A 57,671-nucleotide genomic window follows, 5' to 3' on the forward strand; every position below is an offset into this window, starting at 1 on the left:
GTGCTATTGTAAATATTCCACAGTTACAAAATGCTGCAACGGGCACCGGCTTTATTAATGCACATATTGACGAAGATGGCTTTATACGTAAAGCAGCTCTTATAAATCGAGTTGGCGATAAGCTTTATCCTTCTTTAGCACTTGAAGTTGCTCGACTTTATACCCTTGCTGAAAACATAGAAACCCGTTCCAATAGGTTAGATGGTATAACCTTATTCGAAGGTATAAAGTTTCAAGATAAGTGGATTCAAACTGATGAGTATGGGCAAATATTAATTCCTTACAAAGGGCGTGCGCATAGCTTCCCCTATTATTCGGCTACCGATATTTTGACCAAAAAAATTGGTTTAGATGAATTAGAAGGCACAGTAGCCTTTATTGGTACTTCCGCCGTAGGGCTTGCTGATTTAAGATCAACACCTGTTGGTTTGCAATACCCGGGTGTGGAGGTTCATGCCAATATATTTGAAGGGTTAATGCACCCAGAGCTACTGCCATCTAAACCTAATTGGTCACAGGGAGCAAGCTTACTCATCATTGCATTGACGGGTTGCGTACTGTCGTTTTTTAGCCACGCTAAGAGCGCACGTTTTATTATTGTTTTGTCTCTTACAGTCACAAGTGTCGTTATATTTTTAAACGTTTATTTATGGTCAGTACAAAAAATTAGTTTACCTTTATTAATGCCTCTTTTACTTATCATTATATTAGCCGGTTATTACATCATTGTAGGCTCTATCGCTGAAATGAAACACAGCCGAAAAATAAAATCTATGTTTGACCAATATGTTCCTCCTGAGCGAATAAACCAAATGATACTTCAAGGTAAAAGTTTATCTCAAAAAAGTGAGCGAAAAAATATGACGGTGTTGTTTGCCGACATTCGTAGTTTCACTTCACTATCAGAAAGTATGTCGCCTCATCAGTTAAGTGAATATTTAAACGAATATCTTACAGCTATTACCAAAATCATATTTGATCATCACGGAACTATTGATAAGTACGTAGGCGATATGGTGATGGCATTTTGGAATGCCCCACTGAAAGATGAAAACCACGCTCGCCATGGTGTTGAAGCCGCAATGTCTATGATCAACGGGTTAACGAAAATAAATCAGTTATTTGCAGAAAACAACCAGCCTGCAATAAAAATAGGTATCGGTTTAAGTACTGGCGACATGAATGTAGGTGATATGGGTTCGGTTTATCGTAAAGCCTATACAGTTCTTGGTGATACTGTTAATTTAGGTGCTAGAGTAGAAAGCTTGACCAAATTTTATGGCGTAGCTATTCTTGTTACAGAAGAGACGATGAAAAAATGCCCTCATATTTCATTTCGTTTAATAGATAAAGTGCAAGTTGTTGGTAAAACAGCCGCTGTACAGTTGTTTGAACCTATAAACTTTACAGATAAGCTCGATGAAGAGCAGTTAAATGAAGTTAAAAAGTCGCAGCAGGCCATGACGCTTTTTTATAATAAAAACTGGCCACAAGCACTTAGCTTATTTAAAGAACTACGCAGTACAACCGTATTTAGCCCCAACATTTATGCCATTTTTATTGAACGTATTAAGGGCACTGATTTGCAAACACTAGCTAAGGATTGGAATGGTGCCTTCAAACATACTCAAAAGTAGTAAACATATGCGACAGCACATTAAAGACAAAACAAATCTTCAACACTTTATCGATATTAGCATTAGACTAACAACCGAAAAAAACTCGTCTAAGTTACTTGATGAAATACTGCAAGTTGTAATGTCGATAGCACATTCTGATGCTGGCAGCATTTACTCTATTACCTCAAACAAACAACTAAAGTTTGAAACAGTAATAAACAAGTCATTAAATCTTTATTTAGGCGGCACATTAGGTGGTCCTGTTGATTTTCCTAATATAGATCTTTTTATTGATGGCAAACCAAATGACACCGCTATTGTTGCGCATTCTGTTAATACAGGGGAAGTAATAAATATTCCTGACGTGTATGATGCCTTGCCTTTTGATATGAGCGCTGCACGCAAAATGGATGCTCGCACGGGTTATCGTTCTGAGTCCATGCTAACAATTCCTTTAAAAGATCATGAAGATGACATTATTGGTGTAATCCAGCTTATAAATGTAAAAGATGCGCAAAATAAAAACATTCCTTTTAGTGAAGAGCTCGTCACTCTGATTCGATCTTTTGCCTCTTTAGGCGCTATTTCACTAACTAACTCTACTTTAGTTAAAGATATGGAAGTGCTTTTTTCAACGTTTGCCGAAGCTATCGCAATGGCAATAGATGAAAAGTCTCCTCACACGGGCGGCCACTGTAAGCGGGTACCAGCACTGACGTTAATGCTTGCTGATGCAGTGCATAAAATAGATAAAGGTCCACTAGCAGATTTTATAATGAGCCCAGAGGATCGCCATGAACTAAGTGTTGCGGGATGGCTACATGACTGTGGGAAAATTGCTACTCCTGATCATATTATGGAAAAGTCGACCAAGTTAGAGACTATTTTCGATCGCATAGAGTTTATTGATGCTAAGTTTGAAATAATTAGTCGAGATTTAGAACTCTCTTATCAGCAGCAAATTATTTCAGCAATAAAACAGAACAAGTCGGTTGAGGTTTTACAATTTGAACGATTGCTTGAAACTGAGCTTAAACAACTAGCCCTCGACCGTGCATTATTACAGCGGGTGAATATTGGCGGTGAGTTTTTGGGCGAAGAAGAACAAGCCCATATACTGAGAATATCAAAACAGTATTCGCTTAAAATAAACGGCGAAGAAACACCTCTACTGACTGATGATGAAGTAGAAAACCTCATGATACGACGCGGCACACTTACCCAAGGTGAGCGCGAAATCATGAAACGCCATATGGATATAACTAAAAATATATTAGATATTTTGCCGTTCCCTAAACATCTTAGTAATGTAGCTGAATATGCTTTAGGTCATCATGAAAAACTTGACGGTACTGGTTACCCAAGAGGTTTAACCAAAGAACAAATGTCGGTGCCTGCAAGGTTAATGGCTATTACGGATATTTTTGAAGCACTCTCTGCCGTAGACAGGCCCTATAAAAAAGCAAAACCGGTAAGTGAATGTTTGAATATTCTAGGGAACATGGTTAGTAATAATCACCTTGATCCTGATATTTTTGCTATTTTTATTGAGTCAGAAGTCTATAAAAATTATATCAACGAATATGCTAACCCAGAGCAGCTAGATGAGGTAGATTTTGATAACTTACCTGGTTATACACCTATAAGTTAGCACTTATAAAGTAATATCTTTATTCAAAATGTGCTTATTACAGTCTATGACTATTCAAACAAAAAAATGCCACCTGACGGTGGCATTTACACACGGGGTTATTTCTACTTATAGAAATCCTTTTACTTTTTATTTGTTTTTTTATGTTGTTTTATTAACAAAAAATATGGCTCCAAAGGTAGCATTTAGTGCTCTGTGTAGCAACAGTAAAAGATAAAGTTCATATATCTGCCATATTAACGTCATAAAAAAGCGCGAAGTAAATTCGCGCTCATAAACTTAACGGGCGTTATATTTTAATACACACGTACTTTTCTTCTAAGTACTCATCAAGCCCTTGATGACCGCCTTCTCGGCCTAAACCAGATTGCTTAACACCACCAAATGGCGCTACTGGGTTTGATATAACACCTTCATTAACGCCGACCATACCAAATTCAAGCCCTTCACTAACTCGGTAAATTTGCTTAATATTTTGGCTGTAAAAATAGGCTGCTAGACCAAATGGTACATCGTTAGCAAGTGCAAGCACTTCACTTTCTTCATCAAAAGGAATAACCGTTAATACCGGACCAAATACCTCTTCGTGATAAATATCCATTTCTGTGGTGACATTGTTTACTATTAATGGATTTTGAAAGCTGCCACCTAAGTCACTATTATCGCCAATCAGCGTCGCGCCTTTATCGAGTGCGTCTTGTACTAACTGCTGTACTTTCTCTTTGGCTTTAGGGTAAATAAGCGGACCAATATCAACCCCGTCTTCAAAACCATTTGCCACTTTTAACGCTGCAACCTTAGGCGTGATTTTTGACAGTACTTTGTCGAGAATATTACGTTGTATAAAAATACGGTTTGCAGCAACACATGCCTGCCCACTATTTCTAAATTTAGCCGCCATTAGCCCTTCAATAGCTTCATCTAAGTCGGCATTATCAAAAATAATAAAAGGCGCATTACCGCCAAGCTCCATCGAGGTGCGTTTAATTGTGTCTGCACATTGCGATAGCAACTGCTTACCAACACCGGTAGAACCGGTAAATGTAAACTTACGCACGACTTCTGAGTCAGTCAGCATTTTACCTACTGTTTTGGCATCTCGAGAAACCAGTACATTAAATGCACCTTTAACAAAACCAGCTTGATCGGCTAGATGAGCAAGCGCAATAGCACAAAGTGGCGTGTGTTCAGAAGGTTTAAGTATAAAGCTACAGCCCGCAGCGTAAGCTGGCGCTACTTTACGAGTAACCATAGCAATAGGAAAGTTCCACGGCGTTATACCAGCTACAACACCGACAGGCTGCTTAAAGCTAGTTAAACGATGCGAGTCATCTGTTGGCGGAATTACATCTCCGTAACTACGTTTGGCTTCTTCTGCAAACCATTTGATAAAACCTGCACCGTAATCAATCTCACCAAGAGATTCTTTGAGTGGCTTGCCTTGCTCTTTGGTCATTAGCTCTGCAAGTGTTTGCTTGTGTTTTATTACTAGCTCATACCAGCGCATCAAGGTTTCGCTTCGCTCAGTGGCATTTGTCGTTTTTAACTTAACAAAAGCCCCTTGAGCTGCGTTTATTGCGCTATTTACACCCTGCTCATCAATATCACTTACTTCAACAATACTTTTTTCGGTAGCGGGATCGTTAACGCTAAAGCGCGTATCAGTTTTATAAAATTCGCCGTTAATAAATGAGTCTGAGAAAATAAGATTACTCAAAATAAACCTCCAAAATTACGTTTTAAGGTGTTAGCTTTTAATGCGTGACATAGAGCCAAGGCTAACATTTTAGGATCTTTGCTCACGTGAGAAGCGCAGCTTCTATATTTATAACCTAGAGTTAAAACACATAACGCCAGCAAGCTTTGCTTGCCTGCAAAATAACATACGAGCTTTGCTTGTCACGCCTACAATTCACAAACAAAAAAGCCGCTGTATCAAACAGCGGCTTTTAATATATACATCGTTAAAAACTAGTGCTCTTCATTAACGATATTGAGATTGTACTTAGGTATTTCAACCACTAGGTCTTCATCTCTTATAATTGCTTGGCAACCAAGGCGTGACTCAGGCTCTAAGCCCCATGCTTTATCTAGCATGTCGTCTTCTAGCTCATCACTTTCTTCAAGTGAGTCAAATCCTTCACGAATCACTAAGTGACACGTAGTACATGCACAAGACTTTTCACAAGCATGCGCAATGCTAATACCATTTTTAAGCGCAGCGTCGAGTACCGTTTGACCTGTAGGAGCTTCAATTGCAGCGCCGTCAGGACATAATTCAGGATGTGGAAGAAAAACAATTTGTGGCATTCTAATCTCTCTTAAATGTTGTCTACTGACTGCCCTGTAAGGGCCTTTTTAATTGATGCATCCATTCTACGCGATGCAAAGTCGCTACTCGCATTATCGACTTTTTCGATAGCTGCTTTAATTTCGCCAGGCTCTTGTGCATTTTCGCGCACTTTTACCAGTTCTGCAATTTCAGCGCGTAAGTTAGCTAGTTGCATATCGTCAAGTAATGCACCATCGGCTTCAAGTGATGCGTTAAGCGCTTCTATTACGCGCAACGCTTCTACTTGCTGCTCTTTAAGCATACGCGCTTGCATGTCGCCTTTAGCGTTGCTCATTGATTCTTTTAGCATGTTAGCTACTTGGTCATCAGATAAACCAAACGAAGGCTTAACTTGAATCTCAGCTTGTACACCTGTTGATTTTTCCATAGCTGAAACACTTAATAGGCCATCAGCATCAACTTTAAAGGTTACACGAATATGCGCAGCGCCTGCCGCCATTGGTGGAATACCTTTTAAGCTAAACTTAGCAAGCGATCGACAATCATCAACAAGCTCACGCTCACCTTGCAGCACATGTAATGACATGGCTGTTTGACCGTCTTTAAACGTTGTAAATTCTTGTGCGCGTGCTACCGGAATCGTTGTATTACGCGGAATGATTTTTTCAACCAAACCACCCATCGTTTCAAGGCCTAGCGATAACGGTAATACATCAAGCAATAACATGTCAGAATCGGGCTTATTGCCAATTAACACGTCGGCTTGAAGCGCGGCACCTAAGGCTACAACACGATCAGGATCGATTGAAGTTAGCGGCTCTTTATCAAAAAAGCTTTGTACTTGGCTACGTACCAATGGCATACGGGTTGAACCGCCTACCATAATAACTTGCAGCACTTCTTCATTTTCAATGCCAGCATCTTTTACAGCACGACGACACGAGCGCAGCGTTTTTTTGATTAGTGGCATAGCCATTTCATCAAACGTTTCGCGCGTTACTTCAACGGTGTATTTTTGATCGTCAAACTCAAGGCCCACGTTTACTTTAGCGTATTGGCTTAATGCTTCTTTACACGCTTTTGCTTTATTGATAAATAAACGTAAAACTGAAGGTGATAATGCTGACACACCTGTTTGCTGCTTAAAGTAATCAACAAGGAGCGAATCAAAGTCATCGCCGCCGAGGCTAGAGTCGCCACCGGTTGCCATTACTTCAAACACACCTTGGTGTAATCTAAGTACTGATATATCAAACGTACCACCACCTAAATCGTAAACAGCAATAATACCTTCTTGACCTGAATCTAAACCATAAGCAACCGCTGCTGCTGTTGGCTCATTTAATAAACGTAGTACGTTAATACCAGCAAGCTCTGCGGCATCTTTAGTACTTTGGCGCTGCGCGTCATCAAAGTACGCTGGTACTGTAATTACAGCCCCTAAAATTTCTTGGTTGCCAAAACTTTGCTCAGCTCGTGCTTTTAATGCGGCTAAAATATGGCTTGATGCCTTAATTGGACTAATTTTACCTGCCGCAGTTTCTATTGCTAGCGCACCATTGTGCTCACAAAATTCATACGGTAGTTGGCCATAACTTTGCTCTATTTCAGCCTGAGTTTTACCTAAAAAACGCTTAACCGAAATAAGTGTGTTAGCAGGGTCTTGCGTTGCTGCTTGTGCAGCTTCTGCGCCAACAGTAATATCGCCTGCTTGATAACGAACAACCGACGGTAACATAGCCGCGCCAAGATCATCAGTTAACGTGCGGGCTTCGCCACTTTGCACTGTTGCAACTAAAGAATTAGTTGTACCAAGGTCAATACCAATTGCTAGTTTATGTTCGTGTGGTGCCGCGCTTTGCCCCGGCTCAGCAATTTGCAATAATGCCATAATGCTCTTTAAACTCGTGTTGCTCGCTTTGCAGCAAGTAATTAATCGTCAAATAAACTGTCTTCGATACGCTCTAGTTCTTCACGTAACTTATAAACAAACTTCAGTTTACGAATATTATCTGCGGCAAGTTGATATTGCTGCTCATCGTTACTTGCTAATTGCTCAGCAAGTTGTGCACTGTATTGCGCGTTTAATTGCTTAATTTGTTTTTCAAAATTTACAATGGCGGTATCAGGATCGCTAGCTGATGTTAGCTCTTCAAGTTCTTCGCGAAGTTCCATTTGCTGCATTAAAAACATTGGATCTTGCAAGGTTTGCTGCTCTGCACGAATATCAACGCCTAGCTCGCTCAACATATATTCAGCACGTTTTACTGGGTGCTTTAATGTTTGTAGCGCATCGTTAATTTCGGCGGTACTTTGCACAGCCATTAACTTATCGCGGCTGCTCGCATTCGCGTGGCGATCGGGATGTACAGTACGCTGTAATTCCAAGTAGTGCTTGTTAACCGTTGCTAAATCAATATTGTAATCAACGGGGACTGCAAATAATTCAAAGTAACGCATAACTTCAACCAATAATATTCAGAAATAACAAAGCCCTACATTAACTGGCAGGGCTTATTTATACTACAAAGATATTTAAAGCTTAAACGGTAAAGCTTTCGCCACAACCACACTCATCTGCTTGATTCGGGTTATTAAATTTAAACCCTTCATTTAAGCCTTCTTTAGTGTAGTCGAGCTCTGTGCCATCGATGTAAACTAAGCTTTTAGCGTCAACAATTAATGTGACACCTTTAGCCGCAAAAGTTTCATCGTCTTCGTTTAAATCGTCAACAAACTCAAGTACATAAGCAAGACCTGAACAGCCCGTCGTTTTAATGCCAACGCGCAGGCCTAAACCTTTACCGCGGTTTGCTAAAAATGATTGTACGCGGTTTGCTGCCGCATCTGTCAATGTCACTGCCATGAGTTTCTCTTCTTACTTCGCTTGTTTGCTTTTGTAGTCTGCAATTGCTGCTTGAATTGCGTCTTCGGCTAAAATTGAACAGTGAATTTTCACTGGTGGCAACTCAAGCTCTGCACTGATATCAGTGTTTTTAATTGTCGCTGCTTCGCCTAGCGTTTTGCCTTTAACCCACTCTGTTACAAGTGAAGAAGAAGCAATTGCGCTACCACAACCGTAGGTTTTGAATTTTGCATCTTCAATAACGCCAGTGGCAGATACTTTAATTTGCAGTTTCATTACGTCACCACATGCTGGTGCGCCTACCATACCCGTTGCCACTGACGGATCGTTCTTATCTAGAGTACCTACGTTACGTGGGTTTTCTACGTGGTCGATTACTTTATCACTATAAGCCATTATTCTATCCTCATTACCTGCTAGGGTATGTGCTCACACTATTAGTGGTGAGCCCATTCAACTGAATCTAAATCAATACCTTCTTGATGCATCTCCCAAAGTGGAGACATCTCACGTAGGCGACCGATAGAGTTTTTCATTAATTCGACGGTGTAATCAATCTCTTCTTCGGTAGTAAAGCGACCAATACTAAAACGAATTGAGCTATGTGCTAATTCGTCGTTACGGCCAAGTGCACGTAATACATAAGAAGGCTCTAAGCTTGCAGATGTACAGGCTGAACCTGACGATACTGCAATGTCTTTTACTGCCATAAGTAACGACTCACCTTCAACAAAGTTAAAGCTGATGTTTACAATACCCGGTACTGATTGGTCTTGTGTGCCGTTAAAGTATACTTCGTCCATATCAGCCATAATGCCGTCGATTAAACGATTACGTAAGGCGCTGATGTGTGCGTGATCTTTTTCGAAATCTTGCTTAGCAATTTTAAACGCAGTACCCATACCCACTAATTGGTGAGTTGCTAGTGTACCAGAGCGCATACCGCGTTCATGTCCGCCACCGTGCATTTGCGCTTCAAGGCGAGCACGTGGTTTACGACGAACGTAAAGTGCACCAACACCTTTAGGGCCATACACTTTATGTGCAGAGAACGACATAAAATCAACTTTAAGCTGTTGCACGTCGATTAATACTTTGCCCGCGCTTTGCGCTGCATCTACGTGGAACATAATTTTACGTTCGCGACACATTTCGCCAATAGTCGCGATATCTTGAATCACACCTAGCTCGTTATTAACGTGCATGATGCTTACAAGTACTGTGTCGTCACGCATTGTGTCGGCAAGTTTTTGTAAATCAAGTAGGCCGTTTTCTTCAACGTCCATGTAAGTTACTTCAAAACCTTGGCGCTCAAGCTCACGACATGTGTCGATTACAGCTTTATGCTCAGTTTTAGCGGTAATAACGTGCTTACCTTTTTTCTTGTAAAACTGTGCTGCACCTTTAATAGCAAGGTTATTTGATTCTGTTGCACCCGATGTGAAAACAATTTCACGTGGGTCTGCATTAATTAAATCAGCAATATCTGTACGCGCTTGGTCAACAGCTTCTTCTGCTTGCCAACCAAAACGGTGTGAGCGTGACGCAGGATTACCAAACTTACCGTCCATTGTCAGGCACTGCATCATTTCTTTAGCAACACGTTCATCAACAGGCGTGGTCGCTGCGTAATCTAAATAAATCGGTAACTTCATTTCTCTCTCCGCTGCAGGTCAACCTTAAAGTTGACAGCTTACTTGAATGTTTTCCAACTGCTTAATTGCATTATTGATACTGTTATCTTGGCGCGATGCTATTTCTTTCACATCTGATTTTTCCACCAATTCAGCAAGGGTAATATTATTCAAAAATTCTTCTATGCGTGCGCTTAAGTCTGACCACAAATTATGTGTTAAACAACGCATACCACTCTGACAGCCGGTATCGGCACCTTGGCAACGTGTTGCATCGACCGATTCGTCTACGGCGCTAATAATATCGCCAACAGAGATAACGCCCGCTTCACGCCCTAGTAAATAACCACCACCAGGTCCACGAACAGAACTTACTAGGCCATTTTTACGTAAACGAGCAAATAATTGTTCAAGGTAAGACAAAGAAATTTCTTGTCTTTGTGAAATATCAGCAAGGGCTACAGGACCTACACCTGTGTGTAGTGCAACATCCAGCATAGCTGTAACGGCATATCTGCCTTTTGATGTTAACTTCATAACGCCCCCTGCACAAAAGAGTGCAAATTTTAATTACCAGAGTAAATTAGTCAAGTATTATCACTTGATAAAAATTTGATTTATAAACTCTTACTTTTTAAATTGTAGAGTTAACAAACTTTCAATACTTGACCTCTTTGGTCAAGTATTACAGCCATTGTAATTACCTGAGTATTTTAGTCAAGTATTAGCTAGTTATTTACCCATTGGTTTTTATAACTAATAGCTATACCTAAGTTACTTAGGGATAGACTTATTAATTGAAGTGAGAATACCGCGTAAAATATTCATTTCGGCATCTTCAGGGTGAGCTCGGTTAAATAAACGACGTAATTTAGTCATAACTAACCCAGGGTGCTGTTTGATAATAAAACCGGTTTTGAAAAGCGTCTCTTCAAGGTGCTCATAAAACAGTTCTGTTTGTTTTGAGCTTGGGTAAACTGCATCGTCTTCTTCAACCTTTTTAGGTTGTTGATTTAAAAACGCCATACGTGTTTCGTAACTAAGTGTTTGTACGGCCATAGCTAAATTAAGCGAGCTGTACTCTGGATTAGCAGGAATACATACGTGGTAATTACAAAGCTGTAATTCTTCATTAGTTAAGCCGCTGTTTTCACGACCAAATACTAGCGCTACAGGACCATTTACAGCTTCAGCAACGAGTTTTTCACCACATTCACGTGGTTCAACCATTGGCCACGAAAGCGTACGAGAACGCGCACTTGTGCCAATTGTTAATGTACAGTCAGCGATAGCTTCTTCAACAGTACCTACAATAACTGCATTGCCTAAAACATCAGTTGCGCCTGCAGCTAAAGCACTTGCTTGGCTGTCTATTTCACAAGCAGGATCAACTAAATAAAGCTTTGATAAACCCATGGTTTTCATGGCGCGAGCCGCCGAACCAATATTGCCCGAATGTGACGTGTTAACTAAAACAATGCGAATATCATCTAAGATCATTACTGTGCTACTTTACTATGCCAAAAAATTGCGCAAATTCTAACATGAAAATGTAATAAGATCCTAGATTCAAAAGGCTAGATCCTAAGATCCAAGCCAATATAACGATTCTTACATGGGTAAATTCTAGGGATATACCACCAATTTGTTTTGATGTTTAAACCATTGCCGCCTTTACATAAACATCAAAACGGTTCTTTTTGGTTTTGATCTGCATACTTGGGGTTTTTTCGTTTAAGAATGGCGCGTAATCGGGGCGTTTTACAACGACACGCTTACTGGCGAGTGGATAGGCAAAATCAAGTAGGTCGTCAGCGTCGTTGTCTGCACCAACTAGCTCTTGAAATACGCGCATTTCTTTTTTAACTAATGCTGATTTTTCGCGATGCGGAAACATGGGATCTAAATAAACAACATCGGGCATGCTTTCGCACTGAGAGAGCAAAGTATGGCTTGAGCCAAATATTAGGCTCATGTTTTCTTTCATCCACACACCAATTTCAATATCGCTATAAGCTCGCTTTAACCCATCGTATAAAAGGGCTGCAACAACCGGATGACGTTCATGTAATATAACTTTGCACCCTAGCGAGGCAAGAACAAAGCCGTCTCGCCCAAGGCCAGCGGTAGCATCAAGTACAACAGGCGTTGCACCTTTATTTAAGCCAACTGCTTTGGCAATTGCTTGCCCTTTACCACCGCCAAACTTACGCCTATGGGCAGCAGCACCGGTTACAAAATCAACATTAATTGCACCTAGTTTAGGCTCATCGGTTTTAAATAGGCTTAACCCTTTATCGTCGTAATGTAAGCTAAAGCCACTGCAATTTTGCGCCCATTGGGCTAAACCAAAGCGTGTTTCTAATTCATTTAAATAAGGACGTAACTCTTTAAAAGCACACTGAATAACCACAATAAACTCCGACGATAAAATACGCCTGTAGTATATCAACCGCTTTACTTTAAAGCACTAAAATAGCTCTATATCACTGTGATGATTAGTATTGACCTTTGCGGCTTCCGCTTTAGTGCGTAAATTAGATATAAGCTCATTGCGGCTTTCGGCAACTTGTTTAAGCTGATATTTGATAAAGGCTAAATCACTATTAGCCGATACAAATAACTGCATCGTTTGATCCAGTTGGGATATATATAAAGTGAGATCCGCGGGATTTGCTTGTGTTTGTTGTAGCTTAATGGCGCAGTCAAGTTCATGTAGCTGTTCTATAAATATTTTAGTACTTTTGTTTTGCTCTATATTTTGTGTAGTTAACTGCTTAACAATATCTTGAAGGGCTGTACTTATTTGAGCTGCCTGCTCATAACTGCTTTCGCTTCTTTCCATGGTAATAACCTTCTCGTTGGTTACTTCTAATATATGCGGGAACAGATCTTTATAGCGCCCGTACAAAGCATCGTTATCAACTGGCATATTTTTTATTAAAAGGGATACTTTGGGGTAATTAATTATAGTACTACTACCAATATCAACAAATCGTTGAGCTTGTCTGTGTTGCTCCAGCAGCTCTTGCTCTAACGGGCAAACACCACTTTGCTGGCTGTAAAAAACACCTGTTCCTTGATACCAAAACACAACCACAACATCTAAATTTAAAGGAGCAAAAAAGGTAAAAAAGTGTTCACTCAACGATTGAAAGTTATTAGCGTGATAGCTTTGTCCAACGTAGCGCATTATACGGCCCATATCGCCCGACTCTGTCATCGCTATTTCCGCTGTTTTATTCGCTTTTGCTATATCCAATTTTAGCTTTGCACATTGCTGTCGATATTCGTAAAGCACTTTTATACGCGCTATTAACTCTTCTGCGTTAAAGGGTTTAGTAATGTAATCAGATGCGCCAACACTATAACCTTTTACCCGATCGCTTAACTCTATTTTAGATGAGAGAAACATAACGGGAATATCTTGAGTGCTTTCACTTTGCTTTATCGTTTTACATACGTCATAGCCTGACATACCTGGCATTTCAATATCGAGTAAAATAATATCAGGGTTATATTTATTGGTTAGCCTTAATCCTTCATCGCCATCTTTTGCATGAATTATTTTACAAAACCCTGCTAAAGACTCTTCAATTATATGATGAACATATTTGTCGTCATCAATTGCTAATACCAACTTTGCCATGCCTTAATCCATTTTAATAGGTGTGCTAAAAGCATAGTACGACAGGATGAAATTACTAAAAATTATTAGATAATAATTTACAAATAATAAAAAAGCGCCATTTAGGCGCTTTAATTTAGTTTGTGCTAAATATTAGTTTTTAAGCTGCAATACCGCTGTGGCGTAGTAACGCGTCAACATTAGGCTCACGACCACGGAACTTTTTAAATAATTCCATTGGCTCTTCACTGCCGCCTTTTTCTAAAATATTTTGCATGAAGGCTTGACCGGTTTGCGGGTTAAAAATACCTTCTTCTTCAAATTTAGAATAAGCATCAGCAGAGAGTACTTCAGCCCATTTATACGAGTAATAACCAGCGCTGTAACCGCCTGCAAAAATGTGGCTAAAGCCATGCTGAAAACGGTTAAACTCAGGAGGCTTAACGACCGAGGTACGGCTACGCACATCGTTTAGTACGGCTTGAATTTGACACTCTTCACCCGCTTTATAATCATTGTGGATTTTAAAGTCGAATAACGAGAACTCAATTTGACGTAGCATTTGCATGCCTGAGTTGTAGTTTTTAGCCGCTAGTAGCTTATCAAGTAGCTCTTTAGGTAACGCCTCGCCCGTTTCATAATGACCTGAAATAAAGCTCAATGCTTCTTCTTCATAACACCAGTTTTCTAAAAACTGACTAGGAAGCTCTACCGCATCCCACGCTACACCATTAATACCCGCAACAGGGGCAGCATCAACTTGTGTAAGCATGTGGTGAATACCATGACCAAACTCGTGGAATAAGGTAGTCACTTCGTCATGAGTAAACAATGCAGGTTTATCGCCAACCGCTTTATTAAAATTACACACTAAATAAGCCACTGGAGTTTGTAGTTCGCCGTTAGCACGTACTTTACGACCCATACAGTCGTCCATCCACGCACCACCGCGTTTACGGTCGCGTGCATATAAATCGAGATAAAAACGTCCACGTAAGGTATTGCTGCTATCTACAATTTCAAAAAAACGTACATCTTTGTGGTAAGTATCAAAATCAGTAACTTCTTTTACGCTAATACCAAATAAGCGGTTAACGGTTTCGAATAAGCCACTTAATACTTTATTTGCAGGGAAGTAAGGACGTAGTACTTCATCTGAAATAGCGTATTTTTCTTGCTTAAGTTTTTCGCTGTAGTAACCAAAATCCCATGCCTGTAATTCAGAAATACCATGTTTTTGATCAGCATAGGCTTTTAACTCTGCCACTTCTTGTTCTGCTTGTGGTTTTGATTTAGCAGCAAGGTCTTCTAAAAACGAGAATACTTGCGCTGGTGTTTCGGCCATTTTAGTTGCCAGTGACTTTTCAGCGTAGCTGTTAAATCCTAGTAACTGTGCAAGTTCATGGCGAAGCGCAAGCTCCTCACTCATGATCTCGGAGTTATCAAATTCACCAGCGTTAGGGCCTTGATCTGATGCGCGCGTAGAAAACGCGGTGTAAGTTTCTCTGCGAAGTTCGCGGTTATCTGCATAGGTCATAATTGGTAAATACGACGGGAAATCAAGGGTAAATACCCAACCGTCTAACTCTTTACTTTTTGCAGTATCAGCTGCAAGCGCTAAAGCAGATTCTGGCAAGCCAGCTAAGTCGCTTTCATCAGTAATATGTTTGTGCCAAGCAAGTGTGGCATCCATTACGTTGTTGCCAAATTTTGAGGCAAGTTCTGATAAACGCGCGCTAATTTCGCCGTAGCGTTTTTGCTGCTTTGGCGCTAATGCAATACCCGATAATTTAAAGTCACGAAGCGCATTAGTAATTGTTTTTTGCTGTGCTGTAGTCAGCGTTTTAAATTCGTCGCTGTTATAAAGCGTATTATACGCGTTGTATAATCCTTGATGCTGACCTACAAATGTTGAATATTCAGATATTAACGGTAAGCACTGCTCGTAAGCTTCACGTAATTCGTCGTTATTCATTACTGAATTTAAATGCGATACAGGGGAGAACATGCGCGATAATTTATCGTCCGCTTCTTCAAGGGGTAATACTAAGTCATCCCACGTGTACGAGCCTTTCGCTAGCACGTCATCAATGGCTTTACGACAAAGCTCAATACCGTCTTTTAGTGCTGGTACTACGTACTCAGGCTTTATTTTTGAAAATGGTGGTAAGCCTTCAAGGCCAATTAGTGGGTTGCTCATAAATACTCTCTTTGCGTTAATGCATTACGTTTTAAATTGGGTCTAAAAGTAAAAAAACAACTCAGCCGCTTTTAAGTTGTTTAATTTTAATAAGGTTGCTCTAAAGCAAAACACAAATAACCCATTAATGAGTCGGCCACTTTATAACGTTCTAGCACCGTATCAACTAGGTTATTACTGCATATTTGCTTTTGAGTAAGTGGGCTAATGGCTATAAAGTCTTTTCGTTTGAGCTCATCTATTAAGGGATGCTCTTTTTCAAAACCTCTTGGTGGGCGTTTTAGCGACTCTCCTGACATTTCAAAAATAGATTTAAATTGCTCATCATAAATTGCTTTTTTATAGCTATTTGGGTTTTCATCTATGCAGGTTCTAATTGCGTTAAGCGCCTTTGATTCTGGTCGCCAAATACCAGCACCTACAAAACATTCGTCATTTGCTAAGTGAAAATAAAAACCAGGGGCGTGTACGTCTTTTCCCATAAAATGGCGAAATTGAATTCCTACATTAATTTTATATGGGGTTTTATCTTTACTAAAACGCGCGTCTTTATGGATTCTCATTAAACTACCGCCGACTTTTTTATCTGATGCGACAAAATGGCTAGAAACCTCAGCGAGTGGTGCTTGCATTTGCCTAATGAAATCTAAAGCGGGCTCTCTTACGTATTCCTCATACTGTGATTTATGGTCGTTAAACCAGTCTCTATTATTGTTTTGATCAAGCTGAGCAAGAAATTCGAATGTTTTTTTACTAAACATAGGTCACCTAAACACTCTTTATTTTTAAAACTTAATGTTATGCTAATGCGCATAAAACTCAACGCCTAAGGACATAAAATGACACAACACTTTGATTATATTGCAATCGGTGGTGGCAGTGGTGGTATTGCCTCTGCAAATAGAGCGGCAATGCGTGGCGCTAAAGTAGCACTTATAGAAGCAAAACACATGGGCGGCACGTGTGTAAACGTGGGCTGTGTACCTAAAAAAGTAATGTGGCACGGTGCTCAGGTTGCTGAAGCAATTAATTTATATGCCCCAGATTACGGCTTTAATGTTGAAGTTAAAGGCTTTGATTGGAGCAAGTTAGTAGAAAGCCGTGAAGCCTACATAGGTCGAATTCATAAAGGTTATGACAGTGGCCTTGCTAGCAATGGCGTTACTGTAATTAAAGGCTTTGCTAAATTTGTAGATAATAAAACAGTTGAAGTAAACGGCGAGCACTACACAGCCGATCATATATTAATTGCAGTAGGTGGACGCCCAAGCATTCCGCATATTGAAGGTGCTGAACACGGTATCGATTCAAATGGCTTTTTTGAATTAAAAGAGCAACCTAAACGCGTTGCAGTAATAGGCGCAGGCTACATAGCCGTTGAGCTTGCTGGTGTATTACATGGTTTAGGTACTGAAACACATTTATTTGTTCGTAAGCATTCTCCACTTCGTAACTTTGACCCATACATAGTTGAAACCCTTGTTGATGTTATGGCTGCTGAAGGCCCTACTCTTCATACAGAATCTGTACCTCATAAATTAGTTAAAGAAGATGATGGCTCTGTAACGCTACATTTAGATAATGGCAAAACTCATAACGTTGACCAAGTAATTTGGGCCATTGGCCGCCAGCCAACAACAGATGCAATTAATGTTGCCGCTGCCGGCGTAGAAGTTAACAGCGATGGTTTTGTTAAAGTTGATGAGTTTCAAAATACCACAGCTAAAAATGTATACGCGGTTGGCGATATTATCGAAAACGGTATTGAACTTACGCCTGTAGCAGTGAAAGCAGGGCGTACTTTATCAGAGCGTTTATTTAATAAAGAACTACCTGATGATTTAAAAATGGATTACAGCCTAGTTCCTACTGTTGTATTTAGTCACCCACCAATTGGTACTATTGGCCTTACTGAACAAGAAGCTATTTCTCAATATGGCGAAGAAAACGTTAAGATTTACCAATCTGGTTTTACAGCTATGTACACAGCGGTAACTAAACATCGCCAGCCTTGTAAAATGAAACTTGTATGTGCCGGCCCAGACGAAAAAGTAGTTGGCCTACATGGTATTGGTTTTGCGGTTGATGAAATGATTCAAGGTTTTGCAGTTGCCATGAAAATGGGCGCTACTAAAGCTGATTTTGATGCCGTTGTTGCGATTCACCCAACAGGTTCTGAAGAGTTTGTTACTATGCGCTAGGCGCTAAACTCTAAGCGCTCAATTATAAAAAGCCCTTGTTAAGTAATTAGTAAGGGCTTTTTAATGCTTGTTATATTTTGCACAATAAACCACTTAAAACGTCACATTAAAAACATCCATTCAACATTAAAAAAACATCTAAGCCATTATTTTAACAGTAAAAATTTTAGGCCAATAAAAAGGTTAAAAGTTTAAATTTTGTTTTGGCTTTAAAGCATTTTAACGATTAGAATCCCGCGCATTTATAGTTTCTCTTGGTTATTTATGTTTTTACTGCGATCTTTTATTTATTTATTATGCCTAGCGGGTGTTGCTCATTTAATTCAACTTGAAGGGTTTGAATTAAAACAGGATGCACTTTACAGTGAAGAAACTCTTACCGAACATATGCAAGATGTTTTAACTTTTTTAAGCTGTATTTTATTTTTTTACGCTTCGCGAATTAACTTTCAACTCAAAATACCGGCTGTATTACTAGCTGCGTTATCGGCAATGATGTTTGTGAGAGAGTTTGATACCTACCTCGACCTATACTTTTTTGATGGCGCTTGGCAAAGTATCGTCTATTCAATTTTAGCTGGCGTGTTTGTTTATTTAATAACAAACAGAGGAAGTATTTTTAACGCTTTAAAAGCCTATAGCCTCACTCCTAGTTATGGAATTTGCTTATCAGGCATGGTTACTTTACTCGCATTTTCGCGAATGATGGGCAAAGGCGCATTTTGGCATTCAGTAATGGGTGATGACTATGTACGTGCGGTAAAAAACATTGTTGAAGAAGGTATAGAAACGCTTGGCTATACTTTGATTTTTATTTCAGCCATTGAGCTTGTACTCATATGCCGAAAAAGAATGGCTAAAAATCACAAGCATTGCACTGATCAAGTAACTCAATAACATAGCTACATTTTTTATTGGTTACTTTTTTTACACTAAATTTGCTAATTGGTTTAATAAATCAATATACTGAGCCTGTTTTTATCAACTCACATTTAATTGGATACCATGACTAAAGATATATTGCTGCATCCGTTTCTTCTTTCAATTGTAATGATCACAATTGCATTTGTACTAAAAGTGCTTGTTGATAAGCTTGCTAAAAGTCGCGCAGAAAAAAAAGAAAAAGACATCCGTTACATCGCACACAATATTAAGCACTTTATTAATTTTGTAATGATGATATCGCTGCTATTTGTGTGGTCTACTGAAATTCAAAACTTTGCACTTTCTATTGCTGCTTTTGCCGTGGCGATTGTACTTGCAACGCGTGAGTTTATTCAGTGTGTAATAGGCTTTTTTTACCTCGTAACAACTCGCCCGTTTAGAGTGGGTGATTGGATACAAGTTGGTGATTACTTTGGTGAAGTAGCTGAAACGGATTGGATAAAAACAACCATGCATGAAATTGATATACATACTTATCAATTTTCTAGAAAAACCATATACATACCTAATAATAAGCTGATTACCAGCTCTATTAAAAACTTAAACTTTGTAAAACGCTTTGTTACACATCATTTTATTATTGTCCGAAGAGAGAGCTTTAACCCGTACCCTATTCACGACACACTCACTGAGCAAGCTAAACTGTACTGCGAAGAGTTTCAAGAAGTAGCAAGCCGTTATAATTCGATGATTGAGCGTAAACTTGATGCAAAAATATCTGGCCCAGAGCCGGTAATTCACTTTGGTACAACCGATTTAGGTGAATTTAAAGCAAGCTTTACCTTGTTTTGCCCGACAGAAAAAGCGCTTGAGATAGAGCACAAATTAACAGAGTGCTTTTTTGCGTTATGGTACAAAGAGGCTGAAAAAAATAAAGAAGGTGAAGGCGAGGTGTAAAACCTCACCTACAATAAACATCAAGCACGTAGGTACGAATTCACTTCGCGCTTGAGTAATATTTAAGCTGTACCACCGACCGTTAACTGATCAATTTTAAGGCTTGGTTGGCCTACGCCTACCGGTACGCTTTGACCATCTTTACCACAAACACCAACACCTTTATCAAGTGCTAAGTCGTTACCAACCATAGATATTTGCTGCATTACTTCTGGTCCATTACCAATAAGCGTTGCGCCTTTAATTGGTTGGGTAATTCTACCATTTTCGATTAAATACGCTTCTGATGCGCTAAATACAAACTTACCTGAGGTTATATCAACTTGTCCGCCGCCAAAGTTAGGCGCGAATACCCCTTTCTTAACTGAGCTGATAATATCGGCTTGGCTGTGCTCACCACCTAACATGTAGGTATTAGTCATGCGAGGCATTGGTAAATGCGCATAAGACTCACGACGTGCGTTACCGGTAGGATTTACACCCATTAAACGCGCGTTTAGCTTATCTTGCATATAGCCTTTTAAAATACCGTTTTCGATAAGTACGTTGTAAGCGGCTGGTGTGCCTTCATCATCCACATTAAGTGACCCACGGCGATCAGCCATGGTGCCATCATCAACAACAGTACACAGCTCAGATGCTACTTTTTGGCCCACTTTACCACTAAACGCAGACGCGCCTTTGCGGTTAAAGTCGCCTTCAAGCCCATGCCCTACTGCTTCGTGTAAAAGCACGCCAGGCCAACCATTACCAAGTACAACTTCCATCGTGCCTGCAGGTGCATCAATAGCTTCAAGGTTTACTTTAGCTTGGCGTACAGCTTCTTCTGCAAATTCCATCCAACGTGGTTTACCATCAACAAGCTCTTTAAAGTAACCATAATCTAAACGTGCACCACCACCTGCGCCACCGCGTTCACGGCGGCCATTTTTTTCAAGCAGCACTGAGCAGTTTAAACGAATAAGCGGGCGAATATCGGTGGCAAACGTACCGTCACTTGCTGCGATTAATACTTCTTCGTATACCGCAGACATTGAGCTAATTACTTGCTCTGCATCGGGTGCTAGTTCACGAATATAGTTTTCAAGTTCGCGTAATAAACTCACCTTGTCGGTATCGCTCATACTCGAAATTGGCTGATGCGCTGCAAACTGCTCTTTAGCTTTAACATCACTAAATACTTTAATCGCTCTATCTTCGCCAGCATCTGCGATGCTACGAGCCGCTGTAGCCGCTTTATTAAGTGCTTCAAGATTTATTGCATCAGAGTAAGAAAAACCTGTTTTTTCGCCGCTTACAGCACGTACACCAACGCCACGTTCAACGTTATAAGAGCCTTCTTTAACTAAGCCGTCTTCAAGTACCCATGATTCGTGGTGGCTTGATTGAAAATATAAATCGGCGTAATCCACTTTATGCTGATGTATGTAAGCGAGCGTTTTTTCGAGCTCTTCTCTATTTAGCTGGCTGTCTTGTAGTAAATGCTGTTCAACCGAATTCATAATAAATGCTCTCTAAATCGTTGATGAGACTGCACGGGCATATCTCGTCTAATTTTTTGTAACTGGTCTAAATCTGCGTTGCAGCTTATAAAACCGGTGCCTGTTGGCAATTCACTCAGGGTATTGCCCCAAGGCGAAATAATAATACTGTGGCCATATGTTTGTCGGCCATTTTCATGTGTACCGTACTGAGCTGCTGCAACTACATAACATTGTGTTTCTATTGCGCGAGCTGCTAATAGCGGTTGCCAATGCGCTTGCCCTGTAGGGACTGTAAATGCACTGGGTACTAAAATAATATTGGCGCCTTGGCGTACTAGTTCGTTAAATAAGCCACTAAAGCGCAGATCATAACATACTGTTAAGCCAATTTTACCAAAGGGAGAATCAACAACCACTACATCGCGACCCGCTTGGGTAAAATCTGACTCTCGATAGCTACCTGTTTTATCATCTACGGTTACATCAAATAAATGTATTTTGTTATACGTTGCAACCAGCTCGCCTTGATTATTATATAAGTGCGATGCTGCGTAATACTTATGTTCGTTAAATGGCTCAGGCATTGTGCCTGCATTTAACCAAATATTATGGTGTTGGCACAATCCACTAAGTTGTAATTTGTATTGCTCAACTTGCTTAGCAACACGTAACGTATCGTTACCAGTTTTACTAAACACTAAAAAAGCCTCAGGCAAGCAAACAAGTAATGGCCTTGTTGCTGGCAGAGTTTTAAGTGCGCGCTTTAAGCTTGTTATGTTCTCATCAGGGCTTAGCCCTGAACACATTTGTAGGGCAACTATTGTGGGTGTGCTTATGCTTGCTGTTTTGTTCATTGCGTTACTGTTACTTGTGCATCTTTAAGTTTTAAATCGACTGATGCTTGTGGCTGATTTTGCGCAGCTTGGGGTAGTGTAACTTCACGACTTTTTCTGTCGAGTTCTTGAACAATAGGATCGTTCATTTTACCCGTTACTTTAAAATTGATCTCTGAGATGACGCGCGCAGAATGAATAACTTTATCAAGTGCTAAAGCAGCAAGCCCTGTTACTGGATTAACCATCCACGCAACTATAACCGGAATGCTTGAGGTTACTTGTGGCGCTACAGCAAGGTCGTAATCTATATCTAGCGTATTTAAGTTTGCGTAGCCTTTAATAGTTAAATCGGCAGGCACACCGTCCATTTTAGTATCTTTAGTGTAAGCGATACCGTTTTCTAACTGCATAGAGCCTTGCATGCTGTTATAAAAAAAGCCCTTTGAAAAAACATCTCTAAAATCAAGTTTCAGTTTGCGTACGAGTGAATCAAGGCTCAACAGCGAAAATACGCGTGCACCACCATCACTTATTTCAGTTAAGTGACCTTCCCCTAAATCCCAAGTAACCTCACCACTTAAAGTTTTCACATCAAAATCATAAGGTGCTGCTTGCCAAGTAAGATCATAATTTAGATCAGCTTTAGAATCCTTAATTGCAGAGGTAATATCAAACTCGCCAAACAATGCGCCTATATCATCACTTTTAAGCTCACCACTTAGCGTTGTTAAACCACTTTGCCACTGCCCTTTAGTGCGCAGTACATGATCTCCTTTATCGATTACAAGTTCTGATATCGATAAGCGCTCGCCATCACCTAATAACGACGCACTCACTTTATCAAGCTGATAGCGATCAATTTTGCAGTCACTACATTCAAACTCAATGGCAGGTATTTTAGTAAGCCAGCTCAAGTCTTCCTCAGGAAGTACATCTGTTATTTCAATTAATTGCTCGCTAGGCTGTGCAAAATTAAGCCTTAAGTAATCGGCATTAATTCGTATAGGCTGGCTAGGCTGTGATGTAGGAATAAAAACCCCAGCTCTAAGTTCTTTAGCATTTAGCTTTAGGTATAAATCGTCTTTTGATGGTGCTAAACGCATTTCAAAATCATTAAAGATGATGTTACTTGCATCAAGCATACCTATATTTGCGACCACCTCATTAAGCGGTGGCATAATCCCTTTTGATTCTTTATCTGGGTTTGATTTACCTGCTTTAATTATTTGATCAATCAGATCAAACCAAGGCACTAATTCACTCTGCTCAAGATTTATATTTACGCTTAAGTCTTTTTGGTTTAATCCTAAATCTTGTTTTCCGAGCACAAAATGGGCATTACTAAACTGTGATTTTCCATTTTCTAAAATAGCATTAAAGTAAAACTGTTGATTAGCGTTTGCTGTAATGAGATTAGAAATATCATCACCTTGAACTACTGCATCAAGTGCCCACGCTTGTTCGCTATTTTTATTATAAGGTGCGGGTAAGTTACTCGTTAAGCCAAGTAGTTCTGAGTTTACCTGTGCACGATAATTAAAGCCTTGTTCGGTAAAATTAAGTACTAAACCAATATCAACATCGCTTTGCCCGCTTAAATAATTTTTTAATATACCTTGCCCACTATCAATTAGTGTATCGGCGTCAATTTTGGCGTTTATATCTATGTTTGCTTGGTAGTTTTTAGCATCACTTTTACTGCTGTAATTAATATTTAGTGGCATACCCAACCACTTCGCAGTCGCATTTTTAAGTGTAATATTGTCGTTTTTAAAATTAAGCTCGCCAGTTAAGTTTTTAAGCTCAATGCCTGGCGTTGCTATAAATACTGGTAAGTCATTTAAATTAACTTTGCCGCTAACACTGGCTCCGCCTTTAAACTTAGAGCCTACTAAAAGCTCAATACTGGCATCGGCTTCGCCTTTACCCTGTACAACTTTAAAAATTTCAGCAAGAGGTTTGGCAATAGGTGTCGCTACAAAAAAGTCATGTAACTTTTCCATCTCTGCTTTTTTATCAATTTGCACAATAAGTTCATCAGCATTCATTAAATCTGCAATGCTCACCTGTACACTATTACCAATATCTAAATTAACCAACTTGCCTTGCTGGCTATATATGTCCATCCGCTCATTAGCAAAATGTAGCTGTACATTAGCATTAGTGACCGCTGGCCAATCAGAGTCAAACTCATAGGTTGCATTGTCTATTTGTGCTAATACATCAAACTGACCACTACCATCAGTAAATGGAAAACCAGACAAAGGCCCTGCAAATAAGACCTGTGCTTTAGATACTTCTCCGCCTTTAATTGCACCATTTAAATAGCTAACAAGTTCAGGGCTCATCGCTTTTAATGGGAAGTAATGATCTGCAATATTGGCATCTGGAGCGAACGCTTCTGCGTAAAGATCTAATCGAGGATCATCTGTTAGGCTAATTTGTAATTCTGCAGCAAGAGTAACTTCATCATTATCAAACCAGATATTGTCACTACTTATATGCCAGCCATCATCTCGCTTAGCTAAATCTAGCTCTACATTTAGCTGATTATAATTTATGTCGTTACTAAAGCTTTCGCCTGTGACTAATGTGCCACTTTCGCCAAATAAATTTATTCGACCAGTACTTTGGGTAAGTAAACCATTTACTCTAAGCCCTTGCGCTGCTGGTACCGATCTTAATTCTTGCCAGCCAATATTGTTAGCCTCAAACCATAACTGCCATTGCTGTTCATTAGAAAAACTTAAATAAGCTTGATCTATTTGCCCACTAGGTTGGCGTTCTAAAAATGGTTCAAGTGCATTAAAATTACTTAGCCCGGCTAGATTACTCAGTAATTCAAAATCAACTTGATGCAGCCACACTTTATTTTGCAGCCCTAGTTGGGCTTCAAACTCTAAACTTGGCCATGCTTTATCGTTACTATTAAATGTTAAACCGGTGCTTTTTAAGTGCCAGCTATTTTGTTCTGGATATAGATGGAATCCACCTTCACTCAAACTAACTTGGTGGCTTTGCTCTTCTCGCTGCCAGCGTACAAAGCTTGGTAACCACTGCATTTTCACATCGCTTACAAAACCTTTATCTAGTTTTAGCCATGCTTGTAAATTAATATCGCTATGCAGTTGCTGCTTTTGCGTATTTATATATTGCGCTAACCAGTTAGATACATCGACCTTATTAGCCTGCACATAGATGTCGCCCGCAACCTGCTCTAGAGTATCTCCGGTAAGTGCTATGCGCGCGTCAAAGTCTCCGACCGAAATACCCGGCAGTGCTAGGCTTCCACTACCAAGGTGCTGCTCATCTTCATTTTGCCAAACAATGTTTTGAAGAAGTAATTTACGTTCTTTACCATCTTCTAAAATAAAGTTAATACTGGAATTTTCTATTGCAAAATGACCCGTTTCACCCAAAAACAGTTCTTCAATTAGCTCTTTTTGCTCAAAAGAAACTTCGTCGTTATCACCGGTTTTAAATAAGTTGGTGATATTTACACTGGTATGAAAACCATTAATAACAAAATAATTAGATCTAAGTTGCAGTGCTTTTAAGCTTTCCCATAGGTTTAGCTCTAAGCTGGTTTTAGCAATGGTGAGTGATATTGGCGCGGTTTCGTTATCTTTAAACGATAAATTTTCTAGCACTAATGCAGGACCACTGCCCTGCCAACTAGCTGATATTTCGCCAATAGATAAGCTTATTTCAAACTTTTCGTGTAAATAGCTTTCTATGTCACCTTTATATTCGTTTGCATACGGGAGGGTATATTTTAAAATTGAAACAATAACGGCCATTAATACCAAAATTATGGCGCAGGTCTGCCATAACTTTCTAAAACAAAAAAAACAGACCGCTTTTGCTTTCATTACATCATTACCACATCAAACTGTTCTTGGCTGTATAAGCTCTCGGTTTGAATATTGACTTGCTTACCAATAAATAGTTCAAGCTCAGCAAGGTTATGATACTCATCGTTTAGTAGGGCCTCACTTACAGCAGGTGCTGCGTACACCATAAACTTGTCCGCTGCGTATGCTCGGTTAACACGCACTATTTCACGTAGTATTTCATAGCAAACCGTTTCAACTGTTTTTTGTGAACCACGACCGGAGCATGCAGGGCATACATCACATAAAATATGTTCTAAGCTTTCGCGTGTACGTTTACGCGTCATTTCAACAAGGCCAAGCGCTGAAAGCCCATTAATATTCGTTTTAGTGCGATCTTTTGCAAGGGCTGATTCAAGTGAATGAAGCACCCGCCTTTTATGATCCTCACTTACCATATCGATAAAGTCGATAATGATAATACCGCCTAAGTTACGCAGCCTAAGCTGGCGAGCAATTGCAGAGGTTGCTTCTACGTTGGTATTAAAAATGGTTTCTTCTAAATTACGATGTCCTACAAATGCGCCAGTATTAACATCAACAGTCGTCATTGCTTCTGTTTGGTCAATAATTATATAACCACCCGATTTTAGCGTAACTTTACGATGTAGTGCTTTTTGAATTTCGTTTTCAACATCAAACAAATCAAATATAGGTCGCTCGCCTGGGTAGTATTCAAGCACTTGAGAAAGCTGTGGAACAAACTCTTCAGTAAATAACTTTAGTTCTTCATAGCTGAGTTTAGAGTCAACGCGAATGCGCTCCATATCTTCGCCTACATAGTCACGCAGGGTTCTAAAGGCAAGCGTTAAATCTTCGTGTAGGATACTGGCTTTACTCGTTTTTCTACGACGTGATGTTATTTTTTCCCATAATTTTCTTAAAAAGCCGGCATCGTGTCGTAATTCAGCTTCGCTAGCACCTTCAGCTGCTGTACGTACGATAAAGCTGCCATTTTCATCGCCATATTCTGCGACTATTTTTTTAAGACGTGAGCGCTCTTCTTCAGTTTCTATACGCTGACTAACCCCTACATGGGTCGCATCAGGCATAAACACTAAATAGCGAGAAGGGATAGTTATATCAGTGGTGAGTCTTGCGCCTTTAGTGCCTAGCGGATCTTTTACCACTTGCACCATAATGTATTGGCCTTGACGAACTAATTCTCTAATATCTTGTACTTTTTTTATTGGTACGTCGTCTACGCCTTCAACAATAGAGGCACTATTTACAATATCGGATGCATGCAAAAATGCAGCTTTTTCAAGTCCGATATCAACAAAAGCAGCCTGCATACCCGGAAGTACACGGCTTATTTTTCCTAAGTAAATATTGCCTACAATACCTAGATTACCGATTCGCTCTAGCTGTATTTCTTGCAGTACACCGTTTTCTATTAGGGCAACACGACTTTCGCTCGGTGTGACATTGATCAGTAATTCTGTACTCATGTTACCTTCTTAAGAATGTTTTTAGTAATTGTTCGGTTTCATATAAAGGTAAGCCTACAACAGAAAAATAGCTACCCGCAATGTGAGTTACAAAGCGACCACCTAAACCTTGGATACCGTAGCCACCGGCTTTATCTTGTGGCTCACCTGACTCCCAATAAGCATTAATTTCTTCATCTGTTAAGGTTTTAAAAGTAACATCTGTGCTTACAACACAGCTAAGCACATCATTTTGCGTCGCAAATGCAACTGCGGTAAGAACTTGATGCGTGTTACCCGATAGGCGTTTTAACGTGTGTGTAAAATCGTTTTTATCGCGAGGTTTACCCAATGACTCGTTGTCTATAACAACCACGGTATCACTACCAAGTACAGGGCGATCGGTATATCCAAGCTCTACACCGCTTTGGGCTTTCAAGCGCGCTAAACGCTCAACAAGTGCTCTAGGTTGCTCGTTTGGAAGTGGGCTTTCATCTGCATCAACACTAAATTGTGTAAATTCGACACCTAATTGGCTTAATAACTCTTTACGACGGGGAGAGGCTGATGCCAAATATACTGCGGTAGTCATTACCTGATCCTAAAATGTCTGCGATATTTACGAAGTAGTAAAAAGACCCAAAACCAGCTAACCATTCCGGTTGCTACTGGCCATAAGTACTGTGGATTAAAATAAACCCCTAACAAAAAGTGATTTAGCCAAAACTGCATTAAGTGATACAGCGTTAAAAATAAACCAATTAGTAGGCTTTGTTGCCAAAGCGAAAAGTTACGAATTTTTTGAAAGTTGCTCGCGGTTACAAAAATACATACCGAGAATGTAAGCGAGTTCACGCCCAGCGGTGAGCCAGACGCTAAATCTATTAATAAACCAACGACCCAAGCAGTACCAATATTTAAACGATGCGGTACTGCTAGCGACCAATACATAAGTACAAGTAAAACCCAGTCAGGTCTAAATGGTTCAAACGAAAATGGAAGTGGCATCAGTGCCATTATTAACGCAAAAAAGATGCTTAGCGCAATTAACAATGAATAACGGTTAATCATCGCTGATTTGCTCCTGTTGATTACGCCATAAAATAACCAGCAAGCGAATGCGATCTAGTTGCGCAATAGGTTCTGCAAAAACTTGTGCAAACGGTCGCCCTTCATCACGATTTATTTCGGTTACTACTGCCACCGGGTACCCTTCAGGAAATGTCCCCCCTAAACCCGATGTAACAAGTACATCGCCAATTCGCACATCTAAACTGTGTGGAACGTGAGAGAGCTTAACGACGTTAATTTTACCTATGCCTTCAACAACCGTTCGTACATCGTTACGAAGTATACGCACAGGTGTGGCATGTGTGGTGTCGGTCATTAGTAGCACGCGTGAAGTTGTTGAACCAACCTTTGTAAGCTGCCCTACTACACCCATTTCATCAATTACAGCTTGGCCTTCACTAAGCCCGTCAGTTGTACCACGGTTAATAACAACCTGATGACTATACGGGTTTGAATGTACAGAAAGTACTTGAGCAATTATTTTACGATTTGATTGCTTTGCAGATGAGCCTAATAAGGCACGCAGTTTTTGATTTTCTCTGGCTAGAAATTGATACTGCTGAAGTTGCTCGCTTTGTAGCATTTGCTTTTTTTTCAGCGCTTCGTTTTCTGTAAGAAGTTGATCCCGCGTATGCAGGCTTTTAGCACTTAAGCTAAATAATTCGTAGGGTAAATTAGCAACATAGATTAGTGGGCTAACTAGAGTATTAAGGCTGGTACGAACAACGGTACCACCTTGCGTATATCTGTCTCCAACTATGAGTACGATACTCAAAAGCACTGCGACAAAAAGTCGCAGTTGCAAAGAGACTGTGCGTCCAAACATTAATTTCATTAGTCGTAACTAAAAACGTCACCACCATGAACATCGATCATTTCTAATGCTTTACCACCACCACGCGCAACACACGTAAGTGGATCATCAGCTACAACAACCGGAATACCCGTTTCTTCCATTAATAAACGGTCTAAATCTTTTAACAATGCACCACCGCCAGTAAGTACCATGCCGTGGGCAGAGATATCTGATGCCAGCTCAGGTGGTGATTGCTCAAGCGCAACCATTACTGCACTCACAATACCCATTAACGGTTCTTGTAGAGCTTCTAGGATTTCGTGTGAGTTAAGCGTGAATGAACGCGGAACACCTTCGGCAAGGTTACGACCGCGCACTTCAATTTCGATTGGCTCATCAGTTTTGAACGCAGAGCCAATTTGATGCTTAATATTTTCAGCTGTCGCTTCACCAATTAAGCTACCAAAGTTACGGCGTACATAATTAATAATAGCTTCGTCAAACTTATCACCACCAATACGAACAGATGATGAGTAAACAACACCGTTAAGTGAAATAATAGCCACTTCAGTTGTACCACCACCAATATCAACAACCATAGAACCTGTTGCTTCTGATACTGGTAAACCGGCCCCAATAGCTGCTGCCATTGGTTCTTCAATTAGGTAAACTTCACGAGCACCGGCACCCATTGCAGATTCACGTATTGCACGTTTTTCTACTTGAGTCGCACCACACGGTACACAAATTAGTACACGCGGACTTGGGCGCATAAAGTTATTGTTATGCACTTGCTTAATGAAGTGTTGTAACATTTTTTCAGTTACATAAAAATCAGCAATTACACCGTCTTTCATTGGACGGATTGCTTTAATATTTCCCGGTGTACGGCCTAGCATTTGTTTTGCTTCTGTACCTACAGATGCAACACTTTTAGGTCCACCAGCGCGTTCTTGGCGAATAGCAACAACAGAAGGTTCGTTTAATACAATACCTTCTTCTTTTACATAAATTAGGGTATTGGCTGTACCCAAGTCGATCGATAGATCGTTAGAAAAAATACCACGGAGTTTTTTAAACATGAGGCTGGATGACCTTTGAAATACGTTCTTATATTAGCTGCCTCACTTTAACATGCTCAACTATATGAGCAATATAAAGCGCAGCGCCTTTGTGAATTTGTGAAAAAAGGAAGCAAAGCTTCCTTAATTGAGTTTATCGTTCGCGAACTAAGCGAAAACCAATGTAGTTAGATCTAAAATCAGGCGCTAAAATTAAACGCGTAGATGCACGAGCAAGGCTTGGTGCAAAATTCCACGCTCCGCCTCTTACTGCTACATCAGACTCACCTGATTCTTTATCGGTCCATTCCCATACATTGCCTACGGTATCGTATAATCCAAATGCATTTGGAGAAAAAGAACCTACTGGTGATGCACGTCTATTTGACCATTCACTACCACACCAACCACAGTTAGCTAGGTTTTTACCAATTTCGTTACCCCAAGGGTATTCTGTTTCGGTTCCTGCACGTGCTGCGTATTCCCACTCAACTTCGTTAGGTAAACGAAATTGCTGCCCTGTTTGACCCGATAACCACTCAGCGTAAGCTTTTGCATCGTTATAAGTTAAACATACAGCAGGAAAGTCACTGCCTTGCTCAAAACCAGGATTACGCCAATTTAAATTTGCTTCCCATACTGGTTCGCCATTTAAATAATACGCACACCCTTTATTTTTTTCCGCTTGAGTTTTATAACCTGTATTTGCTACAAATTTTTCGTAGGCACCTACGGTTACTTCTTTACTTTGCATAGCGAAAGAATTTGCTATTACTTTTTCAATTACTGGACGTTCATTAGCTAAACCATTGCCATTGATATCGCCCATTTTAAATTTGCCTGCAGGAATAACGACAACCGGCGTTTCAACGTTTGCATTTAATACATTAACGTTTTCACTAACCTGGCGTGTTGTTACTTCTGGTTGCTCTCGAGTATAGGTCGGTGCAGCAATCGACTTAGGCTTTTTTACCAAATTTGCATTAATTGTTTGTGCTTTATTTAAATCAACACGAACTTGATAAGGCTTATAGCCAAGTTTACGTATTTCAATGTTGTGAATACCCGGCGGTAAACGTGTGATCAAGCGTGTTGAGCCAAAGCTTACACCATCGATAAACACTTCATCGTCGTATACGTTTGATCGTAATGTCAGCTCTATTGATTGATCCTTCTTCTTATTAAGGATAGAAGGGTAATCTTTTTTCACCGATGCAGGTTTAACTGAATAATCACGTACTGGCTGCTTTTCTAAACGAGAAACCGACACCGTGTTGCTATTATCCGCGCTATTACTGAATGTTAACTGACTATCAGTAAATGTATTGTTATACGCGGGTTGATAAGCAGCAGTAAGTGGCGTGCCGTACTCAGAACAATAACGGTTATCAATGCTTAATAAGCTACATAAACGGCTACTGTTTACTTCGCCGCGCATGGTTACGCTTAAGTTAACGTTGTAGTTACCTTGGCCGCTAAATGCACTGTTAACTACATGGCTACTTAATATTTGTACTTGAGCGCCCGCCAAATTACGTTTTGGCTCAACAATGCGCTCTTCTGTTAAGTTTGCAAATATTTGATCTACAAAGCGTTTAGTTGCTTTTTGTAGCCCCATTTGCTGACCGCGTTGCTCACACGCTGCTAGCGTTTCTGTTCGCTTACAGTTAATCGTATGGTTAACTTCAAGCGTGCCTTCACGTGTAAACTCGTTACGTAAACGCTCTACTCTGGCTGTAGTTAACTGCTCTTTTAAACTTTCTAAAGTATTTAAAAGCGTATGCTTAGCAACACGAATTTGCTCTATATCTTTACGGTGGGATGCAATTGCCGCCAACTGCATAGAAATATCATCTTTGTTTTGCTTATGATCAATCACCGCTTTTTGATAGCGTGATTGAGCCGCACTAATATTAATAGTGGGATCGTCAATTAAACGACGGTACATTTCGTTCATCGCATCGAGCGCTTGGTTTTTTTCTTTATCTAGCTCTGTAGAACGAGAACGAAGTAGCTCTAGTTGATTTTGTAACTGACTTTCTTCTTTAAGATGTTTTTCAAGTATTCTTGTCGAGTTATCGTATTCTGTCTGTTTAACACTAATCTCTGACTCAATTCCAGTTACTGTAGCTGTGTCTTGTGCAAATGCACTACTAGCTAACAAACTAGCTGAAATTAACAGAGATAAAGGAGTAATTCGCATATATTCCAGTCCCAAAAAGCGGCAATTATTTGGTCGTTATTATTTTTTATAATTAAAGCCTTATGCTATGTACTTGCAGCACAAAACACAAGCTTTGTTCAATTATTATCTTAGTTTACAACTATTCGCGTGTTTCACGCCAGTAAATAACCCGATCATTTCCTCGAAAGCGTCCAAATTGTAAAATAGTACGAGGATCAAGCTGTGTTTCATCCCCCTGCCAATCCCACTTTAACCAATCATAAGTATTATATTCTAAGGTAAATTCACCCAAACCATTTGGCTGCGCATAAATACCATTGTTTGCCGGATACACTCCCGCCTCTAACTGGCCAGATACACCCGTTCCATATTCGTAGGCTAATTGCGGGCTGTTAGGTGATATTTGAGTGATTTGGGTATGATCAAATACACTACAGTTATCTTCTGCGTTATTTACAAATCCACTGCCGTTGTAATACTGAGCCTGCATAGGAATAAGTAAAGGGTCGAGATCGGAGCCTGCGTTATTACCAAGTACTAAACGTCCAAATCTAAACTCTATTGGTAATGTATTTAGTCGTACACTATTACAGCCACCCGAACATGCTGTTTGTGTATTAGGTTTATCATTTGCATCAATGAGCGTTGCTCCTTCTATGTCAGAAAGCGTTGCCATTAAACTGACCATAGCGAACGGTCCATCTGCTTGCCCTACACCTAATCTTTCGAGTGTCGTGTTAAGTTGGCTCATTTGCCACTGGCCGTCACTTATATCTCCCCAGTTATTATTTCCTAGGTTTACTAATCGGCTAGCAAAATTAGTTGCGGGTACATAGTTAGCTACTTCATTATTTTCGGCATTAATGGCTACACTGGACTTATCAAAGCCCTCTTTATAATTAGCCATTAGCTCACCATTTTGATTTAGTGCTTGTACTGTAAAGCCGAGTTCAAAAGGTTGATCAAGGTAAGTTAAATTACTGCCGTATTGCGTGCATTGTGCGGCAGCTTGAACCCCCACTACCTGAAACTGCGAAGGTGCAAAACGGCCAACGTTATATAATTCACCTTTTACATCTCCCGCGCCAAAGTAATCGGCATCTTGCAGACCTGCTGTTAAATCAATTATGCCAACTTGGTCGTAATTATACTGCGATATAGATTCACTCAAACTGCCTGTGTCACTAAAGGCAACAGTGCTCATCGCTTCAAGCGTACCTTGAACGCCTGGCGTAGGCGCTTTAAGTAATGCCTCTACAAGTGGTTGCTCTGTAATAAAGTGCTTGGCAATGGTGTTATTTGTAATATTGCTGTAGTTATCTGGGTAACCATCGTTGTTAGTGTCTTGCCCTGTTTGCCATTGCACCGCATTCATTTTTAAATCAAATGCTTCGCCAGTTAATCTAAATAAACTTCCATTGGCATCTGCTGCATAGCCATCACTTGCAACTTCCATCGCTAATCCAAATGGCTTTACAACATACTCATTTGAACTCCCCGTTAGATTTACTGATAAATTAGTGACTGGGTCTAAAATTAAATTGGTATTTACATTTAAACTCAACTTTCCTGCGTCGGGATAATTTATAACAATCGGGGCTTTAGACTCACTATCAAAGTTTAGCGTGAACGATTTAGCTGCTTGCTCGACCGCAAAGGTATTATTGTTGTTACTAAGTGAAACCGTATCAGAGCAACTTGCACCAGCACTGCATGTATACGATAAATCTAAGCTTACATCACCACCAGCAGGAAATGCCGCTTCGCATACGCCCGTAGTGGTATTTGTTTTTACCGCTTGAATAGATAGCGCTTTTGCATTAAATCCAGTATTTGAAGGCTTTGCTGATAACTGAGTAGGAATTGTAGTATTTCCATCTGTATCATTATTAAAAATAAATCCAGCATCAGAAAACGTAACTTTACAGCCACTCAAACCAACATTATTACCACCGATATAACAACGAAGAGGTGCAGAAGGATCAGCAGTGTTATATCCAAATGTAACACTGCCTGTGGTGCGTTTAGCAAATTCGACAACCGCTGATCCTGTAAAATTAATATTCTCCCCCGTAACCCAACTTTGCTGACCACTATTATCTGGAGAAAGGTTTAAACTAGACGGCTCAGCAAATAATAAATCGCAGGCATCATTAGCGCAGGCTGTGAGTGTCATCTCTTTAGCTTCACACGTTAGAGCATTGTTATCGCTTATTGTTAAACGATAATGATCCAGTGTTTCTGGTGTATAAATGCCACAAAAACCAGGGATACTTTCGGGTACTGGTAGAGCGTCAAACGTTGAGCTCCCTTCGGTAATAATTTGAGTAGCCGATGTAATTGACCCCTGATACGTCACATTTTGAGCGATTCTTACCTCACCAGTGGCAACAATATAGCCCGCAATATTTGCATCGGCTGCAATAGCAACCGCACCATCAACATAAATAGCTAAATACGCGCCGGTTTCGACCACTATACTTGTTTTACCTATATTCAAAAATGAAGTTGATAATAGTGAGGTTGTGTCTTTTAAAAATATACGTGTAGGCGCTGTTACTCTGTACTCTGTTTCCAGCATACTTAACTGCAACTCATCGTAATAATAGTCGCCAGCTAAAGAAGTAGGTACGGGCCCTGTTGAGCTACCATCATTTGTAACCGTTGGCACCTGCGCCGCTTGATTCGGTTCTAAAGAGTTATAACCACCAGCAACACACGCCTGACCATTACACAAAGGAGGGCTCGTCAGCGCAGTAGAAATTAAACTTGTGGTGGTGACAAACTGCGCATTGCCATCTGTTATTTCTACCCCCTGAACTAACTGCACCTCACCATTGTTATAAGTAGAAATAGCGCCAGGGAACAAGGTATCACAATCTAAAATATCACCGTTAAACACAAAGGTACTGGTCATGGCGAGTATTGATGCTTCCTCGTTTACGTGACGGCGCTCGTTATCGCCATCACGGTCTTCGTCAACAACAAGTCCTAGCCTGTCAGTTCTTAAGTTACAGCTGCGTAGCCACCCGCCATCATCTTCTTGGCGTGAGTTTTTACTTGCAACCACCAAAGGAGCCACACTAAAGTTATTAGTAAAACTAAAGTAATTACAGCCATCGCTCCAACCGTCAATTTCAAAGCCTGTGAAAAAAGTTTCCCACGATACCTCAACGCCATTATCGTCAGTAAATGTGCGGTTACTTCCTGGCTCCACTGCCATGTAAGCAACAGTTTCGTTTTTTATGAGCCCAAGTGCTGTTTCAGATGCCTCTAAAGCAATATTAACGCCGCTGGCAGATAGAGAATTACTTTCTACTGCAACTGTTAAAAACGGAATTAATGCCTCAGAAGGTGGATTGCTGTCTATGCTATTGAGTGTTTGTAACGAATGGAAAAAGTTTGGCCTTTGAGTAAACGGTTCAGCAAATGTTAAAGACTTATAGCCTTTAGGTGTCAGTGGAGCAAAGCCAGACTTAGAGCCATACTGTAATTCGAGTAATAAGTCTGTACTGCCCACTTCCATAATTGTGCCGTCTGGAAATTGATGCACACCATACTCAACAGCTAAATAGTGCGCCCCCATACTAATATGCCCACCATCTTCTCCTGAAGGTTCAAGCGGTAAGGCCTCAAAGCTAGTTGTGGTTATATTACGTATTCTTATTATTGCAGGGTTTCCACCTTGGTTTGTTGAGAGCATAAATACAGCAGGAGGCGTTATATATTGCTGTTGAAAATTTACTTTTGTCCAAACAGGCGATGTGTATGTATCTTGCAGCTCTATATAACGGCCCTCGATTTTTGGAGGCACTGCATTTGCGTGATTACAAAGTAACACGCAGCTAAAAAATATAATGACTAATGCACTTTTTATCATGGTAAAGTTTTAGCCTCCACACTGAGTGTTCTTTGTGTTTCCCAATAATCCTTTCTGCAATCATTTCCTGCAGGGCAATCAATTGCGGCGCACGTTGCACTACTTTGTAAGTAATAAATATTAACAAGCCCGTTTGTTGTGCTGCTGTCGGGTAGGTCTATATATTCATCGCAACTCACCAGCACGTTACAATTAGCTAAATATGCAGTTTGAAAGGTTAAATTAGTTGTAACTGATGCACAGCTTTGCACTGAGCTATTTATTGGAAAGAGTTGCGTTAAACCACTTTCTAATCCACTTTGTGCTGCCATAAAAGCGCGAGCCCCATAATACTCAATCGTATTTTGTTGTGATGCACCAGAAAGCACTTTAACTAATGCTAACCCTAGTGCTAATAAAGCAACAATAATTACCAAAGAAACAATTATTAAGTTCCCTTTTTGTTTACTGGGTAAGGCTTTTCCGTGATGATTTTTTTTAAGGTACATTAGGAATATGCACCTCATGGTTAAAATTCATTACTTCAGTATTGTTAAATTGCATTTGCGCATTCACATTAAGCACAGCGTTTCTTTGTAGGGAGAGCGCATCAAGAGTAAAAAATAAATCGCTCGCTAAATTATTGGCAATGTAAATACCTAATAAATCACGTTTAACACCACTGCTTATTTGTAAGCTCACGGCATCTAATTGATTAACTGTAAAACCGTAATCGGTATATCTATATAAATACTGCCCTTCAACGCAAAAACTTACAGGTTGAGAGAGTAAATAAAGGCGCTTACTTGGCGACTCTTGGGCAAACGCTTTACTAAATTGCCACTCATCAATTGCACTAGTGGTGGAGCTATTAAATGCTGATAGTTTTAAACGCTTATTATTATTCTCATCGTATATATCAGCGCTGCTTAACGGGTAAATAGTTGCCCAATCTCCAGCTTGCGGCTGCGTTAAATTATTAAGTTCAAAATCAACAGCGCTAACATTAAAAGGCGCTACGGTAGGTAGGTAATTTGTATAGTGAGTCGCTGATAAAAACGGCGTAAATTCTAAGCACTGCTGAGCACTACATGCTCCGCTAGTGCTGTTATCGCAAGAGAGCCTTAATGAGTTTGGCGTAGCATGGCGAAGCTCTTTACTAAGTCGCGTTATTAAAAAGCGGGCCTGAGCTACTGCTTCTTGGCGCTCAACCCCTTGTGAGTAAATACTGACCCCAGCACCAATAAATGAAAATGCACTTACGGCTAAAATACCAATAATAACCATGACAAGTAATAGTTCTATAAGGGTAAATGCATTTTGGTATTTAGCTCTTTGCATTAGTAATTCCCTTTATATGCACTAAATCCGTAAACTTCGCCTAAGGGTGATGTTACTTCAATAGTAATACGCTTAAAGGTTGTGCCATCGTTGGTGGTCGATTCGTTAAAGTCGCTATCGTACTCAACAGTAACAACTAAATTAAAGTCGCTGTACTCGCTTAACACCTCACCTAAGCTATTAGTAATAGGCTGGTTAGACAGTGCAATATAGTCATCTACATCGTTATAACTAGTTCTGGTTTCTGAGTTATCTACTCCGAAGTCAGCAGGTGCGGTACAAGCCTCAGCACCTATAGATATTTCGCCACACCGCCTAAAAGGTGCGCTTCTATCACTGTGCTCATCAAACGACTTACTTTGAATCTCGTTCATTAGTGATTGACCAAATTCAGAGGCTCTTAAAGCCACAATCGGCTCTGCACTTTTTTTGGCTTGTGGGGCAATTAAAGCTGTAATAATACTTAATGCAATTGCAAACATGACAATGCCAATAATAAGCTCTATTAGAGTAAAACCTTTTACTTTAAGGGCACGCATATATAAGCCCTTCACCACTTATGCATACGCCAGCTAATCCAACATCTATTCGACACTGCGTAGTACAGGTTTGATTTGATTTACCTAAAGGATCAAAACTAATTTGGGTAAATATATTCGCGTTACTATCTAAAGCGCTAAATGTTATATCACTTCTTTGCGTGTTTATTTGTACCACTAAATGATCGGTGTTATTGGTATCTGCTCCACCGGTACATGTATCGGGTGCGGAGGGAGCAATAAGTGTGGAGGTTATATAAAGGGTATGGCAACTTGTTGTTGCTGTATTTTGCATTGCACGTAGCTGCACTGTCCTAAGTGCATTTAAAGTACGGTCTCGATACGAATAGGCGTCTTCTGTTGAGCTGCCCAGAAATTTGGGAACTGCCGTTACCGACAGTATTCCCAATATCACTAGAGTAATAATTAACTCAATGAGTGTGAAGCCACGCAATCGTTGCTTACTACTGCTTATCATTTATGTAATTAACAACCCGTAGTAACAAGTGTAATCACTGGAGGAGTTACAACTACAGGGCCTGTCGTCGCAGTAGCTTGCGTGTATTCAATTCGACAATCATCAACAGTAGTTGCATCCACAGTGTAACTATTAGGAAAAATAGTTACTGTTGTATCGTTTACAAATAAATTGAAATCAGCTGAATCAATTGCATTTGGTGTTCCATCTGCAAAGTTGACATCTAAAAATGCTTCAAAGGCTTCTTCTGTTGCTGCTGGATAACCATAAACAGTAGGTACTGCTACACCAGTATCTACTGTAACTGTAGCCTCATCCTTTTTGTGATCACTAGCAATAATAGATTTGCCATTCACAATATTCATACCACTGCGAATCGACCCTTGTAAGCCTTCAAGTGTTGAAGCATTGGCATCACCTTGCAAGTTTAAAAAGCGAGGTGCTGCGGTAACAGCTAAAATGCCTAAAATAACAATTACGATGATCAATTCAACAAGTGTAAAACCTGCTTGTTTATTCATTGGTAAACTTTTTAACGATTGCGTTTTCATAAGTAAGCCTCTTTTTAATTACTTAATTTTTAAATATTTTTACTTTGCCTGTTTTAGCAAAGTATGAAAAACCTGTTAAACCTGATATTTCCCCTGTATTGGTAGGTATACTTTTAACATCAATGGTGTGAGTTAAATAATAGACGCATTGCGTATTTTCTGCATTGTACCTAACTAAAAAACTTACACTTTTTATTATCGATAATTCATTACTTAACGTACTACTGGGTGCATCTTGTAAAATTATATTCAAAACTTGGCGGCATTTATTCGCATTTATAACTTCTGCACGAGTATCTTTTTTTTCTGTTTCATCGCTTGTTGGTGTACCTAACGTCCCATCAACACCAACTATTACCCCTGCATAGTTAACAAATGTTTTGTTTGACCTGCTGTTTGGTCTACCTTCTAATTCCCATTGACCCCTAACCATGCCAACGGCCGATGAGAAACTACCTGCTATAGCGTCAACGCTTGCATTATGCGCTTGATTTTTAATACCTATATATTGAGGTATAGCAAAGCTCAAAATTACTGCCAGTAAAATAACAACAATAACTAACTCAAATAATGAGAAACCTTTTGAGTAAGCCTTTGACGCAATCACTTGGTTAATTACCTTTAATCGCTGACATCATGTTCCACATAGGCATAAAAATACCCAACGCTAAAATCAGCACCATAATGGCAACAAACACAGTTAAAATAGGTTCGATTTTTGCAGTTAAACTACGTAGATCGTAATCAACTTCACGCTCATAATAATCAGCAGCCTCTTGTAATAGCTCATCAACCCGACCAGTTTCCTCTCCCACCGCAACCATCTGTAATACAAGCTGAGAAAACAGTTCAGAGCTTTTTGACGCTCTGAGTAAACTATCGCCCTTTTCTATATCTTGGCGCATAGTAATAATCGCTTTTTCCATATAGCTGTTATCTACGGCATGCGCTGTTAGTGATAAACCAGTGGTCATGGGAACACCAGATCGCAATACCATAGCTAAACTTTGGCTGTAGCGAGCAAGCAAAGTACGTTTTAGAATATCGCCAATAAAGGGAATTTTTAATTTATATTGATCCCACTTAAAGCGTCCAGGCTCTGTATTTAAATAACGCCTCCAAGCAAAAACAGAACCAATAACCATCACCAATAATAACCACCAGTAGTTAACAAAAAAGCTGCTAGTGCCAATTAATATTTGAGTCATTAATGGCAATTCAGCATCAAATTTTTCGAACATACTGGCAAAGGTAGGAATAACAAAAATATTCAAAATAATCATAGCCGCTACTAGAGCCAAAATAACAAAAGTAGGGTAGCGCATAGCTGCTTTTATACGCTTTCGGGTTTCTTGTTCTTTCTCAAAATAAATAGCGAGTTGATAAAACGCATCTTCTAATCGTCCAGAGCCTTCACCAACCATTACCATGGATACTGTTAAACGGCTAAATACCTCGTTATGTATCGCCATTGCACTGGATAAGTCGCGGCCTTGTTCGAGCTGCTTGGTAACTTCTATTAGTACATTTTTAAATTTTTTATTTTGTGTTGTTTCTGCCAACCCAACCATTGCTCGTATAATTGGTATACCTGCTTTTAATAGCGAATACATTTGCCTAGAAAACATAATCATGTCGTCTAGCGTTATTTTTTCGACAAATAAATTATCAAAAATTTTGATGTTATTTTTTGTTTCAACTAAAGAGATTGATATTGGTATAAATTGACGCTTCATTAAACTATCAGCTACGCCAGCTTGGTTACTCGCTTCTAATTGCCCTTTAACCAACATACCTTTGCTGTCTTTCGCTTTGTAGCTATATAGTTGCATCAATATCCCCTACTATTTCTGGGATATATTCAGCCACTTTAAATACTTCATCTAAAGAGGTAATTCCTTGCTTGGCGTAGTTTAATGCCATTGTTGAGAGTGGCGAAAAGTTAGCACTATTTTTAGCTGCCTTTGCAAAACCTTGTGTGTCGTTAACCCGTAATGCATCCATCATCGCATCATCCATTTCGAGTAACTCAAAAATACCTACACGCCCTTTATAGCCACTGTGATTACATGCGGTGCAACCTTGCCCTTTAGAAAATTGAGCATCTGTAATCTCTTCGCCTAAATATTTTAACCAACTTAATTCTTGGCGATCTGGCAAGTACGGTACTCTGCAGTCATTACATACTCGTCTTACTAATCGCTGAGCAATAATCGCGCGCAGTGAACTTGCCACTAAGTAAGCCGGTGCCCCCATGTCGATTAAACGCATAGCACTGGTAATTGCATCATTGGTATGTAACGTTGATAGTACGAGGTGGCCTGTTAAAGCGGCCCTTAATCCAATATCTACGGTTTCTTGGTCACGCATTTCACCAACCATTATAATGTCAGGATCTTGCCTTAGAGCGGTCCGTAAAATACTTGCAAAGCTCAGCCCTATTTTATTATTTATTTGTACCTGGTTAATACGGCCAATACGATACTCAACGGGATCCTCTACTGTAATAATTTTACTTTCTTGTTGGTTTAACTCACTTAATGCACCGTATAGTGTGGTTGTTTTACCCGAGCCTGTTGGCCCAGTAACTAAAACCATGCCATGCGGACGTTTTATAATGCTGCGTACACGTTTTAATATGTGTACTGGCATGCCTGTCTCATCTAACGATAATAATCCGGCTGATTGATCAAGCAAACGCATTACAACTGATTCGCCATGCTGAACGGGCATAGTAGATAGGCGCACATCAATACTATGGCTGCGCACTTTTATATTAAAGCGACCATCCTGAGGGAGGCGTTTTTCAGATATATCTAATCCCGACATAAGCTTTAAACGTAGCACGAGTGCCGATGCTATTTTTACTTGGTTAAGAGTGTGCTCTTGTAATATGCCATCTACACGTTGACGAATGCGAAGCAAACCTTCATCAGGCTCAATGTGAATATCAGATGCGCGAACTTGCACAGCATCTTCAAATATTGATTGCAGTAGCTTTACAACGGTTGCATCAGATGTTTCATCACCTAAAGAGTTTAAATCAAACTCTTCTACGTCTTGATATTCTTCATGGAGTTGTGCTGCAAAGTTAGTAATTTCATCTGTACGACGATATACGTTGTCAAACGCAGCCATTATTTGACTTTCTTGTACAACAGCTAAATCTATTCGTTTAGGAGCAAGCATAGTTGCAAGTTGATCAAGCCCCCTTAGATCAGCAGGATCGCTCATCCCGACTAAAACAGAGTCACCATTGTCTTCAATTACTAATGCTCTGTAGCGACGTGCATAAACCTCAGATAAAAGCTTAGATACATCAGCTGATATTTTTCGCTGTGATATATCTAAAAAAGGTACTTGTAATTGCTGCGCTAAAAAACGTAATAGTTGTGGTTCACTAATAAACTCAAGTGTAATAAGCGTCGAACCTAATTTACGACCCGTCGCAGCTTGAACGTTTAGCGCTTCGCTTAGTTGCGCTTCGGTGATCATGTGCTCATGAACAAGTAAGTCCCCTAAGCGCATTTTTAAACTAGGTCTCATACGGCCTCCTTTAGCGCAACTAAACGCTGTAATGCATGCTGCGTCATAGCTGTATTTAATCCACCTAAATCTAGAGCCACTTTGTAAAGCTGTTTAGCATCGAGGTACTCTCCTAATGCATCTTTTGAGGTTGCAAGTGCCAGCCACCACTTAGCTTGACTAGGCTGTAGTTGTGTAAGATGTTTAAAGCTTTCAAGTGCTTTATGGTGCTTACTCGCACTTTGCGCAGCAGTACCTTGTAGCACCCAAAAATCAAGATTCGCTTGAGCCTCAAATTCATCACTTAAAAGCAGCAATACTCCTTCATACTGTTGTTGCATAATGAGTATTTTGCTTAGCATTACACGCCATTCAAGTACGTTAGGGTTTTGGCGAATACCTGCTTGCAAAACCTGTTGCGCAGAATTTATATCTTGTTGTTTAAAGTAAGTTGCAGCGAGTAAATTTCGAGCTTCAACGTGCAAAGGCAATTGCGCTAAAATAATATTTAAATCACTAATGGCTTCATTGTATAAGCCAAACTGTATTGCTTGTTTAGCTGCGGCTAATTGCTCAATCAATAAAGCCTGTGGCGACTTAGCTTCTGCCACGCTTTTAGTCATAGTATTTTGAGACTTAGTTTTAATCATTGGAGCAATTTTTGGTTTGCTGACAATAGCTTCGCTAGTTACCAGTACATTATCTTTAGCTAGTGCAGGGCCTTGTTTAACCTCGGCAATTACAACTGGCTCAGCCGTTGGTTGAGAAACCAGTAATGTTGCTTCACTCAACTTGGATTCAGCTAAATCATTCACTTCTGGTTTTATTTGCTCAACTTGCACAACCGTTTTCACAACATCTTGCTCAACTAAAGGTTCTACATTGCTTTTTTCATCTTGATAATCAGATAAATTAGAGCTTAGAACCGCGACCATTTTTTGCTGTGGTAACACAGACTCACGTTGAGTCTCTTTTTTGTCGGCGGTCGGTAAATATAGGTATGCTAAAAAAATGACACTTAGCATAATAAGTAAAATTACGGCTTTAAATGCAATATTTTTTACATCATATATCGGCTTTAAACTTATACCTTCTTGAATACTTACTTGTTTAGCTTCTCGTTGCTCAATATTTTTAAGCATATTATTTATAACGCTCATAACAACTGCCTCCATACCCATATGGCAGCAATAGCTAAAACACTAAACATTAAAGCACTGTAGCTCCAATATTGTCCGGTTCGATACTTTGCGCAGTCTTCGGTATCTTTTATGGCAAGTTGAATATGGCGATTTGTTATTATATTTAACCCTTCACCGTAAGCTTGTAATAGTGCTTTGTGGCATAAAATATTAACTAACCTAGGAATTCCACGGCTAGCTCTAGCAATTTTGAGCCCCATACTATTATTAAATAAAGGAGGCCTATTAAACCCTGCAACTTGTAAGCGGTGATTAATATAATAAACAACCTCAGCGCCAGTCATCGCCCGTAATTTATACGAAAAACTGATACGTTGGCGTAATTGCCTTACTTTGTTGTTTGCCAGCTTTTCATCAAGTTCAGGTTGCCCAAATAACACAACTTGAATTAGTTTTTCACTTTCTGTTTCTAAGTTTGTAAATAATCTCAGCGCCTCTAGAGTCTCCCAACTCAAGCATTGCGCCTCATCTATCAAGAGCACTACACGCTCATTATCTTCTTGTAAGTCGAGTAAGTGATGATTTATAAGCTGCCCTAGTGCTTGCTGATCTAATGCTTTATCTACATCCATACCCAGCTCAATGGCAATCGCCCATCTAAGCTCTTCTGGGCTTAAATAAGAGTTAGGTAAATAAGCCACAATGTAATCTGGCTCAAGTTGGTTTAATAGCTTTCTACAAAGTAGCGTTTTACCAGTCCCAACTTCACCAGTGACTTTAATAAACCCTTCACCCATTTCAATAGCTGTTGTTAACACTTGCATCGCTTCATGGTGCGGTTCAAGTGCACAAAAAAACTCTGTGTTAGGGGTTAACGTGAAAGGCATTTCACTTAAATTAAAAAAGCTTAAATACATAGTTAGTTTTCATACCATGTTTTTAAAAGCTGACGGCTTTCACCTTGTTGTTTTTTCCAAGTATCTGGCATAACAACCGTTGGTTTGATTAGAATAATCAGTTCTTTTTTCTCTTGGCGTTTACGAATACTTTTAAATAAATTGCCAAATAGTGGGATATCACCCAACACGGGGGTTTTTGATTCTTCATCCTGTGTTGATGTTTGCATCAAACCACCAATAACCACTATTTCGCCACTTTGAGCGCGAATAACAGTATCTGATTCTCGAATGTTACTTTGTGCTAGAGGCAACTCAAAACGTTGATCGTCTAATGTAATTACTTTTAGCTGCTCTTCTGTTTCAGTTACTGAAGGGTGAACATGCAAAATAACTGAGCCGTACTTGTCAATTTGCGGCGTTACATCAAGGGCAATACCAGAAAAGAACGGCGTTAAATCAATTTCAGGCGAGGTCGTTGTAGCAGTACCCGTTACCGTCGTACTTGATACGTTAGTAACAAAATATTCGTCTTGCCCTACTTTTATAACTGCTTTTTGATTGTTTGTAGCGGTAACTCGAGGGTTAGATAGCATTTGCACATCACCTTGCGTTTCAAGCAAATTAATAACCCCGTTAAAGTCTCCTTTTTGAATGGTTAGCGATGACGCTCCACCAATTGCGGCTGAAATACTATTACTAATAGTAGAACCCGCTGTTGTAGCAAACGAAATACCGCCTTCTAAACCACTCGCTATACGCTCCCAGTTAACTCCCTGTTGGTACTCATCTTTTAAAGTTACTTCTATTATTTTTGCTTCTAGAATAACTTGGCGTTGCAGGTTTTCTTGGCTTTGACGCAAAAACTCTTTTAGCTGACTAATTTCGCTTGGTAATGCATTTACGGTTACCAAACTAGCTTGTGGGCTTGCAACAACATAGCGCCCATCGCTTGCGCCAATTAAGGACTTAAGAGCAACTTCTAATTCTTGCCAAAAATCATTTTTATTAATTGTTTGGATTCGAGAACCGTTTAAATCTAAGCTTTGATTATCGCCGCCAAACTCATTATTTTGCTGGTTACTACTACCTGAACTTGAACCATTCGAACTACTGCCACTTTGTGCAAATTGACTAACCCCACCAGCAACCACACTCACTGTAGACTGACCATGGCGCTGCATCATTAAATAATTTACAGGTATTGTTTCTGTGCGCATTTTGGCTGGCAGTACTTGTACTATTCGTCCTTCATTAACAATATCTAAAGGATACATACGCTTAATAACAGCAATGACTTCATTAAAAGTAACGCTTTTAAGATTTAAACTAATTGTGCCATTTACCTCAGGATGCACAGCAACACTAAAAGGCGTATCGTCTGTTAAGCCTGCAAAAAAGGCGCCTATTTCAACGTCATTAGCGGCTACATCAAAACGCTTTATAGATAAATCATCACTTATAGTTTGCTCATTATTTATTGATGATAGTAGGCTTTGGGTAAGCTCACTCGGCATCTGTAAAGGCGCAATCGCTTTAGTATCTACAGGCTTTTCAGCCAGCTCTTGTTCTATATGAGTTTTAACCTCTTTACCTGGTTTAAAGCTATGGCACGCAGTTAAAAATGTAGGTAACAATAGAAGAACAAGCCACGGATGAGATAAATTATTTTTTAATTTCATAGTCATATAATTCTAATTTTATTTGTTTATCATCATTTGCTAACACAACCTGTTTTGAGTTAATGCTTAGCACCCGAAAATCGTCTACAGCATCACCGACTCGATAAATATGGCCTGAAATAATGGCCTTAAATGCTGTACTGTTTTTAATAATAGATTGCAATTTAAGTTCTGTGTTTTGAGTTACACTCTTGTTGTTATTTACATACATATTTGGTTGAGTAGGATCGCGTAATTGCGCTAATGCACTGGGTGCGAAAGTGAACAAAAGTAATAAAAAACATAAATTATAATGCGATAAATTTTTCATTAGCGCTCACTGTAGCAATTTGTAAAGTTAATTCAGCTTGAGGGTACTCTAGTACCTGATAACTAAACTCCTGTATTAATAACTTATCTTGATTATTTTTTAATGCGGCTAAATATTTTTGTAAGCTAAAGTAGCTACCTTCTAAAGTAACGACCATCTGATGCTCAAAAAATAATGTTTGCGTATCATGTTCACCTAGTTTTTCTACATCGATAGCCTGTGCTGGTTTGACATTAAAGCTACTCACTTTTACGTCGCTACTATCTACGAGCAAATCTTTTAAAACGGCAGGTACATTTTTAGCCGCTACAAAGCCTTGGCTAAAACTATTAAGTTGATTATTTATTTCTGCTAACTCATCTCTGGTTTGTGCAATTTGACTGCGTAAAACCTTAGTGTAGTCGTAGTTTAGTGCTTGATTTAACATGGAGAGTTGCGCATTTATCTGCTGTAACTCCTGCAATGCTGCATTTTGTTCAGAGCGAATATGAGCAACTTCATCTTGCTGTGGAAAAATAACAAACCACAGGCCGAGGTAAATCACCATGAATAAGCCTACAAATACAGTGGAATACTTCTCACGCTTTTGCAGCGATGCAAATTGAGCTCGATACTTTGCCCAAATAGGCCAACCTTTGTCTTTCTTGTTGTTCATGGTTTAGCGCCTTTATCAGCAAGGTCGGTCGCCACATTAAATTCACTCAGACCATCTTTTGTTGACAGTTCTAAAACTGAAAATTCTTTATCAATAAAAAAAGGTGACTGCTTTAAATTATTAAACCACATAGGTAAAAATTTTGACTGCGATACTTGCCCTTGAAACGTGACACTTTGCCCTACAAATTTAATATGGGTAAGCCAGATATTAGGCTCGTGATACTTGGCTAAATCTTGCATAACCTGCGCATAGTCGGTTGCGGATTGATCTGAGCTTTGCTCTAAATAACTAAATATTTGCTGCTTATGCAAAACCTCTTGCTGAAGTGTTTTTAGCTCATTAATAAAAATTGTTTTATTTTGCTTCTCTGCTAGCTGCTGTTTTACAACTTCTAACTGAGCTTTTCCTTGTTTGAGATATTTCTTTTTTTGTTCTAAATCAAGCTCACTTGAATAAGTTTTATAACTGTAAAAAGCCCACGTGATTGCAATAATTAATAGCGCACCTAACCACAGTGTAATCATTCCCGATAAAGGGACTGGGTCTCGGCGTACTCGTAAGGTTTTTTGATAAAAATTAATCCGGGTTTTCATAGCACAGACTCCGGATCTGTTAATTGATAGGCTGCTCCGAGCGCATAATAAAAGTTTGGCTCTAATTGCTGCGCTAATTCTAAGTTAGGCGCAAAATCTACAACTTTTACTTGTAAAAACTCTGCAAGACCGGCTCTAAGAGTTAATGAAGATAAATCATCGCACTGTAGCTGTATGCTGCGAATTGGCGGTTGCTTGAGCTGGCTTTCAAAAAAGTCCATCGAACGCTGAATTTCTAACCCTAACGCCTCTACTAGTTCTTGGTTTTGATCCTTGTCTGAAATACCTAAAAAACCATTTAATCGCCTAGCTAATACTAATTGTCCATCACGAATAATTAAGATTCGAGGTTCATGATTAGCATGCTGCACAATCAGCATATGCGCCTCTTTGTATGAGCCAAATAAAGTTACTAAAACCATTTCTTCAGAGGTCATTGCACGCAAAACTGGTTTAGTTTGTTCAAAACTGTCTATAAACGGAAGTAGCTGCAGCTTATTGGTAATAAATACATTCATTTTGCTGCTTTGCATTGGTAACGTTATTGGATAATCGATAAAGTCAGCTACAATGTTTTCAGAAGCTATATCAACTAAATCTTTTGTAGTCCAAGGCAGCGACTGAATGATTTCTTCATCACTAAGGTTTGGTTTATCCATTTGCACTATTTGATAAAAGTAGTGCGGTATGACTAAATTAACTGCACAAATATCAGTAGACACCTCATTTGTACAAGCAACAATTGCAGCGGTATAATCGGTTTGCTCAGACACATTTACACTGTGAGAACTGTGAACCATCCATTGGTCGCGTTGTTTTTTTAAACATACCGCGTTAACAGTATCTGCGTAAGTTGCAACACCAATAGCTGTATTTGGATCTAAACTACGATTTAACCATGAAAACAGCTTTTCTTTCATATAGCTACTATTGTTAATTGAGTATGAAATAAGTGTCGTACATTTTAACTACTTTGCCAAATTGAAAACCAATAAAATGCGTGAAAAATTCAAAATAGATGAAAATAACTATATTCAACAATTAGATAGCTCGTTTCTAAAAAAGAGAAATATTTGTTTAGGTATAAAACGTGATGATTTACTCCATCCGCTAATAAGTGGCAATAAATGGCGTAAATTAAAATACAATTTAGCGTATATGCAAAAGATAAATAAAACAGAGCTTCTGACTTTTGGTGGTGCGTTTTCAAACCATATTCACGCCTGCGCAGCTGCGGGAAAAGAATTTAATATAAAAACTCACGCGATTATCCGCGGACCAGAACTTGATAACAACAATCCGACAATTCAGTTTGCAAAACATTGTGGTATGAACCTACATGTTGTTAATCGTATAGAATATCGAAAACGTCACGCCACCGAATACCTTAATGCTCTACAAGAGCGTTTTCCAAACGCTTATATCATCCCTGAAGGTGGTACAAATGAACATGCTTTATTAGGGTGTAAAGAATTAGTACAAAGCTTACCCGAACATAGCTACTTAGTTTGTCCTACAGGTAGTGGTGGCACACTTGCTGGACTAATAGAAGGCAGTGCTTCAACAACACAAGTTATTGGTATAGCGGTATTAAAACAAGCTGATTATTTAAATGAAGAAATAAAAAAGCTGAGCGCTAAAGCTAATAATCAAACTAACTGGCAGTTACTCACAGAGTTTCATGGTGGTGGTTATGGAAAATTTTCACCTGAGTTATGGCAGTTCTGCCAAGATATAGGCCGCACACACAACCTACCGCTTGAGCCTATTTATAGCGGAAAAATGATGTATGCATTGTGGCAACTCATTGAGCAAGATTATTTCCCATCTGGGAGTAAAATTATTGCTGTTCATACTGGCGGGCTTCAAGGCTTAAATGGGCTTAAATATAGAGGGTTAATCTAGACCTTAATTAAATACCGCTTGCGTAAACTCTTGAAGTGGCTCTGAAAAGTAAAAACCTTGAGCTCCTACCACTCCCAATTTGGTAAGCGTAAGTAGCTCTTTTTGAGTCTCTACGCCCACCGCGTATACGGGTAGATTTAAAAGACTAGCGGCTTCGACTATCCTTTTTATTTTCTTTTGACTTTGAGTTTTTTCATCTAATAAATGAACCAGTTCGTAAGATAACTTAAGCCCACATACTTGGTTATAATCAACTAGCATGGCTACTTTCTCACTGCTTTTTACATTATCAATCACAATATGTGAATGCCCTTTTTTAATAACATTGAGTGCATTAGTTATCGACTCTCTATGAGTAAAAAATTCTGCCTCACTTATTTCAAATTGTAATTTAGTATTTAACTTAAGCTCTGCCATTTGATTGGCTAACCACTCCCAAAATACAGTATTAAACCAATTTTTAGGGTGTAGATTTACACTAACTGTTAAAGCCGAAGACTCACTGAGCATTAGCTTTTTGACTTGTGTTATTACAGCTTTATCTAATATTAAAGCGTCTTGATCACTATAAACCTGCTTAATAAAATAACGAGCGGCCAGTAAACCAAGTTGGCTATGCCTAACCCGAATAAGAGCTTCATGCTGCAGGATATCTCCACTAGAGAGTTCAAATACAGGCTGAAAGAATAATATAAATTTATTCTTTTTAATGTTTTCTATAACCTGTTTGCTAGAGAGGTGTTTTTCTTGGCAGTGATTTAACGTTAAACGGTGGCAATGCTGCAATAGGCTGCTTTGTGATAGCGCGAGTGCTGATTTTGCTAGCTTATAAACCGCCACTTGATCAGCGCCTAATTGATAATCACACGCACCTATTTTAATATTTTTATGAGTAATATTTTTTTGATGATTTTGACATATTAAAAACACATTTTTATGAAGCTTTTCAACGTAGCTATTCAACTCGCTAATAGAAATGTTTGGTAAGGTAACCGCTAAGTAATTAGAGTTTAGTATTTTTACCGACACACCTTTAAGTTCGGCTAATTTTTTAGTAATTAAGACTTTAAAATTGGCTTCTATATCCGTTTTTTTATCATAGCTACAATCACACTCAATAAGTAAAAATAAGTTATGTGATGCAGTATTAACTCCATACAAAGAACTTAAATCACATTTTTTTGCCTGTTCGATTAGTTGAGTATTTTTATGCCTTTGTTGAATAATTTTAGTCGGCTGTATAACTGTATTTTTAAGCATTACTTTACGGTTGACTTTTAACAGGCTCCACCAGCGATAAGACCAATTAGCAGCGCCTAATATAATCAGATTCAAAAATATAAATAAGTAGCTTTGTGTTACCCACACTGGATAGTGATAAAGGCTCAAACTTAACGTTTTAAAAGTAAAAACTTCGCGTTCTAAATTTACTAAGTTCCTAAAGTGATCAGAAGAATTTTGCAGCTCTAACTTAAAGCCTTCATTTTTAGCTAATGCGACCAACACTTCATTATTTATAGAGGGAGATAAATTTAATTCATAAACGCGTTTAACAAACTGCTGCCCAGAAACATGTGCTTTTTGATGTAATGCATCATTTAAAATGAAATTAAAACTAATAAGTATCATCAAAAACAAAACAAAAGAGATACCTTTGAAGTACTTTAAAAGCCAGAGTTTACTCTTTTGCATAGCCTGCCACTCGTTATATTGATAACTAAAGTGTTGTTCAATATCTATAGAAGCACAAGGCTGCAAACTAAGTTTAAACGTTTATTAATAGTACTAAACAAAAAACACTCAGATAAACGAGAACTTACAAAAATAAACAGCTATGCCCTTTATTCTGTAAATAGATGAAAGCCATCGACAGATCATTTTAAAAAGTATGCCAGCAGAGATTATGCTGCATACCGCCTTAATTAAACCAATGGCGGGTTTTATTTGCAAAGTATACCAAGCTTAGCATTACGGGGACTTCTACCAACACTCCCACCACAGTGGCAAGTGCAGCCCCAGAATGTAAACCAAATAATGAAATAGCAACCGCAACAGCTAGCTCAAAAAAGTTTGAAGTGGCAATCATACATGCAGGCACCGCTATGTTATGTGCAAGCCCCATTTTTTTAGCTGCAATATAAGCAATCGCAAAAATACCGTAAGTTTGAATTAAAAGCGGGATTGCAATAAGAACTATTGCCTCTGGTTTTTCTATTAATATCTGCGATTGGAAACCAAACAATAGCGCTACTGTCGCGAGTAAGCCAATAATAGAATAAGGTTTCATTACCTTTAAAAAGTTATTTAAACACGTATGGTCATCTTCTTTATCAAGCTTTTTACGGGTAACAGCACCGGCCACCAGCGGGATAAGTACATACAATACCACCGATAATAGCAGTGTATCCCAAGGTACAGTAATATCAGTCACACCAAGTAATAGCCCTGCAATAGGTGCGAAGGCAAAAATCATAATTATGTCATTTATTGATACCTGCACTAAGGTGTAATTAGCATCGCCTTTTGTCAATTGACTCCACACAAACACCATAGCGGTACAAGGCGCAACACCCAACAAAATCATACCAGCTATATATTCTGTAGCTGTTTGTGGGTCAACAAAATCGGCAAAAATACCCTTAAAAAATAACCAGCCTAGTAGCGCCATAGTAAAGGGCTTTATAAGCCAATTAATAACGATAGTGAGCACTAACCCTTTTGGTTTTTTACCTACATCTTTAATTGATGAAAAATCAATTTGCACCATCATTGGGTAAATCATCAACCAAATAAGTACTGCGATTACAATATTTACATGGGCATATTCAAAACCAGCAATTAAGCTAAATGCACTTGGCATTATAGAACCAGCTACAATACCAAAAGTAATAGCTAAGGCTACCCACACAGAAAGATAACGTTCAAATAATCCCATTGTTCTGTCCTAAATAGAGCTTTGATTAACGCGTTGGCTAAGTTCTTCTGCAGATTCCACACGTTCAGAATAACGATCTACAAAGTAATCTTTTTGATCTCGTAATAACAAAGTAAATTTTATCAACTCCTCCATAACATCAACAATCCGATTATAAAGTGGAGAGGGTTTCATGCGCCCATTTTCTTCAAATTCTAAATGAGCTTGTGGCACTGAGGACTGATTTGGTATTGTTACCATACGCATCCAACGCCCTAATACTCGTAGTTGATTCACTACATTAAATGATTGCGATCCACCACAAACTTGCAGCACTGCGAGTGTTTTACCTTGCGTTGGCCTTACACCACCTAAATTGAGTGGTATCCAATCAATTTGGTTTTTGAATATGCTCGTCATTGACCCATGACGTTCTGGAGAGCACCATACTTGCCCTTCTGAGCAAAGCATTAAATCTCGTAACTCTTGTACTTTAGGGTGTGATTCATCTTCACTATCGGTTTGAGGTAAACCTTCAGGATTAAAAATTTTAACCTCAGCACCAAAATACGTTAATAAACGTGCACTCTCCTCTATTACCAACTTACTATAAGAACGCGCTCTTAATGATCCATATAACAATAAAATTTTAGGTTTGTGCTCAGAAAAACTAACATTAAAATTTTTAGTATGTGGAACAACGCTGTGTATTTTATTTGTATTTGGTAACCCATTAACTTCTGACATTTATAACTCAACCTTTACCAAGTGAATATACGAAAAATCGAATATATGGAATTTCACATGCAAACACGCGTGAGTCAAATTCTATTTTATAAATTTTTTTAAGTTATTAAAAAATCGGCTCAAGCCAATGGAAGGGATTGCGGAAGGTATTTGATAAAAATATTAAGTTACTTATATAGCGCAACTATTTATTTAAACAGCGAATTATAGTTTCACGTAGTTTTTGTGTTTTAATGGGTTTTGCAACATGAGCATTCATGCCAATAGATAAGTATCGTGTAATATCATCTTTCATAACATTAGCTGTTAAGGCAATTATTGGAATATTTGCGATAGTTTCATCACTATCATTACGAATAATTTGAGTCGCCTCAACACCGTCCATGATAGGCATATGAATATCCATTAAAATTATATCAAACGGCTCTAATTTTACTGTTTGGATGCACTCTAATCCATTATCAACTAAGTAAACCTGAGCGCCGCTATTTTCTAGTATGTTGGTAACTATGAGTCGATTGATTGAATTATCTTCCACAACTAATACTTTAATACCCGCCAGCGACTGTTCACTCACAGTATTTACTTTAGGCACTTCATTAAAAAAACCTAACACTCTACTGCTCACCTCCTTATACAAGACACTCGAATAAACAGGTTTTTGCAAAATTGTGTTTATATTTATTTTGTTAGCCACATCATTAAGTAAAACCTCATGATCCCTTGTAAGTACAATTATATTACTGCAAAGCTGGGGATTAATATTATAAATACGCGTTAAAAATGTTTCACTACTCATCGCTGGCATTATCCAATCGACAATAATGACTTTAAATTTTTCTTTATTCTGTTCAATAATATCAATAGCTTGCTTAGCAGACGAGCACGCAGTACATGCTAAACCCATAGCTGTAAACTGATTTTCAATTACTTTAAGGTCCTCTTCATTATCATCTATAATTAATACATCAAACGGATCAGTAAAGATTAGGTTAGGCGTATCATCAATCAACGCTTGGTTGTTCAATTTAACTTCCACCGAAGCTACAAACTCACTACCCACACCTTGAGTGCTGTGTACTGTTATATCACCACCCATCAATTGGCATAAACTCTTACTAATTGTTAAACCTAACCCTGTACCACCAAACTTCCTAGTTGTAGAACTATCTGCCTGAGTAAATGATTCAAATAAATTACTAAGATTATCCTCAGCGATGCCAATACCTGAGTCTTTAACTGTAAAATATAAGCAAACACTTTGCGGATCGTCTAATAACTTTCTTGACTCAATTAAAACCGATACAGTGCCGTGAGGGGTGAATTTAATTGCGTTAGAGCATAAATTTAACAGCACCTGATTTATTCGCACTACATCGCCGATTAAGTCCAGTTTAACTGCCTCATCAATGACAATATCAAATGTGACCCCTTTACTTTGGGCCAATTCATTGAAGGTTGCTTTGATATAATCAACAATCGAATTTACAGAAAAAGGAAATTCCTCAAGGTTAATGTTTCCAGACTCAATTTTTGAAAAGTCTAAAATATCGTTAATAACCACCAGGAGTTGATCTGAGGAGTATTTAATTTTATCTAAATAATACTCATACTCACCAGGTAAACCTTTTTCGAGCAAAATATTAGTCAAACCAATAATCCCACTCATAGGGGTTCTAATTTCATGACTCATATTTGCTAAAAACTCAGACTTAGCGGATGTCAGATGCTCTGCTTCTTCCTTGGCGTGCAAAAGCTCTTCAGTGCGCTCTTCAACGCGCGACTCTAATCTTTGCTTTTCTTCATCAAGCTCTTTTAAAAGTTGAATGCGGCGTTGGTTTAAAAACAAAACAAAAACTAAAAAACTGCTAAGAATAAAAATAATTACAGTAGCGCTGTAAATTAATATTTTATTTTTCTCAAAGTAAGTTGGCTCGTAATAAGAGATAATTGACTCTTCTGGCAAGCTCTGCGGAGCAATATTAAACTTACTTAATTGTCGCCAATCATATGAGTATGTACTAAGCCCTTCACCACTAATTTCATTTAACGCTTTATTTTCATTATAAAAAACTATTGAATCGGCAATACGTTTACCTATTTTTTCACCCGACAATACATACCCACCAACAACACCTGAGCCTAATAGTACTTCCCAATAGCTAAACACTGGCGCCGGACTTTCTTCAATTAATCGCTCTACTAGCTGATAAGGGCTAAGTGATTTATTATCGTAACGCCTAAAAATGGGGGTAAATAAAATAATTGAATCTGCTGGGGCATTTCTTACTTTGGTGAGTAATTCTGGTAATGGAAGATCAAACCACTTTTCTACACTTAAATACGAAAAATCACGGTTAATAACCGAAAATAGTCCTCGATGAAAGCTCATACCAATATCGTTTTTTGTATCTAAAATCACGATCAATTTTTTAGGCTTCATTAAATTAACAGCATTTGCTGTTGCTTACGCATAATCTAATTTAGCTTGGATCACAGCTCCGCTGGTCTTTTTTGGTAGATTAAACTGGGCGCCTGGCTCTAAGTATATTCGTGGAACATTTATAAAAAAATCATCTAATTGGGATAGTAACGTCGCTGCAGAAGGCGACTGAGTAACGATGATATCGATGTGCTTATTTTTATATTTTTGTTTGAGGTAGTCTTTCATTAACTGTTTTTGATTAACTTCATCAAAGCGATTTACATCCATATTTTCGACAAATAGTTCATAACTAAAAGAACGTTTTTTAAGCTCTGTACGCAGTCCAAGCTCAACACTTTTATACCAAGGCATATCTTGATTTGTTGAATTTATAAATAAAATATGAGTAACATTTGAAGGAGTTTGAGCGTGTGAACTAGGGCTCAAGAATTGAAAAACAAGAAATAAAAATAAGATATTAGTTTTCATGTTTCTCATTGTGTAATCAGGGGAAAGTAGTTTAATGGTAAGTGTTAACGATATATATATCAATTAAATACAAGATAAAATTTACTGTAATTTAACATTGCCAACAATACTATTTCACTTTACAGCCTAATAAGGTCTTATATTGATAGTTTTTTGATTATCATCACAGCGCAATACGCATAAAAAACCCAGTACGAATACTGGGTTTAGAGTAAAAAGTGTCAAGAATCTATTTATTCTTACACTCTTAGTTTAACTGTGTGCTAAAAAGGTAGTTAACATAAACAAAATTAACACATTGATATTTATGTATTTATTTATAATCTAAGTAATTTATGTAAAGTTAAATAGAATTATTACACATTTAATATGTTAATTTTCAGCCCTTTCTTTACAAAAGTAAACTGTCTAGTGAAAACTGGGAAGTCCATATGCACCAATAACCGATGATATGATGTTAAAAGCAGGAGTAAATACTCGTGAAGGTTATATTAAACATATAAATCAAATGGTTGATGATTATGAGAACAATGACCCTAAAATAGATGAAAATTGGATGAATGAACAGGCTAAACTATTTAATTTGTAGCCTTAGTATATTTAATTTTGAAGTCTTTATTTCGAATTCTAACTTACACTATCACTTTATAAAATTTGATCAAATTTAGCTGTCGTCAAGCCACCATTCAAAAATATACTACCAATTATAAATTTGACGAAAATGATAAAGGGAAATGCTCGATATCAGGGTAATTAAGTTTTGTTAAATACCAAGATAAGAACGGTTTTGAACGCCATGACTTCAATTCATCTAATTGATTATTATATATATTTATTTTATTTATTAATTCTTGCCTTATTTCACTTTTTTTAACTAGAAGCTCTTGCAAGTAGTCTTTTGAATTTGTTTCTATAACATTTGGGGTT

The 57,671-nt window shown here is 38.9% G+C and carries 50 protein-coding genes (2 of these 50 cut by a window edge); 6 read left to right on the forward strand and 44 right to left on the reverse strand.

The window, feature by feature from the left end:
* Together H5116_RS13915 and H5116_RS13920 are read left to right on the forward strand one after the other, a co-directional pair.
* A protein-coding gene (locus H5116_RS13915; RefSeq protein WP_182716447.1) for a CHASE2 domain-containing protein crosses the window boundary here: on the forward strand, positions 1 to 1,637 show its 3' portion. The gene continues 589 nt to the left of window position 1, outside the view; only the last 1,637 of its 2,226 coding nucleotides appear in the window; the start codon falls outside the window, past its left edge; the stop codon is at positions 1,635 to 1,637.
* Positions 1,609 to 3,270 carry an HD-GYP domain-containing protein gene (locus H5116_RS13920; RefSeq protein WP_182716448.1) on the forward strand — a complete coding sequence of 554 codons (1,662 nt, stop codon included), beginning with the start codon at positions 1,609 to 1,611 and terminating at the stop codon, positions 3,268 to 3,270. Before H5116_RS13915 ends, H5116_RS13920 begins: the two co-directional genes overlap by 29 nt.
* Before the next feature lie 289 nt (positions 3,271 to 3,559).
* Here H5116_RS13920 and H5116_RS13925 read toward each other — a convergent pair whose 3' ends face one another.
* The 13 genes from H5116_RS13925 to H5116_RS13985 all read right to left on the reverse strand — a co-directional run bounded on the left by H5116_RS13925 (position 3,560) and on the right by H5116_RS13985 (position 16,652).
* Complete coding sequence (locus H5116_RS13925; RefSeq protein ID WP_182716449.1) at positions 3,560 to 4,987, reverse strand: NAD-dependent succinate-semialdehyde dehydrogenase; 1,428 nt, start codon at positions 4,985 to 4,987, stop codon at positions 3,560 to 3,562.
* Between the two features lie 254 nt (positions 4,988 to 5,241).
* Positions 5,242 to 5,580: an ISC system 2Fe-2S type ferredoxin gene (gene fdx / locus H5116_RS13930; protein ID WP_002958430.1), complete on the reverse strand. Its 339-nt coding sequence runs from the start codon at positions 5,578 to 5,580 to the stop codon at positions 5,242 to 5,244.
* An 11-nt stretch (positions 5,581 to 5,591) separates the two neighbouring features.
* A complete protein-coding gene (gene hscA / locus H5116_RS13935) occupies positions 5,592 to 7,454 on the reverse strand; it encodes a Fe-S protein assembly chaperone HscA (protein ID WP_182716450.1) in 1,863 nt (620 codons plus the stop codon).
* 41 nt (positions 7,455 to 7,495) lie between these two features.
* On the reverse strand, positions 7,496 to 8,023 hold the full coding sequence (gene hscB / locus H5116_RS13940; RefSeq protein ID WP_024597117.1) for a co-chaperone HscB: 528 nt from the start codon (positions 8,021 to 8,023) through the stop codon (positions 7,496 to 7,498).
* Between the two features lie 82 nt (positions 8,024 to 8,105).
* A complete protein-coding gene (iscA, locus tag H5116_RS13945; RefSeq protein WP_002958427.1) occupies positions 8,106 to 8,429 on the reverse strand; it encodes an iron-sulfur cluster assembly protein IscA in 324 nt (107 codons plus the stop codon).
* 12 nt (positions 8,430 to 8,441) lie between these two features.
* Entirely contained in the window at positions 8,442 to 8,825 is a 384-nt protein-coding gene (gene iscU, locus H5116_RS13950) for a Fe-S cluster assembly scaffold IscU (protein ID WP_182716451.1), read from the reverse strand.
* 41 nt (positions 8,826 to 8,866) lie between these two features.
* Complete coding sequence (locus H5116_RS13955; protein ID WP_002958425.1) at positions 8,867 to 10,084, reverse strand: IscS subfamily cysteine desulfurase; 1,218 nt, start codon at positions 10,082 to 10,084, stop codon at positions 8,867 to 8,869.
* A 24-nt stretch (positions 10,085 to 10,108) separates the two neighbouring features.
* Positions 10,109 to 10,600 (reverse strand): Fe-S cluster assembly transcriptional regulator IscR, encoded by a 492-nt coding sequence (gene iscR, locus H5116_RS13960; protein WP_002958424.1) that lies wholly within the window; start codon positions 10,598 to 10,600, stop codon positions 10,109 to 10,111.
* 237 nt (positions 10,601 to 10,837) lie between these two features.
* Positions 10,838 to 11,563, reverse strand: a complete 726-nt coding sequence (trmJ, locus tag H5116_RS13965) for a tRNA (cytosine(32)/uridine(32)-2'-O)-methyltransferase TrmJ (protein ID WP_002958423.1) — start codon at positions 11,561 to 11,563, stop codon at positions 10,838 to 10,840.
* A 157-nt stretch (positions 11,564 to 11,720) separates the two neighbouring features.
* Complete coding sequence (locus H5116_RS13970) at positions 11,721 to 12,476, reverse strand: class I SAM-dependent methyltransferase (RefSeq protein ID WP_182671023.1); 756 nt, start codon at positions 12,474 to 12,476, stop codon at positions 11,721 to 11,723.
* Between the two features lie 57 nt (positions 12,477 to 12,533).
* Entirely contained in the window at positions 12,534 to 13,712 is a 1,179-nt protein-coding gene (locus H5116_RS13975) for a response regulator transcription factor (RefSeq protein ID WP_182716452.1), read from the reverse strand.
* Between the two features lie 139 nt (positions 13,713 to 13,851).
* Positions 13,852 to 15,891, reverse strand: coding sequence for an oligopeptidase A (gene prlC, locus H5116_RS13980; protein ID WP_182716453.1), 2,040 nt, complete (start codon positions 15,889 to 15,891; stop codon positions 13,852 to 13,854).
* An 86-nt stretch (positions 15,892 to 15,977) separates the two neighbouring features.
* Positions 15,978 to 16,652, reverse strand: a complete 675-nt coding sequence (locus H5116_RS13985) for a DUF2461 domain-containing protein (RefSeq protein ID WP_002958413.1) — start codon at positions 16,650 to 16,652, stop codon at positions 15,978 to 15,980.
* Positions 16,653 to 16,730: 78 nt separating this feature from the next.
* On the opposite strand from H5116_RS13985, the gene gorA reads away from it, so the two are divergent.
* The 3 genes from gorA to H5116_RS14000 all read left to right on the forward strand — a co-directional run bounded on the left by gorA (position 16,731) and on the right by H5116_RS14000 (position 19,934).
* Entirely contained in the window at positions 16,731 to 18,092 is a 1,362-nt protein-coding gene (gene gorA / locus H5116_RS13990) for a glutathione-disulfide reductase (protein ID WP_039485720.1), read from the forward strand.
* Between the two features lie 264 nt (positions 18,093 to 18,356).
* Positions 18,357 to 18,989 (forward strand): hypothetical protein, encoded by a 633-nt coding sequence (locus H5116_RS13995; protein WP_165742883.1) that lies wholly within the window; start codon positions 18,357 to 18,359, stop codon positions 18,987 to 18,989.
* Between the two features lie 108 nt (positions 18,990 to 19,097).
* On the forward strand, positions 19,098 to 19,934 hold the full coding sequence (locus H5116_RS14000) for a mechanosensitive ion channel family protein (protein WP_002958409.1): 837 nt from the start codon (positions 19,098 to 19,100) through the stop codon (positions 19,932 to 19,934).
* 62 nt (positions 19,935 to 19,996) lie between these two features.
* Here the strand turns inward: H5116_RS14000 and tldD are convergent, their stop codons facing one another.
* The 25 genes from tldD to H5116_RS14125 all read right to left on the reverse strand — a co-directional run bounded on the left by tldD (position 19,997) and on the right by H5116_RS14125 (position 49,184).
* A complete protein-coding gene (tldD, locus tag H5116_RS14005; RefSeq protein WP_182716454.1) occupies positions 19,997 to 21,436 on the reverse strand; it encodes a metalloprotease TldD in 1,440 nt (479 codons plus the stop codon).
* Positions 21,433 to 22,272, reverse strand: coding sequence for a carbon-nitrogen hydrolase family protein (locus H5116_RS14010; RefSeq protein ID WP_182716455.1), 840 nt, complete (start codon positions 22,270 to 22,272; stop codon positions 21,433 to 21,435). The genes tldD and H5116_RS14010 overlap by 4 nt, the downstream gene beginning before the upstream one ends.
* On the reverse strand, positions 22,269 to 26,126 hold the full coding sequence (locus H5116_RS14015) for a YhdP family protein (RefSeq protein WP_182716456.1): 3,858 nt from the start codon (positions 26,124 to 26,126) through the stop codon (positions 22,269 to 22,271). The genes H5116_RS14010 and H5116_RS14015 overlap by 4 nt, the downstream gene beginning before the upstream one ends.
* Entirely contained in the window at positions 26,126 to 27,598 is a 1,473-nt protein-coding gene (rng, locus tag H5116_RS14020; RefSeq protein WP_002958405.1) for a ribonuclease G, read from the reverse strand. Before rng ends, H5116_RS14015 begins: the two co-directional genes overlap by 1 nt.
* 1 nt (position 27,599) lies before the next feature.
* The gene (locus H5116_RS14025) at positions 27,600 to 28,169 is read right to left on the reverse strand and encodes a nucleoside triphosphate pyrophosphatase (RefSeq protein ID WP_002958404.1); all 570 of its coding nucleotides are present in this window, start codon (positions 28,167 to 28,169) and stop codon (positions 27,600 to 27,602) included.
* On the reverse strand, positions 28,169 to 28,648 hold the full coding sequence (gene mreD / locus H5116_RS14030; protein ID WP_002958403.1) for a rod shape-determining protein MreD: 480 nt from the start codon (positions 28,646 to 28,648) through the stop codon (positions 28,169 to 28,171). Before mreD ends, H5116_RS14025 begins: the two co-directional genes overlap by 1 nt.
* On the reverse strand, positions 28,641 to 29,483 hold the full coding sequence (mreC, locus tag H5116_RS14035; RefSeq protein WP_173400216.1) for a rod shape-determining protein MreC: 843 nt from the start codon (positions 29,481 to 29,483) through the stop codon (positions 28,641 to 28,643). Before mreC ends, mreD begins: the two co-directional genes overlap by 8 nt.
* Entirely contained in the window at positions 29,483 to 30,526 is a 1,044-nt protein-coding gene (locus tag H5116_RS14040) for a rod shape-determining protein (RefSeq protein ID WP_002958401.1), read from the reverse strand. Before H5116_RS14040 ends, mreC begins: the two co-directional genes overlap by 1 nt.
* 133 nt (positions 30,527 to 30,659) lie before the next feature.
* Positions 30,660 to 32,708 carry a formylglycine-generating enzyme family protein gene (locus tag H5116_RS14045; protein ID WP_024605452.1) on the reverse strand — a complete coding sequence of 683 codons (2,049 nt, stop codon included), beginning with the start codon at positions 32,706 to 32,708 and terminating at the stop codon, positions 30,660 to 30,662.
* A gap of 121 nt (positions 32,709 to 32,829) precedes the next feature.
* Complete coding sequence (locus H5116_RS14050) at positions 32,830 to 36,570, reverse strand: H-type lectin domain-containing protein (protein WP_182716457.1); 3,741 nt, start codon at positions 36,568 to 36,570, stop codon at positions 32,830 to 32,832.
* A complete protein-coding gene (locus H5116_RS14055; protein ID WP_024594530.1) occupies positions 36,567 to 37,058 on the reverse strand; it encodes a hypothetical protein in 492 nt (163 codons plus the stop codon). Before H5116_RS14055 ends, H5116_RS14050 begins: the two co-directional genes overlap by 4 nt.
* On the reverse strand, positions 37,048 to 37,890 hold the full coding sequence (locus tag H5116_RS14060; protein ID WP_182716458.1) for a type II secretion system protein J: 843 nt from the start codon (positions 37,888 to 37,890) through the stop codon (positions 37,048 to 37,050). Before H5116_RS14060 ends, H5116_RS14055 begins: the two co-directional genes overlap by 11 nt.
* Positions 37,890 to 38,429: a prepilin-type N-terminal cleavage/methylation domain-containing protein gene (locus tag H5116_RS14065; RefSeq protein WP_182716459.1), complete on the reverse strand. Its 540-nt coding sequence runs from the start codon at positions 38,427 to 38,429 to the stop codon at positions 37,890 to 37,892. Before H5116_RS14065 ends, H5116_RS14060 begins: the two co-directional genes overlap by 1 nt.
* Positions 38,416 to 38,907 carry a type II secretion system protein gene (locus H5116_RS14070; RefSeq protein WP_182716460.1) on the reverse strand — a complete coding sequence of 164 codons (492 nt, stop codon included), beginning with the start codon at positions 38,905 to 38,907 and terminating at the stop codon, positions 38,416 to 38,418. Before H5116_RS14070 ends, H5116_RS14065 begins: the two co-directional genes overlap by 14 nt.
* Positions 38,908 to 38,915: 8 nt before the next feature.
* The gene (locus H5116_RS14075; RefSeq protein WP_024594534.1) at positions 38,916 to 39,458 is read right to left on the reverse strand and encodes a prepilin-type N-terminal cleavage/methylation domain-containing protein; all 543 of its coding nucleotides are present in this window, start codon (positions 39,456 to 39,458) and stop codon (positions 38,916 to 38,918) included.
* 22 nt (positions 39,459 to 39,480) lie between these two features.
* Positions 39,481 to 40,065, reverse strand: coding sequence for a prepilin-type N-terminal cleavage/methylation domain-containing protein (locus tag H5116_RS14080; RefSeq protein WP_182716461.1), 585 nt, complete (start codon positions 40,063 to 40,065; stop codon positions 39,481 to 39,483).
* Between the two features lie 4 nt (positions 40,066 to 40,069).
* The gene (locus H5116_RS14085; protein WP_182716462.1) at positions 40,070 to 41,290 is read right to left on the reverse strand and encodes a type II secretion system F family protein; all 1,221 of its coding nucleotides are present in this window, start codon (positions 41,288 to 41,290) and stop codon (positions 40,070 to 40,072) included.
* Entirely contained in the window at positions 41,277 to 43,004 is a 1,728-nt protein-coding gene (locus H5116_RS14090) for a GspE/PulE family protein (protein WP_076925387.1), read from the reverse strand. The genes H5116_RS14085 and H5116_RS14090 overlap by 14 nt, the downstream gene beginning before the upstream one ends.
* A complete protein-coding gene (locus H5116_RS14095; RefSeq protein ID WP_182716463.1) occupies positions 43,001 to 44,143 on the reverse strand; it encodes a tetratricopeptide repeat protein in 1,143 nt (380 codons plus the stop codon). Before H5116_RS14095 ends, H5116_RS14090 begins: the two co-directional genes overlap by 4 nt.
* Positions 44,140 to 45,042, reverse strand: a complete 903-nt coding sequence (locus H5116_RS14100; RefSeq protein WP_024598054.1) for an ExeA family protein — start codon at positions 45,040 to 45,042, stop codon at positions 44,140 to 44,142. Before H5116_RS14100 ends, H5116_RS14095 begins: the two co-directional genes overlap by 4 nt.
* A 2-nt stretch (positions 45,043 to 45,044) precedes the next feature.
* Positions 45,045 to 46,703: a pilus (MSHA type) biogenesis protein MshL gene (gene mshL, locus H5116_RS14105; RefSeq protein WP_182716468.1), complete on the reverse strand. Its 1,659-nt coding sequence runs from the start codon at positions 46,701 to 46,703 to the stop codon at positions 45,045 to 45,047.
* Positions 46,687 to 47,013, reverse strand: coding sequence for an agglutinin biogenesis protein MshK (locus tag H5116_RS14110; protein WP_024594540.1), 327 nt, complete (start codon positions 47,011 to 47,013; stop codon positions 46,687 to 46,689). Before H5116_RS14110 ends, mshL begins: the two co-directional genes overlap by 17 nt.
* A complete protein-coding gene (locus H5116_RS14115; protein ID WP_024598056.1) occupies positions 46,991 to 47,668 on the reverse strand; it encodes a hypothetical protein in 678 nt (225 codons plus the stop codon). The genes H5116_RS14110 and H5116_RS14115 overlap by 23 nt, the downstream gene beginning before the upstream one ends.
* Positions 47,665 to 48,264: a PilN domain-containing protein gene (locus tag H5116_RS14120; protein ID WP_024594795.1), complete on the reverse strand. Its 600-nt coding sequence runs from the start codon at positions 48,262 to 48,264 to the stop codon at positions 47,665 to 47,667. The genes H5116_RS14115 and H5116_RS14120 overlap by 4 nt, the downstream gene beginning before the upstream one ends.
* The gene (locus tag H5116_RS14125) at positions 48,261 to 49,184 is read right to left on the reverse strand and encodes a hypothetical protein (RefSeq protein WP_024598058.1); all 924 of its coding nucleotides are present in this window, start codon (positions 49,182 to 49,184) and stop codon (positions 48,261 to 48,263) included. The genes H5116_RS14120 and H5116_RS14125 overlap by 4 nt, the downstream gene beginning before the upstream one ends.
* A gap of 76 nt (positions 49,185 to 49,260) precedes the next feature.
* Here H5116_RS14125 and H5116_RS14130 point away from each other — a divergent pair, with 76 nt between their 5' ends.
* Positions 49,261 to 50,169, forward strand: a complete 909-nt coding sequence (locus H5116_RS14130; RefSeq protein WP_182694815.1) for a 1-aminocyclopropane-1-carboxylate deaminase/D-cysteine desulfhydrase — start codon at positions 49,261 to 49,263, stop codon at positions 50,167 to 50,169.
* 3 nt (positions 50,170 to 50,172) lie between these two features.
* Here H5116_RS14130 and H5116_RS14135 read toward each other — a convergent pair whose 3' ends face one another.
* From H5116_RS14135 to H5116_RS14155, 6 genes are all read right to left on the reverse strand, one after another.
* Complete coding sequence (locus H5116_RS14135; RefSeq protein ID WP_182716464.1) at positions 50,173 to 51,861, reverse strand: EAL domain-containing protein; 1,689 nt, start codon at positions 51,859 to 51,861, stop codon at positions 50,173 to 50,175.
* Positions 51,862 to 52,087: 226 nt separating this feature from the next.
* Positions 52,088 to 53,104 carry an ACR3 family arsenite efflux transporter gene (gene arsB, locus H5116_RS14140; RefSeq protein ID WP_182716465.1) on the reverse strand — a complete coding sequence of 339 codons (1,017 nt, stop codon included), beginning with the start codon at positions 53,102 to 53,104 and terminating at the stop codon, positions 52,088 to 52,090.
* Between the two features lie 9 nt (positions 53,105 to 53,113).
* Entirely contained in the window at positions 53,114 to 53,830 is a 717-nt protein-coding gene (arsH, locus tag H5116_RS14145) for an arsenical resistance protein ArsH (protein ID WP_182716466.1), read from the reverse strand.
* A 184-nt stretch (positions 53,831 to 54,014) separates the two neighbouring features.
* Positions 54,015 to 56,000 carry a response regulator gene (locus H5116_RS14150; RefSeq protein ID WP_310735996.1) on the reverse strand — a complete coding sequence of 662 codons (1,986 nt, stop codon included), beginning with the start codon at positions 55,998 to 56,000 and terminating at the stop codon, positions 54,015 to 54,017.
* A gap of 297 nt (positions 56,001 to 56,297) precedes the next feature.
* Positions 56,298 to 56,744, reverse strand: coding sequence for a hypothetical protein (locus H5116_RS20390; RefSeq protein WP_259398832.1), 447 nt, complete (start codon positions 56,742 to 56,744; stop codon positions 56,298 to 56,300).
* Between the two features lie 704 nt (positions 56,745 to 57,448).
* Positions 57,449 to 57,671: the 3' end of a hypothetical protein gene (locus tag H5116_RS14155; RefSeq protein WP_182716467.1), read on the reverse strand. Its footprint extends 419 nt past the window's final position; only the last 223 of its 642 coding nucleotides appear in the window; the start codon falls outside the window, past its right edge; it ends in the stop codon at positions 57,449 to 57,451.

Source organism: Pseudoalteromonas sp. SG45-2 (assembly GCF_014164115.1).
In the GTDB taxonomy this organism is placed as follows: domain Bacteria; phylum Pseudomonadota; class Gammaproteobacteria; order Enterobacterales; family Alteromonadaceae; genus Pseudoalteromonas; species Pseudoalteromonas distincta.

Excerpts from the sequence above, each read along its gene's own strand:
- H5116_RS13920 (WP_182716448.1), top strand. The coding sequence starts at position 1,609 with ATGGTGCCTTCAAACATACTCAAAAGTAGTAAACATATGCGACAGCAC.
- fdx (WP_002958430.1), bottom strand. The coding sequence starts at position 5,580 with ATGCCACAAATTGTTTTTCTTCCACATCCTGAATTATGTCCTGACGGC.
- hscA (WP_182716450.1), bottom strand. The coding sequence starts at position 7,454 with ATGGCATTATTGCAAATTGCTGAGCCGGGGCAAAGCGCGGCACCACAC.
- hscB (WP_024597117.1), bottom strand. The coding sequence starts at position 8,023 with ATGCGTTACTTTGAATTATTTGCAGTCCCCGTTGATTACAATATTGAT.
- iscA (WP_002958427.1), bottom strand. The coding sequence starts at position 8,429 with ATGGCAGTGACATTGACAGATGCGGCAGCAAACCGCGTACAATCATTT.
- iscU (WP_182716451.1), bottom strand. The coding sequence starts at position 8,825 with ATGGCTTATAGTGATAAAGTAATCGACCACGTAGAAAACCCACGTAAC.
- H5116_RS13955 (WP_002958425.1), bottom strand. The coding sequence starts at position 10,084 with ATGAAGTTACCGATTTATTTAGATTACGCAGCGACCACGCCTGTTGAT.
- iscR (WP_002958424.1), bottom strand. The coding sequence starts at position 10,600 with ATGAAGTTAACATCAAAAGGCAGATATGCCGTTACAGCTATGCTGGAT.
- trmJ (WP_002958423.1), bottom strand. The coding sequence starts at position 11,563 with ATGATCTTAGATGATATTCGCATTGTTTTAGTTAACACGTCACATTCG.
- H5116_RS13975 (WP_182716452.1), bottom strand. The coding sequence starts at position 13,712 with ATGGCAAAGTTGGTATTAGCAATTGATGACGACAAATATGTTCATCAT.
- prlC (WP_182716453.1), bottom strand. The coding sequence starts at position 15,891 with ATGAGCAACCCACTAATTGGCCTTGAAGGCTTACCACCATTTTCAAAA.
- H5116_RS13985 (WP_002958413.1), bottom strand. The coding sequence starts at position 16,652 with ATGTTTAGTAAAAAAACATTCGAATTTCTTGCTCAGCTTGATCAAAAC.
- gorA (WP_039485720.1), top strand. The coding sequence starts at position 16,731 with ATGACACAACACTTTGATTATATTGCAATCGGTGGTGGCAGTGGTGGT.
- H5116_RS13995 (WP_165742883.1), top strand. The coding sequence starts at position 18,357 with ATGTTTTTACTGCGATCTTTTATTTATTTATTATGCCTAGCGGGTGTT.
- H5116_RS14000 (WP_002958409.1), top strand. The coding sequence starts at position 19,098 with ATGACTAAAGATATATTGCTGCATCCGTTTCTTCTTTCAATTGTAATG.
- tldD (WP_182716454.1), bottom strand. The coding sequence starts at position 21,436 with ATGAATTCGGTTGAACAGCATTTACTACAAGACAGCCAGCTAAATAGA.
- H5116_RS14010 (WP_182716455.1), bottom strand. The coding sequence starts at position 22,272 with ATGAACAAAACAGCAAGCATAAGCACACCCACAATAGTTGCCCTACAA.
- H5116_RS14015 (WP_182716456.1), bottom strand. The coding sequence starts at position 26,126 with ATGAAAGCAAAAGCGGTCTGTTTTTTTTGTTTTAGAAAGTTATGGCAG.
- rng (WP_002958405.1), bottom strand. The coding sequence starts at position 27,598 with ATGAGTACAGAATTACTGATCAATGTCACACCGAGCGAAAGTCGTGTT.
- H5116_RS14025 (WP_002958404.1), bottom strand. The coding sequence starts at position 28,169 with ATGACTACCGCAGTATATTTGGCATCAGCCTCTCCCCGTCGTAAAGAG.
- mreD (WP_002958403.1), bottom strand. The coding sequence starts at position 28,648 with ATGATTAACCGTTATTCATTGTTAATTGCGCTAAGCATCTTTTTTGCG.
- mreC (WP_173400216.1), bottom strand. The coding sequence starts at position 29,483 with ATGAAATTAATGTTTGGACGCACAGTCTCTTTGCAACTGCGACTTTTT.
- H5116_RS14040 (WP_002958401.1), bottom strand. The coding sequence starts at position 30,526 with ATGTTTAAAAAACTCCGTGGTATTTTTTCTAACGATCTATCGATCGAC.
- H5116_RS14045 (WP_024605452.1), bottom strand. The coding sequence starts at position 32,708 with ATGCGAATTACTCCTTTATCTCTGTTAATTTCAGCTAGTTTGTTAGCT.
- H5116_RS14050 (WP_182716457.1), bottom strand. The coding sequence starts at position 36,570 with ATGATAAAAAGTGCATTAGTCATTATATTTTTTAGCTGCGTGTTACTT.
- H5116_RS14055 (WP_024594530.1), bottom strand. The coding sequence starts at position 37,058 with ATGTACCTTAAAAAAAATCATCACGGAAAAGCCTTACCCAGTAAACAA.
- H5116_RS14060 (WP_182716458.1), bottom strand. The coding sequence starts at position 37,890 with ATGCAAAGAGCTAAATACCAAAATGCATTTACCCTTATAGAACTATTA.
- H5116_RS14065 (WP_182716459.1), bottom strand. The coding sequence starts at position 38,429 with ATGCGTGCCCTTAAAGTAAAAGGTTTTACTCTAATAGAGCTTATTATT.
- H5116_RS14070 (WP_182716460.1), bottom strand. The coding sequence starts at position 38,907 with ATGATAAGCAGTAGTAAGCAACGATTGCGTGGCTTCACACTCATTGAG.
- H5116_RS14075 (WP_024594534.1), bottom strand. The coding sequence starts at position 39,458 with ATGAAAACGCAATCGTTAAAAAGTTTACCAATGAATAAACAAGCAGGT.
- H5116_RS14085 (WP_182716462.1), bottom strand. The coding sequence starts at position 41,290 with ATGCAACTATATAGCTACAAAGCGAAAGACAGCAAAGGTATGTTGGTT.
- H5116_RS14090 (WP_076925387.1), bottom strand. The coding sequence starts at position 43,004 with ATGAGACCTAGTTTAAAAATGCGCTTAGGGGACTTACTTGTTCATGAG.
- H5116_RS14095 (WP_182716463.1), bottom strand. The coding sequence starts at position 44,143 with ATGAGCGTTATAAATAATATGCTTAAAAATATTGAGCAACGAGAAGCT.
- H5116_RS14100 (WP_024598054.1), bottom strand. The coding sequence starts at position 45,042 with ATGTATTTAAGCTTTTTTAATTTAAGTGAAATGCCTTTCACGTTAACC.
- mshL (WP_182716468.1), bottom strand. The coding sequence starts at position 46,703 with ATGAAATTAAAAAATAATTTATCTCATCCGTGGCTTGTTCTTCTATTG.
- H5116_RS14110 (WP_024594540.1), bottom strand. The coding sequence starts at position 47,013 with ATGAAAAATTTATCGCATTATAATTTATGTTTTTTATTACTTTTGTTC.
- H5116_RS14115 (WP_024598056.1), bottom strand. The coding sequence starts at position 47,668 with ATGAACAACAAGAAAGACAAAGGTTGGCCTATTTGGGCAAAGTATCGA.
- H5116_RS14120 (WP_024594795.1), bottom strand. The coding sequence starts at position 48,264 with ATGAAAACCCGGATTAATTTTTATCAAAAAACCTTACGAGTACGCCGA.
- H5116_RS14125 (WP_024598058.1), bottom strand. The coding sequence starts at position 49,184 with ATGAAAGAAAAGCTGTTTTCATGGTTAAATCGTAGTTTAGATCCAAAT.
- H5116_RS14130 (WP_182694815.1), top strand. The coding sequence starts at position 49,261 with ATGCGTGAAAAATTCAAAATAGATGAAAATAACTATATTCAACAATTA.
- H5116_RS14135 (WP_182716464.1), bottom strand. The coding sequence starts at position 51,861 with ATGCAAAAGAGTAAACTCTGGCTTTTAAAGTACTTCAAAGGTATCTCT.
- arsB (WP_182716465.1), bottom strand. The coding sequence starts at position 53,104 with ATGGGATTATTTGAACGTTATCTTTCTGTGTGGGTAGCCTTAGCTATT.
- arsH (WP_182716466.1), bottom strand. The coding sequence starts at position 53,830 with ATGTCAGAAGTTAATGGGTTACCAAATACAAATAAAATACACAGCGTT.
- H5116_RS20390 (WP_259398832.1), bottom strand. The coding sequence starts at position 56,744 with ATGAAAACTAATATCTTATTTTTATTTCTTGTTTTTCAATTCTTGAGC.